Here is a 54,251-nt window from a genome sequence, read left to right on the forward strand (position 1 = left end):
CGATTGGTCAGAGACTATGAGTTATTACCGGAAACATCAGAGACATTTATCTACCTTGCCATGATCCGTATTATGGTCAGGCGACTAGCTTAATTTTTGACTCCCTAAAACTTTTCAAACACCCTCTTAGAACAAATCTTAGATGAAAACTGGTTTCCCCAATACATCGATCATGTTCAGGAATAATTTATAGTAGTTATAGGGGTTCTTTTCTAAACCCCCAATGCTACAAATACTAAAATGACTGTGAAAAACTAACCTTCTTCTTGACGATCGCTTTTGTGTCCTGGAGAAGACTCATAAAGAGCATCTAATTGTTGACGAGCATCTTCAACATTGACTGAACGCATAACTAACAAAGGTTCTTTAATCAGATTTCCTGCTTTGTCTAATAACTCTGGGTGGGGAATAAATTGTTTTCTGGAAGCAAGATAACCGGGATTATCTGCTGATGAATATTTAGCTGGGTAAACCCGCTCTCGATCAAAACTAAACATAATCAAGTTACGGATTAAGTTAGCCACCGCTATCAACGCCAGAATTGTAAAAGCCAAAATATAAAGTAGGTGTAACATCGGGTTTTCCTCCAAGAGCAGCAAGTTTTAAATCTTTAATCGGTAACTTTTGCTTCGCCTCGATTGTCATATCCGGCGAAGATAAATATCTAACGCACACCTGGTACGTCTATACTTTTAGGAAAAAATTTGTTAATCGTTATTCAAACTAACGTAGCATGGGATACATTATTTATTAATAAAATTAATATTAAGGATCTTGTATCTTCAATGCGACTTGTATAGTGTTTTTTATTCTGCCAATCAGTTTGCTGAAATAAATGAGCAGTGTTCTCTCATCCTTCTCGTGTTTGATGTAAACGCATGGATACATTCCAGCATTCCGTTACCAATCGGTGCCAAGGCATTAAGGTATTCATCTCAATCCCTACTTGTCCATCGGTGGCGGTAAATAACATTGTTGCTGCCTTGAGTTCTTCTTGCGCCTGTTTCACCCGCAAAAGTAAATCAGATTGCTCTTGGTGACTCATAAATGAGAGTTGCCCGGTTTCTAACAATTCACGCGATCGCGTAAACCAATGATTAAAATCCTCCAGTAGAGGTTCTAATACCGTTTTCAGCATCTCTGTCCCTGGTAAACTCGAGTCCTGCATAAGTAAAAAGTATATTTCTAACTTCACCCATAATATTAACATTTTTCACAAAAATTAACATTTGTTCGTCTCTTTCCTCAGACAGATTTTGGGAATATTTTCAAGAATAGTGACAAAATAGGCTATGATTAGGATTGCCGTGAGCTATATCTAAAAATTAAACATACAAAAAAGACTGAATATTGCTTGATCCTAACTATAACTGAGCTAAAACTGCCACTGCATAATTTCTCAGTGTAACGCTGAGTCCTCAAACCTAAATATCTGAAGTTTATGAGAACAGGGTCAATTAAACAAAAATATTAACGTCTCACTGGTAGTCATGAAACTAAAAAAACTCGTTATATTTGAGGCAGCATCGATGGGTGATGTATGCTCCTTGAATACTGATTGCTGAGTAAAAAAATACTATTACCCAGAAACTGAGTAGATTATTCAGAGTTTTAACTACTAAAATTATCTTTTTGCAATCACTTCGCTAATGGTTCAGTAGCCGATGTCGCCAAATTCATCTCTAGTTCAATCAGAACAACCTGAAAAAATTTATTTACCGCGTACTAGCGAATCGGAGTCATTAAAGAAGATTCGCCACACAGCTTCCCACGTAATGGCAATGGCGGTACAAAAGCTGTTTCCTAAAGCGCAAGTTACCATCGGACCCTGGATTGAAAACGGTTTTTACTACGACTTCGATAGTCCAGAAGCATTTAGCGAAAATGATTTGAAAGCCATCAAGAAAGAGATGGTGAAGATTATTAATCGTAAATTGCCAGTGCTGCGAGAAGAAGTCAGCCGAGAAGAAGCTGAAAAAAGAATCTCAGAAATTCAGGAACCTTACAAACTGGAAATCCTGGGAGATATTAAAGAAGAACCCATCACAATTTACCATCTGGGAAATGAATGGTGGGATTTGTGCGCCGGGCCTCATGTGGAAAATACCAGCGACTTAAACCCTAAAGCCATTGAGTTAGAAAGTGTAGCTGGGGCTTATTGGCGTGGGGATGAAACCAAGGCGCAGTTACAACGCATCTATGCGACTGCGTGGGAAAACCCAGAACAACTGGCTGAGTATAAGCGGCGCAAAGAAGAAGCTTTACGAAGAGACCACCGTAAACTTGGTAAGGAACTAGGATTATTTATATTTTCCGAACAAGTGGGGCCGGGTTTACCTTTGTGGACACCTAAAGGTACTTTGTTACGGAGTGTTTTAGAAGATTTCCTCAAAAAAGAACAGCTAAAGCGGGGTTATTTACCTGTGGTAACGCCCCACATTGCGAGAGTGGATTTATTTAAAACTTCTGGACACTGGCAAAAGTATAAGGAAGATATGTTTCCTTTGATGTCGGATGATGAGGAAGCCGCAGCTTTAGAGCAGGGTTTTGTCCTCAAGCCGATGAATTGTCCCTTCCATATCCAAATATACAAGAGTGAGTTACGTTCCTATCGGGAATTACCGATTAGATTTGCCGAATTTGGTACGGTTTACCGCTATGAACAATCAGGAGAATTGGGTGGTTTAACCAGAGTGCGCGGTTTTACTGTGGATGATTCTCACCTGTTTGTTACTCCTGAACAGCTAGACAGTGAATTTCTCAATGTGGTGGATTTGATTCTGTCGGTGTTTAAAAGTCTGCAATTGAAGAATTTTAAAGCTAGACTCAGTTTCCGTGATCCAGCCAGTGATAAGTATATCGGTTCTAATGAAGTTTGGGATAAAGCCGAGGGTGCTATTCGCCGCGCTGTGGAAAAGTTGGGAATGAATTACTTTGAGGGAATTGGGGAAGCGGCGTTTTATGGTCCTAAGTTAGATTTTATCTTTAGTGACGCTTTGGAACGGGAATGGCAGTTAGGAACTGTTCAGGTAGATTACAATTTACCAGAACGTTTTGATTTGGAATATGTGGCTGAAGATGGTTCCCGCCAACGTCCTGTAATGATTCACCGTGCGCCTTTTGGTTCTTTAGAACGGCTGATTGGGATTTTGATTGAAGAATACGCTGGAGATTTCCCTTTATGGTTAGCACCTGTGCAAGCGAGATTGTTACCAGTGGGTGAAGCTCAGTTAGATTTTACTAAAGATGTGGCAGCAAAAATGCTGGCTGCGGGTATCCGGGTTGAGGTCGATACCAGTGGCGATCGCCTGGGTAAAATCATCCGCAATGCCGAGAAACAAAAGATACCTGTAATGGCGGTGGTTGGAGCTAAAGAAGTGGAATCAAATAGCTTGAGTATCCGTACCCGTGCTTCTGGGGAGTTAGGCGCTATCCCTGTGGATGAGGTCGTGGATAAAATGAAGGATGCGATCGCTAACTTCAAGAACTTCTAACGATAATAGGCTAGGCATTGCCTAGCCTCACCACAACTGTAAATTATCCAGATTTTCTCAAAGCGATCGCTAACTCATATATTAAGTTTTGCAAATCATCTCTGGCAGCAATTACCAAGACTCATGAGCCAATGACCCCTTAACATGAGATGCTGGTTGATGATTGGAGAGTATTTGCAGATGTCTGTTATTTCTAGTATCACTGTTACCGTTCCCGCCACTACAGCTAACTTGGGGCCTGGTTTTGACTGTATCGGTGCAGCCTTAACGCTGTATAACAAGTTTAAATTTACTGCCTTAGATGAGGGTGGATTAATTATTGATGTCACAGGTGCAGAAGCTGAACGGGTGCAAACCGATGAAAGTAATCTTCTTTATCAGGCTTTCGTCAAGTTATATCAATATATAGGACAGACACCACCATCGGTAAAGATGGAAATTGAGCTTGGTGTGCCTTTGGCGAGAGGTTTGGGTAGTTCAGCTACAGCCATTGTCGGCGGGTTGGTTGGTGCGAATCAACTGGCGGGTGCGCCTTTGACTCAGTTACAGGTGATGGAATTAGCGATCGCCATGGAAGGACATCCTGATAATGTAGTTCCAGCGCTGTTAGGGGGATGTCGTTTGGCTGCTACCACTGGTAATGATTGGACAATTTGCGATATTCCTTGGGATGAAAATGTTGTCCCAGTTCTGGCCATTCCTGATTTTGAGCTTTCCACCAGTGAAGCGCGACAAGTTTTACCCACTCAGGTGAGTCGTGCAGATGCAATTTTCAACACAGCACATTTGGGTTTATTATTGCGTGGTTTGGAAACTGGTAAAGGAGAATGGTTAAGCACAGCTTTGCAAGATAGATTACACCAACCATATCGCCAAGCCTTGATTCCTGGTTACGATGCGGTGAATGCAGCTGCAATGAAAGCTGGTGCTTATGGGATGGTAATTAGTGGTGCAGGACCGACACTGTTAGCTTTAGTAGATAAGTTACATTCTCCGGCTGTAGAAGCAGCGATGTTATCAGCTTGGCAAGAAGTAGGAATTACAGCCATAGTGCGATCGCTTTCTCTGGATACCCAAGGTGCAAGCTACCAAGGATAAACCGTCATGATTAACGAAATTCATACCGAAATCACCACCCTTAACTCAGAAATTCAGGCGCTTCAGCAAGAACGGGCTACCCTGAGTATCAATAATGTATTGTCTGGCAAGAATGATTCACCTTCCGCAATGGTGGAAGCTTGTCGCCGCCAAGCCAGAGAAAATGCCCAATTGTCTGTAGAACTCAAGGGTATAGACGATGCGATCGCCGCCCTAGAAATACAGCGACAATACAAACAAGCTGAATTAGAACATTGGCAAAAACAATCCCAACAACTTACCCAAGTGGAAGAGTTAGAACAAGCTAGAGAAGTAGCTCAAGTTCATGCTAAACGCATTAATCAACTAGCGGCGGAATTGTCTACGGAAATCCGTCTGCTGAAATCTTGCGCTGATTATTTGAGTCCCATGTATTGGCACGTCTACTACAAGCCCTTTATTACTGGGTTTAAGACCATCTCAGTTCCCTATGTGCGCTCAGATGGCGAAGTCTGGTCTATTGTTAATCGGATAGTCTGAAATTGCCTATATTTATCAAAAACGAATGAGATTATAACTGAGAATGGTGGCTTTAGTCACCTTTTTTTATATATTTTTGTATTGACGTTGCAAAAGTTTACAACTAAAATGGTTTTGACAGGAATTGGTAAGTATTTATTCCTAAAATCTACCCAAAAAGCAGAGATTAGGAATTAAAAATATTTACAAAACTACAAATTCCTTCATATAGTGAAATCATAACCAAAAAGGTAAATCGATTGTCAGAAGTAATGAATGCTATTGAATTTCCCTGGCTATCAGCCATAATTTTATTACCCTTGGTGGCTGCCTTAGCCATCCCTTTCATCCCAGATAAAGAAGGAAAGACCGTTCGTTGGTATGGTTTGGGAGTGGCGATCGCCGACTTTGCCCTGATAATTTCTGCCTTTTGGTATAGCTACGACTTCCAAAACCCCACACTGCAACTCGTAGAAAACTATGCTTGGGTTCCACAGCTAGGTTTAAATTGGTCAGTCGGTGTTGATGGTTTATCAATGCCCTTACTATTATTAACCGGCTTAATTAACACACTGGCAATCTTCGCGGCTTGGAAAGTAACCACTAAGCCGCGATTGTTTTATGCGTTGATGTTAGTGATGTACAGCGCCCAAATAGGCGTATTTGTCGCCCAAGACTTGCTATTATTCTTCCTAATGTGGGAAATCGAGTTAGTACCTGTATATTTGCTCATTTCCATCTGGGGAGGACAAAACCGCCGTTACGCAGCCACTAAATTCATTCTTTATACAGCCGCCGCCTCAATATTTATCTTGGTAGCTGGTTTTGCAATGGCATTCTCAGGAGATACCGTCACCTTCGACATGGCGACTCTGGGAATGAAGCAATACCCCAAAGCCTTAGAATTATTAACTTATACAGGATTCTTAATCGCCTTCGGCGTGAAAATGCCCATCTTCCCCTTACACACTTGGTTACCTGATGCCCACGGCGAAGCATCTGCACCTGGTTCCATGATTTTGGCTGGTGTGTTATTGAAAATGGGTGGTTATGCACTCATCCGCTTTAACGTCGAAATGTTGCCTAACGCCCATGTCTACTTTGCCCCAGTCCTAGTAGTTTTAGGTGTAGTTAACATTGTCTACGGTGCTTGCTGTGCCTTCGCCCAAACAAATCTGAAACGTCGCCTGGCTTACTCCTCAATTGCCCACATGGGATTTGTCTTAATCGGCATAGCCTCTTATACAGAGATTGGGATTAGCGGTGCTGTATTACAGATGGTTTCCCACGGTTTGATTGCTGCTAGCTTATTCTTCTTATCTGGTGTAACTTACGAACGTACCCACACCTTAATGATGGACAAAATGGGCGGTATGGCGAAAGTAATGCCCAGAACCTTTGCAGTCTTTACAATTGGTGCAATGGCTTCTCTGGCTTTACCCGGAATGAGTGGTTTTGTGGGTGAGTTGATGGTGTTCCTCGGTATCGCCTCCAGCGATGTTTACAGTTCCAGCTTCAAAATTGTAGTCATCGTGTTGTCGGCAGTAGGCGTGATTTTAACTCCCATTTATTTACTATCAATGTTGCGCCAAGTGTTCTACGGCGAACAAAACCAAGAATTACATTTAGATACTGTAGTTTCTGACATCAAACCTCGTGAATTATTTATCACCGCTTGTTTGATTCTTCCTATTATCGGTATTGGTTTCTATCCCAAGTTAGTGACGCAGACTTACGATGTGAAAGCAGTGGAACTAGCAACCCATGCGCGTCAAGTTCTACCAGTCTTCGCACGTCAGCAACCCGCAAGTCTATATTCGACTATCTTCACTACACCAACCTTAGCTTCATCTCAAGTTGATACTGTAGTTAATCTCTCAGAGTAAATATAATCCCCAATCCGGGTATTGCCATTGACATACTCCCCGCCCCAGAAGGGACAGGGATTATAGGATACTGGCGGAAAATGCGGACTCAAGCCCGTCTAACTTTTCCTCTCCTACTGGAAAATGTCCTCACCAGTTGGATTATTCCAAACTACCAGAGTTGGTTTTCTGACTTTAGGCTTCGTAGAACTTAATTGAGTCCTGCATTTTACCGCTAGCAACTCGTTTCTTCCCAACTAAACTACTCAGCTACATTCTTACAGTGCGTCTAAGATCTTACCAACCCAACTTCTGGGTCGAACCCTATACCTTAAGTATGTCGAAGAACTTGCCATTTATTTTACAACGATTACAGACTATGATGCATCAAGATTCTTTGCCTAAATCACGCTCTCGAAAGCCGTCCTGAAGAGACGGGGCTTTACACCCCATTTTTTGGTAAAACTACCCTTATGTTTTTTTGGACATGAATAATGATCAGTTTGATGAATTGGGTCGAACCAAAAGCTATAGCAACCGCCAAGGAGGTTAGGACAGAAACAGATAATGAAACCCTCACAATTAGCGAGTTTCCAGCCCTTCGACTACGCTCAGGGCAAGCCTGTTCCCTGTTCCCTGTTCCCTGCTATATTTTTGCATTGAACCCAATACTGCTAGAAAATCAATAACCATACTTGACTTGATGTTGAGTCTCGACGGGTAGATATTTCCGTACTACACTCATGATTTTCTCTGATTCTACGGGTTTAGCCATAAAATCTGTCGCACCGACTACCTTAGAGCGGACTCGATCCACAAGACCATTGTTTCCCGTTAGAATCACTATCGGTGTATTGGCAAAGGCGGAAACTCGGCGCAACTGACTACAAATTTCATAACCATTAGCAATAGGCATGATCAAATCTAAAAAGATGAGGTCTGGCTTGTTTTGAATCAGGATTGGTAAAGTTTGTATAGCATCCTGAACTTTGATACATCTCATTCCTTGGGAGACGATAATTCCCTCTACTGTCTGACAAATCTGAGGACTATCATCTATGCAAGCAATCAATGGCGCAGTTGATGTTTTAGGTGAGGCGGAATGATCATTCTTTTTGAATGCTGTCGATGATAAAGGCACATCAGGGATTTCTACCAATTCAATCATCCCTCTAACAATATAGGGAGACAATGAACGGGTAAGAGTCACAACACTTTGCTGAAACTTTGCTGCTAAATCTTGCAGCGTATATTTACCGTTGAGCAAATTCACAAACTTTTTGTAGACAGATTCACTGACATGGTGCGCAAGTTGTTCTGGTTTTCGGATAACTGGGGCTGATTGAGGAGAGAAATTAGCCAAACCAGCCTCTGACCAAACTTTCCACGAGTCTTGCATATTTTTCATAAACACATCTGCACTCGTGAAACTCACTGGTGTTTCAATGATAATATCCTGGGTGCGATCGCAACTTACAGACACACAATTAGTTTGTTGCGCTACATCAAACAACAATTCTGCTATTGTGTTTTCGATCATCGTGTGAATTTGTTCTCGTTGTATTTGGTGTTTTTTATACAGCGTTTCCAGAATGCGATAATCCCAACAATTTTTTTCTAAGTCTTCTCCACGCAATTTTAACTGCTCTATATCAATTTGGGGGCAATATTGAGCCATATTTCGCCGCCAGCGACGGAAAGGGTGAATTCCTCCATTAGCCCAAACTATGCGTCCTAGACGATAAAGAAAATTCCAGTGATGTCCCTGGATACTTGTAATTCTTAAGCAACCGTTGTATTGCATTTGACTACAATTTTTAAACTCATCAAGTATGGAATTCGATATCGTCAAGTCTTGGTGGCTCATAGTTAGTTGTAGTCTTTGATTAACAAATCAGCCTTTCAAATTCTTAAACTAGCTATATCGTTATTGCTAAATCCTCGAAACCGTTGATTTGATTGATTATTGATTTGAAAGGTTATTCTTATTATATCTTAACATTTTAAATTTAGATGTTAAGTATGTGTAATCAAAGTATCTGGCGATGTCGGATCACACATCTAGCTGTGTTCGATCATATTAAGTATAAAATATTTGCTTCATGCCTTGGAATGGGAGAAGGAGGTATGACTTTTTACATCACAACCGGCGAAAAACCTTGATTGCTACTCAAGAACCTAAAGAGAGGCAAATTCTACATTCAATGAGGTTGGTAGTGCTAAGTAGAGTAAAAAAATAACTTCTGTAGCAATAAATACCCATAAAAAAAAGCGGGCTAACCGCTAAGAAAGTGGTTAACCCGTTCAGCTTTGGGAACGCGCTGAGAAAATTCTATTGCAATACCAACTTGACATTGGCGTTTTGCAGACCGCGCTGTTTTACTTCAGACAAAGTTTTGTTAACAGCATACTTTTGGTTGATGGAGTTGATCAACTCGGTTTGGTTGTGCTTCTTAGCAACGCCCCACAGGTCAGCGATCAGGTCAAAAGAACCATCGCTATTGCGAGACCAACCTAAATCATATTCACCTTCCAAAACAGCTACGATGTCGGAACGAACACGCTGGCCATTGTAACCACGAATATCAGCTTCAGTCTTGACGCTAATACCTAAGTCGCGCAAAGAAGACTTGAGGATTTCAGCATCGGTGATTTTGGTACGCAGAGTGCTAAAATGAGACATTTGGGTTTCCTCCAGTGAGAAGTGTGAGAAAAAGACAACGGTTTTTTTTTCGGGAAGCCGCGCTGATAAAAATGCGGCTTTTTCTCTTAACTGCTAGCTTTGGGGGCTAGCCTTTGCCCCTGGTATTAGCAGGGGAAAGCTTTTAAAACTCCAAGCGCTGATATTCAGCAACGGAGGCTGCGGCTGGTCTGGCTCGCTGTCTGGCCCAATCTCTCAGGGCTGTTACCTGTTCTTGCATGGTACGTGACAACGGCAGAGTTGCTTTGAGTGCAGCAATAATATCTAATTGGGTGAACTCGCGGTCTTGGGCGAAGGCTTCGTACATTGCCGCCACAAGTGCTTGTTCAATTTCTGCCCCAGAGAAGCCGTCAGACATCTTGGCTAATTGCTCAAGGTCGAATCGGGAAATGTCTTCACGACGTTTGGTGAGGTGGATATTATAGATATCCTGCCTTTCTTCGGCTGTGGGCAGATCCACAAAGAAAATTTCATCAAAGCGTCCTTTCCTCAGAAACTCTCCCGGCAAGCGTTCCACTCGGTTAGCAGTTGCCATGACAAATACGGGAGATTTCTTATCTTGCATCCATGTAAGGAAAGAACCAAAGATTCTACTTGATGTACCACCATCGGAGTCAGATGAACCAGAGCTACCCGCAAAGGATTTATCTAACTCGTCTATGAACAGAATCGCCGGAGAGATGGATTCTGCTGTTTTTAGGGCATTACGTAGATTGGCTTCACTTCGTCCTACCATTGAGCCGTCATATACTCGCCCCATATCTAGGCGTAGTAATGGCAAACCCCATAGTCGGGAGGTCGTTTTGGCAATTAGCGATTTACCACAACCGGGAACACCAAGAATTAACATTCCTTTTGGCTGAGGCAAACCGTACTCTCTCGCCCTTTCAGTAAAGGCATTAGAGCGCTGTTTGAGCCACCGTTTTAGTTCTTCTAAGCCTCCTACCGCATCAATGGTTGCATCTTCTTCGATGTATTCTAAAATACCATTGCGACGAATGAGTTGCTTTTTCTCAGATAGAACAATATCTACTTCATCTTCCGTTAACCGTCCAGTTGTTACCTGTGCTTTCCGGTATACTTTCTCAGATTCGTCTTTAGTTAAGCCTAAAGCTGCTCTGAGAAGTTTTTCTCGCGCCTCGGTTGTCAGCCGTCTGCCTCGATTTTGCTCTAAATGATAAGTTAATACTTTGTTTAACTCAGCCATGTCTGGCAATTTGAAGTCAAGAACGACAACTTCTTTTTCTAGTTCTATGGGAACTTGCTGCATGGGTGACATCAAAATGATGTTTTTCTGCATTCCCTTGAAACTAGCGATCGCATCACGCAAGGATCTTGTTGTCGCAGGCGCATCAATAAACGGATGTAAATCTTTAAGAATAAATATACCAGGTTCTTTCTGCCGGATGATCCACTCAATAGCAGCTTCTGGTGAAACAGTATTGTGCTGCGTGACATTCCGGGGTTGCCCATATTCCACGATGCCGTGAGTTACTGTCCAGACGTAGACGCGGCGTTGGGGCTTTAATATTTGGGCGATTGTGGAAATTGCCTGTTCCGCCCGCTCTTCCTCTGAGGTCACAAGGTAGATTAGAGGATATTGAGCTTGAATTAGGATATTGAGCTCTTCTTTCATACAATCGACCTGCTTGAGACCTTATACAGTAAAGACATCGTTTGTTGGTTGTGGCAACAGAATCATGAATTTTCTATTCATCATTCTTACCTAGCAAGGAACCAATTCTTCCTCACCCTTGGGATGAGTTTCATCTTTTGCCATTTCATCAATGGGTAGATGCTCTGGGATTATTCCTGGCTGACGGCTCATGGCAATCAGTTCTCCATCACGTAAGACTAATGAACTCTCACATTCTGGACAGGAGTAAATGCGGTGCGTTCGTCCATAGGCAGAAGCTTCGACTTCCTCAACTAGTTCTGAGTTAGCTAGGTAGAAGACTAGGGCGCGTTCGGCAAGCTCTGACATCGGTTCCGAATCAATAGCTGAACGAATCTTCAGTTTTTTGTGAAGTTCTGGCGACAGATACAAAGTAACCTTTTGCTTAGTTTGCATATAACTCTTTAACGGCCTTACCCGGGTATGTATATTACGTTATCGGTTGGTTTCTGAGTTGTCAAGACATTAAAACGTTTTAACGGCACTTTTGTTACATTTGTTTACAAAACAAGTGGCGAGAATTATTAAGCTGAGTTATTTAAACAACATTTGGTGATTTTCAGCTTAAATAATTCAGCAGTTATAAAAATCCGGTAATTTATCTATATAGATCCAATTATCTGCTAATTTTGAAAGATAAGTCAGTTTAGCAAACAACAATTATGTCTACCACTACAGTAAAAACCTGTAGTTTTCAGCAAAGAATTTATACTAAAATCCAAAGCCTTGGCAGTAAGACCGCTCTGCTATTAAGTCTGTGGAGTTGTACTGCAACCAGTTTACCTGCGCCCAATGTGACATGGGATACTTATACTAATTCCCGCTATGGCTTTGAGTTTCCATATCCCAATAACTGGAATGCCCTACCAGCAAAAACAAATAATGATGGAATTATTTTAGTATCATCAAAAAATAATTCTGTAGAAATTCGGGCATGGGCTGCTAATCGGCTACCTGAATCTATAGCAACAAATAGTCAAACAACTATCAATCCCAACTTTAAAACAGCTCAAGGTGTATCTGGAGTGCTGCTAGTGGAAATTGATCAGCAAATTAGCTCGATGACCTTGAGCCTCACTCAGGATCAAGTGGAATATCACTGGCAAGCCCGGAGCGAGAATCAAGACTTTTCAGATTACTATAATTTGTTTTACTACATTGCTTACCAATACAGGATTCCAGACTAAGGAAAAAACCAGAAAACAGAAAGCATCTGGCACAATATGATTGCTCTTGATCCCTTCTCTCATGCTCATCATTGGGATTTACACAGGTAAAATCACTTATTTTTATCAGAATGATGGTGAAGAGGGTACAGAAACCTGATAGATTTAGCTATCAGCGAGTAAAAACTGGTGAAGATGAAAGTCCTGGTAATTGGTGGTGATGGATATTGCGGTTGGGCAACTGCACTTTACCTTTCCAACCGAGGTTATGAAGTTGCAATTCTAGATAATTTGGTGCGGCGGCACTGGGATAGTGAATTGGGTCTCGAAACTCTAACTCCCATTGCACCAATTCAAAAACGGCTCCAGCGCTGGCAAGATTTGACAGGTAAGTCTATCGACCTATTTATTGGCGATATTACTAATTACGAATTTCTCAAGCAAGTTTTACACCAATTTGAGCCGAACGCCCTAGTGCATTTTGGTGAACAACGATCAGCACCCTTTTCCATGATTGACCGAGAACACGCCGTTCTCACTCAGGTTAATAACGTCGTCGGCACTTTAAATTTGCTGTACGCCATGCGAGAAGATTTCCCCGATTGCCACATGGTGAAGCTGGGAACAATGGGTGAATATGGTACACCCAATATTGATATTGAAGAAGGGTTCATCACAATTGAACACAACGGGCGCAAAGATACCTTACCGTATCCGAAGCAGCCTGGTTCGATGTACCACTTGAGCAAAGTTCATGATAGTCACAATATCAATTTTGCTTGTCGCACTTGGGGGCTGCGAGCTACAGATTTAAATCAAGGGATAGTTTATGGCGTTCTAACCGAAGAAACGGGAATGGACGAAATGTTAATTAATCGCCTTGATTATGATGGTGTATTTGGTACAGCACTTAACAGGTTTTGTATTCAAGCGGCGATCGCCCACCCGCTCACCGTTTACGGTAAAGGTGGACAAACTCGTGGCTTCCTAGATATTCGAGACACAGTGCGATGTATTGAACTAGCGATCGCTAACCCAGCTGCACCTGGCGAATTCCGGGTATTTAACCAATTTACTGAACTATTCAGCATTGCTGACCTGGCATTAATGGTTAAAAAAGCTGGCAATGCTATCGGACTAAATGTGGACATCAATCACCTGGATAACCCCAGAGTTGAAAGAGAAGAACATTACTTCAACGCTAAAAATACCAAACTGCTGGATCTAGGCTTACAGCCCCATTATCTCTCCGATTCCTTACTTGATTCGCTGTTAAACTTTGCCGTCAAGTATGAAAAACGAGTTGATCACAAACAAATTCTGCCCAAGGTATCTTGGCACAGAAAATAAATTAAAGCCTGTCATACACTGTTCGTTATGTCCTAGCACAACATTAATGAACAGTGATTTTTTGTTGATCATCGACCATGTATTTAGTGGAGTAGGCAGGATTCGGCTAGGGTCACTGTAATACCTTGAGCATTCCACAAGCTAAAACTACACGGAAATTTTGCCTACTTCTACCCAGCAAAGCCGACTTACCATTCAGCCTGCATAGGGAGGATTTGTCTCTACAGCCTCAGATTGACTGGAATGCAAAAGAAGCTGAGATTATCTGCTTATATAGTTTTTTATGAGAATCGCCCTATTCAGTGAAACCTTTCTCCCAAAGATAGACGGCATAGTCACGCGTCTACGCCATACTGTAGACCATCTACAACGGAATGGTGACCAAGTATTAGTTTTTGCTCCTGATGGCGGTATTACTGAACACAAAGGAGCTAAAGTCTACGGTGTTAGTGGTTTTCCATTGCCATTGTATCCAGAGTTAAAAATGGCTTTACCTCGTCCGGCCATTGGTGACGCTTTAGAAGAATTTCAGCCAGATATTATTCATGTCGTCAATCCAGCTGTTTTAGGATTGGCTGGGATTTTTTATAGCAAGATGCTCAAAATACCACTAGTAGCCTCTTACCATACCCATTTACCTCAGTATCTTCAGCATTACGGTTTAGCAATGTTAGAAGGGTTCCTCTGGGAATTGCTCAAAAGTACTCATAATCAAGCGGCGTTGAATCTTTGCACCTCCACAGCGATGATGCAAGAACTCACAGAACACGGTATTGAACGGGTGAAAGTCTGGCAAAGGGGTGTGGATACGGAATTATTTCATCCTAATTTAGCTAGTGCGAAAATGCGATCGCGTCTGTCCCGAAATCACCCAGACAGTCCCTTATTACTTTATGTCGGTCGTCTTTCCGCCGAAAAAGAAATTGATCGCATCAAGCCCATATTACAAGCTATTCCCCATGCCCGATTAGCATTGGTAGGTGATGGACCCCACCGTCAAGAATTAGAAAAACACTTTGCAGATACTCCCACACATTTTGTCGGTTATCTGATGGGGGAAGAATTAGGTTCTGCCTTTGCTAGCGCTGATGCCTTTATTTTTCCCTCTCGCACAGAAACATTAGGCTTAGTCCTACTAGAAGCAATGGCCGCTGGCTGTCCAGTAGTCGCCGCCCGTTCCGGGGGAATCCCTGATATTGTCACAGATGGCGTAAATGGCTATCTTTTTGACCCAGCAGCAGATATTCAAGATGCCATTGATGCTACCATCCGTCTTCTAGAACACAAAGAAGAAAGAGAGGCCATCCGTCAAAATGCCCGTAGAGAAGCAGAAAAATGGGGGTGGTCAGCCGCCACTTGCCAACTGCAAGATTACTATCAAAAGGTACTATGTTCGGCACAACTAACAACAGCAGCCTGAATACCATAACAGGGAACAGGGAACAGGGAACAGGCTTGCCCTGAGCGTAGTCGAAGGGCTGGAAACTCGCTAATTGTAAGGGTTTTATGATCTGTTTCTGTCATAACTTCCTTGGGAGTTGCTATATCTGACTTTTTAGACTTCCTTTTCTCTGGTTGATGGAGAAACTAGGCTCAACTGATTGTTTTTCCTAATTTGTGCTTAAGTTCTCTAAAACTGCTGTAATTAGCATGAGACACCACCTCAATATTCTAGGGATGGTGTCTCGTAGATGAAAAAAATAGCCTTACTATTGATTTATAATATCTCAGGTAGGATTTTCCCGATCATCATTTTCAAAGGGACTTTCACCGATTTGAAGTTGTTTTTTCGTTTTTTTTAACTGTTTCCATAAAACCTTGATTTGTTCGTAGGCTTCATCTGGGGTTAATTTACCACCTGTTTCTAAATTACAGATATAACTAATACGTTGAGCAAATTCTTGTAAATTCGCATTGAATACCAAGTTTTCCGGCTTGACATGGCCATAATAGCGTCCACGAGGATAGAGAAAATTATCTTTGCTCATTATTTTTTCTCCATATATCTAAATCCTGCTCCTGTTTTAGGGATTTGCGAGAAATAAACTCTCCAAACTCTATATTCCACAAAACCCCTCGTTTTTTATATTCTTTGTCTAACATAATGAGGTATTTTTCTTATGGGAAAGTCTTCTATATCTTATTCATTTAATACTATTAGTTTGTGATCTCAGACCGAAGTAGTGTACATCAAGACTTTAATTATGCCAGGGCTGAGAGAAGAAATTATGGATGATGAAGGGGAATTTAAAAAATCAAGATATAGTTTCAATACTTTGTATATAAGCAGTATAGAAGAAATATTTACTTAATTGGCACTATATATATAGTGGATTTATATATATATACTATTGAGAATAAGTTTTATTAAAAATGAGAATATATGTTATCCTGTATTATTTTTGAACTCTGCTAAAAAGTAGCATATCCTTTTTAGGTGTCGGTGCTTGATAATAGCTGAGGAAATTATAGATAACTCAGCATCAATGGCGGATATTCAAGAACTAAAGATAAAATAGTGAAAACTACAAGGGCAAAAACTGCCCACTGCCTAAAACTTTACCTTATATTATGTCCGTTTATTCCCAGCTATACGAAGGCAAAGCGAAAATTCTCTATACAACAGATGATCCGGAAGTCTTGTTGGCTGATTTTAAAGACGATGCCACCGCTTTTAATGCCCAGAAACGTGGCAGTATTATCGACAAGGGAAAAATTAACTGTAGTATTTCTAGTCAGCTATTTCAGCAATTAGAAATATATGGTATCAAAACACACTATATTGATAGTCCGAGTCCGCATCAAATGCGAGTCAAGGCTGTAAAAATTGTACCGCTAGAAGTAGTGGTAAGAAATATTGCTGCGGGTAGTCTATGTCAACAAACAGGACTACCAACAGGTACAATCCTCAAAAAACCTTTGGTGGAGTTTTATTACAAAAAAGACGAATTAGGAGATCCACTGTTAACACGCGATCGCCTATTTCTGTTAGAACTAGCAACACCGGAACAAGTCGAGACAATTCACAATCTAGCATTGCAAGTCAACGAGTTTCTGCGTGGCTTTTGGCAGGAGTGTGGCATCACCCTAGTAGATTTTAAACTGGAATTTGGCTTGGACTCACAACAGCAGATCCTCTTGGCAGATGAAATTAGCCCTGATACTTGCCGTTTGTGGAACACAACCGAAGCAGATCCTAACCTGCGGGTAATGGATAAAGACCGCTTCCGCCGGGACTTGGGAAATGTCGAAAATGCTTACCAGGAGGTTTTACAAAGAGTCTTAAAAGTAGTAGAAAATAAAACTTGAATTTGTCAACACAAAAAGTAAGAGCATAGGGTTTTTGACTGATGCCTTACAAATTCTCCAGTAAATAGGCCATAGCAAACGACTTTATTGTGACCTAGTTTCTTTGGCATAAAAGCATAATTGCCAAAAGCCCGGTGTGTGGATGTGAAGAGGAATTGAAATAAAATGCGTTTATCTCCCGTATGGGTTGCCGTTGTAGCAATTGCAGCGCCATTAGGTGGCTCAATCAGTGCAAATGCCCAAACTATTAATAGTTCAGAACAGACAACTGAGACTAATCAGCAACAAGAAAATGAAACTCAGGTTCAGTCTGTGGTCATAGGTGTTCCAGTTAAATTAGCCCCAAAGACGACATCAGAGGTGATCATCCCCGCTTTGACAACGCTGGAAGTTAGTCAAACCTCTGAGAATACCTCAAATTTTTTCATCCAACAGCCTAATTCAGTTCCAGAAAGTGTTCCCCCTGTCCTCAGCCAATCTGTACCCTCCCCAACCCCTGAAACTCCTCCCAATCCAGAAAATTTTAATCCTCCCAATCCCACCCCAAATGCCGAGGAACCCCGCGTCCTAGTGTCCGAAGTAGTTGTTAAAACAGAGACAGGACAACTAACACCAGAACTGGAAAATGAAGTTTTCCAAGTAATTGGTACCCAACCAGGTCGGATCACCACCCGCGCTCAACTACAAGAAGATATTAACGCTATCTTTGGGACTGGCTTCTTCGCAAATGTTAAAGCAGTGCCAGAAGATACACCATTGGGTGTGCGGGTAAGCTTTGTTGTCCAACCCAACCCTGTCCTTTCTAAAGTAGAAATACAAGCCAATCCCGGCACTGATGTTCCCTCTGTATTACCTGCCAATACAGTAGATGAGATATTTCAGGAGCAATATGGTCAAGTTCTCAACCTGCGGGAATTACAAGCAGATATCAAGAAGTTAACTGAACAGTATCAAGAACAAGGTTACGTACTGGCTAACGTCATTGGATCGCCCCAAATCTCCGAAAGCGGCGTTGTTACGCTGGAAGTAGCCGAAGGGGTAGTAGAAAATATTAAAGTCCGGTTCCGCGATCGCGAAGGTCAGGAGACAGACGAGAAAGGAGACCCAATTCGGGGACGGACACAGGAATATATCATTACGCGAGAACTGAAATTAAAGCCAGGAGAAGTATTTAACCGCGAAGTAGTCCAAAAAGACCTCCAGAGAGTGTTTGGACTAGGGCTATTTGAAGATGTCAACGTCTCCCTTGACCCCGGTACTGACCCTAGTAAAGTTGATGTCGTAGTGAATGTAGCTGAACGTAGCACTGGTTCCATCGCCGCCGGAGCCGGGTTTAGTTCTGCCAGTGGCTTATTTGGTACTGTGAGTTATCAGCAGCAAAACCTGGGAGGAAGAAACCAAAATCTAGGAGCAGAAGTACAGGTAGGACAACGAGAACTGCTGTTTGACCTCCGATTTACAGACCCCTGGATTGCAGGTGATCCCTACAGAACTTCTTATACAACCAACCTGTTTCGCCGCAGTTCCATTTCCTTAATTTTTGATGGACAAGATGGTGATATTAGGACATTACAGCCAGAGGGAACAGAAGGCGATCGCCCCCGTGTTCTCCGCTTGGGTGGTGGTATTAATTTCACCCGTCCCCTCTCCGCCAATCCCTACGAAAGATCAGAATGGACTGCTTCCGCAGGCTTACAATATCAACGAATTTCTACCCGTGATGCCGATGGTAACGTCAGACCAGAAGGAACTGTGTTCCGGGATGGAGAAGCCGGAGAAACAGTCCCCCTCAGCTTCTCAGGAGAAGGTGAAGATGATTTGTTACTCTTACAACTAGGCGCACAGCGCGACCTACGTAACAACCCCTTACAACCCACCACAGGTTCCTTCCTGCGTTTTGGGGTCGATCAGTCCGTACCCATAGGACTAGGTAACATTGCCCTCACTAGACTACGAGGTAACTATAGCCAGTACGTACCCGTTAGTTTGACTAACTTCGCTCCAGGGCCACAAACCCTAGCCTTTAACCTGCAAGGCGGTACAATTCTCGGTGACTTACCTCCCTATGAAGCCTTTACCCTTGGCGGTAGCAACTCTGTTCGGGGTTACGAAGAAGGAGCCTTAACCAGTGGACGCACTTATGTACAAGCATCTGTAGAATATCGTTTCCCAGTTTTCTCCGTAGTCAGTGGCGCACTATTTTTTGATGTCGGTAGTGACTTAGGAAGCACAACCAGATCGGCTGAAGTCCTCAACAAAAACGGTAGTGGCTACGGCTATGGATTGGGTATGCGTGTACAATCTCCACTCGGACCCATTCGTATTGACTACGGTCTCAACGATGACGGTGATAGTCGCATTAATTTTGGCATTGGTGAAAGGTTTTAAGTAGTCATTAGTCATTAGTCATTAGTCCCTAAACCTTTGACTTTTGACTTTTGACTTTTGCTGAGGGGTAGTAGGTACTTGCTAATTGTCACATTTGCCTGAATACTGTTTCCATTAACAAAAACTGAGGAGTTGTATTTTGTACATCACTCAGGGTCTGTGGCGAAACTGGCAATGAATCATAAAAATCATCATATAATAACTTTTTTCTCATGCAACAGCACACCATAGCGGCAGAAATCATCCAAACTGGAGTGGGATTGCATAGTGGTGTGAGTACCAATGTACGTATATTACCTGCTGAACCTGGCAGTGGGCGCTACTTTGTGCGGGTGGATTTGCCAGATTCCCCCATGATTCCTGCCCATGTTACAGCCGTTAATCAAACTTTGCTCTCTACTGAATTAAGTAAAGGTGAAGCCTGTATTCGCACAGTTGAGCATTTATTAGCAGCCCTGATAGGGATGGGTGTGGATAACGCCCGTATTGAAATTGATGGTCCCGAAGTACCACTATTAGATGGTTCGGCAAAGCTTTGGATAAAGAGCATTGCTGAAGTTGGTTTACTATCACAACCAATTTCCCAGCCAGTTCCTTTGGTCTTGCAAGAGCCAATCTGGATACATGAAAATGATGCTTTTGCTTGCGCCCTCCCCTCTTCAGAAACTCGTTTTAGTTATGGTATTGATTTTGAACTAGCGGCTATTGGTAACCAATGGCATAGTTGGTCACTGAGTACCAATTTTGATCAAGAAATTGCCCCGGCTCGTACCTTTGGTTTACTGCACCAAATTGAACACTTACAAAAAACTGGGTTAATTAAAGGTGGTAGCTTAGATAATGCCCTGGTTTGTGGAGAAGAAGGTTGGGTAAATCCACCATTAAGATTTGCAAATGAACCAGTTCGTCATAAGATCTTAGATTTAGTAGGAGATTTGAGTTTATTGGGAACTTTCCCTCAAGCTCACTTCCTGGCATACAAAGCTAGTCATAATTTACACATTCAACTAGCTCGGAAAATTTTAGAATTGCAATTGATTCAAGTCTAAAATCTCCATTCGTCAGAGGTTTTCACCCCTGCCTACTTGATTTATTAATTTCACATCACCATACTACTAATGGCAACCGTCGCAAAAGTGAATAGTCCCGATACTACTGTAGCTATATCTACCCCAGAACAAACAACTGAAATTAAAACCAAATTTTCATGTGAAGAACTTCAGCAATTGCTTCCTCACCGTTACCCATTTTTACTTGTAGATAAAATCATTGACTATGTACCAGAAAAAATGGCTGTAGGGGTGAAAAACGTCACTGTCAATGAACCGCAATTTCAGGGACATTTCCCAGAGCGACCCCTAATGCCAGGGGTGCTAATTGTGGAAGCAATGGCTCAGGTAGGCGGTGTGATTCTGAAGCAATTACCGGGGTTTGAAAATGGACTATTTGTTTTTGCTGGTATCGATAAAGTCCGCTTTCGCCGTCAAGTAGTTCCCGGAGATCAGCTAGTGATGACAGTGGAACTGTTGTGGATTAAACAGCGTCGTTTTGCTAAAGTCAAAGCCCGTGCGGAAGTTGACGGTCAACTGGCTACTGAAGGCGAATTAATGTTTTCTCTAATTAACTAAAAGTTTTGGCCGTGCTGGTGGATGAAGCCGTGATTTACTCTCAACTTATACCTCAATAAGAATAATAGTAAATAATCATCCACAATAGCATTTTAATTTCTAGATTTTCGTCGCCCTTACACATAACTTGCTTGACTCGACACTTTCGTTCACTGATTGTACAGACGCGATTCATCGCGTCTCTAGACTTCAAAATCTGGAGATTTACCCTTGAAGACGCTTATTCATCCAACTGCTGTAATTCATCCTAAATCGGAACTCCACCACACAGTACAAGTCGGTGCTTATGCTGTGATTGGCGCTCATGTCAAAGTCGGCATGGAAACAATTATTGGCGCTCATGTTGTACTGGAAGGACCTTGTGAGATTGGGGCGCGAAATCAAATTTTTCCAGGTGCGGCTATCGGCATGGAACCCCAGGATCTCAAGTTTGTGGGAGAACCAACTTGGGTCAAAATTGGTGACAATAACTTGATTCGTGAGTATGTGACTATTAACCGTGCTACTGGTGCTGGTGAAGCCACCGTAATTGGTAACAATAATCTGTTAATGGCTTATGTACACGTAGCTCATAACTGCGTAATCGAAGATAACGTAATTATTCCTAACTCCGTCGCTTTGGCGGGTCATGTCCACATAGAATCCCGCGCTCGCCTGGGTGGAGTTTTAGGTGTACATCAATTTGTCCGCATCGGTCAACACGCAATGGTCGGGGGTATGGCACGTATTGACCGGGATGTGCCTCCTTATATGTTGGTGGAAGGTAATCCCGCACGGGTGAGAACCCTGAATTTAGTGGGGCTAAAACGTTCCGGGATGACCTCAGATGATTTGCAAGTTCTCAAAAAGGCTTTTCGCATTCTCTATCGTTCTGGCTTAAGTTTTAAGGAGGCTTTGGCAGAACTGGAACAACTGGGAGAAACTGAACAACTGCAATACCTGCGCCGTTTTCTGCTACTTTCTCAAATGCCGGGAAGACGTGGGTTAATTCCGGGAAAGAAACAAACCAGCGCCAGTGATGAGTCTTGAATTTATACGTTAGGAGTTAGATATATATAGCAGGGAGCAGGGGAGCAGCACTTCGGCTTACTTCGACTTCGCTCAGTACAAGCCGCTCAGTGTCCGGGAGCAGGGGGAAGCCTTGAAACTCTTTAATTACAATGGTTTTATGATCCGTTTGTGTCCTAACCACCTTGGCGGTTGCTATAATTTAACTCCTAAATTCTCATTGGTAAAATTTTAATTATTAACTAGTTATCAAATGCGAATATTTATCAGCACTGGCGAAGTATCTGGAGATTTGCAAGGCTCATTGCTGATTACGGCGATGCAACGTCAAGCTGATGCAACTGGTTTGCAATTGGAAATTGTGGCCCTGGGTGGGGAAAAAATGGCAGCAGCTGGGGCTACTATTTTGGGAAAAACCAGTGGGATTGGCTCTATGGGTTTGATTGAGTCTTTACCTTATGTTTTCCCTACTCTTCAGGTACAACGGCGAGCGATCGCATTTTTGCAAGAAAATCCTCCTGATTTAGTGGTACTCATTGATTATATGGGGCCAAATCTGGGCATTGGTACTTATATAAAAAAGCATTTACCACAAGTCCCGGTGGTTTATTACATTGCTCCCCAAGAGTGGGCTTGGTCGATGGGTTTGCGGAATACATCCCGCATTGTCGGCTTTACAGATAAACTTTTGGCTATTTTCCCGGAAGAAGCCCGTTATTTTAGTGAGAACGGCGCAGATGTTACCTGGGTCGGCCATCCCCTCGTTGACCGGATGCAAGATGCTCCTAGTCGCCAAGCAGCCCGCGCTCAGTTGCAAATTCCCCCAGACCAAAAGGCGATCGCACTGCTTCCAGCTTCTCGTCGTCAAGAATTAAAATATCTGCTACCGGTGATGTTTGCGGCTGCTCAAACTATCCAAGCGAAATTACCAGAAGTTCATTTTTGGATTCCTCTGTCGTTAGAAACTTACAGAGAGCCAATTGCAGCCGCAATTCAAAGTTATGGTTTGCGAGCGACAATTTTATCCGGTCAACAAAAAGAACTATTTGCCGCAGCTGATTTTGCAATTACTAAATCTGGTACAGTCAACTTGGAACTGGCTTTATTAAATGTGCCGCAAGTTGTGGTTTATCGCCTTAATCCTATTACTGTTTGGATTGCTCGGAATATTCTCAGAGGGTCTATAGTTTTTGCTTCACCACCTAATTTAGTGGTAATGAGGGAAATTATCCCGGAGTTATTACAAGAGCAAGCTACACCAGAAAATATTGTCCAAGCATCAATGGAATTATTGCTAAATCCTGAGCGCCGGGCGCAAACTTTCGCTGATTATACCGAAATGCGGCAGCTTTTAGGAGAAGTTGGGGTGTGCGATCGCGTGGCTGGAGAAATTTTGCAAATGCTAGCGGGTGTTGGGGAATAGGGACTGCGGATAAGCAATGAAAAAAAAACGACCAATCGCCGTTGACTTATTTGCTGGTGCTGGTGGAATGACCCTTGGTTTTGAACAAGCTGGCTTTGATGTACTTGCATCTGTAGAGATAGACCCCATCCACTGTGCAACCCACGAGTTTAATTTTCCTTTTTGGACTGTTTTATGTCAGTCTGTGGAAAAAACAACAAGTCGAGAAATTAGGAAAAATTCAGCTATAGGCGATCGCCAAATTGATGTAGTCTTTGGGGGTCCACCTTGTCAGGGTTTTTCATCAATAGGTAAACGTTCTTTTGAAGACCCTAGAAATTCTTTAGTATTTCATTATATTAGATTAGTATTAGAACTCCAGCCGAAGTTTTTTGTGATGGAAAACGTCAAGGGAATGACGGCTGGAAAACATAAAGAATTTATTGCAGAAATAATTAATAAATTTATCAATAATGGTTATAAAGTCAGAGAAAAATATCAAGTTTTAAACGCGGCTCATTTTGGAGTACCACAAAATCGAGAAAGATTATTTATTCTCGGTTGTCGTCATGATTTAGAATTACCAAATTATCCAGAACCAATTACTCAAACGGCTAAATTAAATAAATCAGCAGCATCTCAGGAAATAACTTTAACTCCTACCGTTTGGGATGCACTACAAGACTTACCCGAAATTGAAAAATATCATGAATTATATCAACGTGATTGGGTAGTTGCAGATTTTGGTAAACCAAGTAATTATGGTCGGCTACTTCGTGGGCTTCGTTCTACAAATAATGATTATTCATATCAACGTCAGTATGATTCTAGAATCCTGACATCCAGTTTAAGAACAACGCATAATTTAGCATCTATCACCAGATTTGCAGCTACACCTGCTGGTAAAACGGAAAAAATCAGCCGTTTCCATAAACTTGATCCTCAAGGGATTTGTAATACTCTCAGAGCCGGAACTCCTAGCAATCGAGGCGCTTTTACTTCTCCTAGACCCATTCATCCGTTTATACCCAGATGTATTACTGTGCGTGAAGCAGCGCGTTTACATTCTTATCCAGATTGGTTTAGATTTCACATCACAAAATGGCATGGATTTCGACAAATAGGAAACTCTGTTCCTCCTTTTTTAGCTAAAGCCGTCGCCTTAGAAATTATTAAATGTTTAGATATAAAATCAAATAAATCTAGAATGATAAAACATTTAGGAAATGAGATATTAGTAAGTTTTAACATGAAACAAGCTGCTAAACACTTTGAGGTGAATCCGCATACTATAGAGCCTAGAGTCAGGAATGGTAAATAAATTCAAGTCCAAGCCCGGAAGAATGTGGTTTCTTCCCAGATATTAGCCGTTTGTTGAGCGATCGCATTTAATTCTTTTTGACTCAGGGGTTTAAATGCACTAGCCACCTTGACATTATTCTCTAATTGTGTTATGTTTTCAGCCGCAATTACGCAACAATGAACCCCAGGCTGAGACATACTATATCCTAAAGCTTGCTGCATACCTGCCAAACCACCGGGTTTAAACAACCGACCATAAGCCGGGACTTTCATCGCAATGACACCAACGTTTTTTGCTTGCGCTATTGGCATAACTACAGGAAGAAAAGGACGTGGGTGATGTTGGTCAGCAGCATTCACAGGAATCAGTGTAGCATGGAAGGGATAACGGCGCAGTCCTTCGGCAATTATCTCCGGGTCATGATGTCCGGTAATACCTGCGAAGCGGACGAGTTTCTGCTGTATGGCTTCTTCTAAAGCTGTAATTGCACCAGATGCACTAAAGATAGTGTCGAGTTCTGAGGTAAAAGAAACATGATGCAACTGCCATAAATCAAGGTAATCTGTATTCAGGCGTTTAAGCGATCGCTCCAATTCTCGCCATGCACCATCGTAGTCTCTTTTATCAGTCTTACTGGCTAGAAACAGCTTTCCCCGATGGGGTGGTAGCACTTTTCCTAAATAATCTTCACTAGGGCCATAACTAGCAGCAGTATCAAAGTAGCGGATACCCAGTTCCAACGCCTTTTGAATAATAGCCTCAGCATCACCTTCTCTGTCATACCAAGATAGTGGCGTTTGTCCAGCACCTCCCAACCCGAATATAGGTAAATTTACCTCAGTGCGTCCCAGGACTCGTTCTGGTATAGTTGCTGTTGATTTAGCAGACTGTTGAAAAGCAGTACTTGCTGTAATACCACCAGCTACAGCAACGCTGGTAATTAAAAAATTGCGCCGTGTTTGCTTTTTTATCATGGTTCGCTGCGGCTAAATTGCGTCTTTTATCTTAACTAAGGGAAATTGCTCAGAAACATCTGACTGAATGAATATATGAAAAGCTCGCGCAAAGGTTAGAGTGAGGTTGAAAAAAATTATTCACCGATAATCAACACTCAAAATTATTGTTGCTGATTGCCACTTGATAAACTACTGGGATTAATGTTAATTAAAGGTAATGCACCATTACCACTCATCACCGTAGGAAAACGACCATCCCATTTTTCTATGGCTTGCTTTTGCAATAAGTCTGGTGTTAACGTTAGCCGTTGTAATCTTTGCGCTTCTGCTTGACCTTTAGCACGGTTGATATCTGCTTGCGCTTCTTGAGTTGCTTTCTGAGCAATAAAACTTGCTTGTTTAGCTTCTTGTTCAGCTATTTGTTTAGATTCAATTGCTCTAGCAAACTCTGGAGAAAATGCAAAATCTACTAAAGAAACGTCATCTATGATGATACCATAAGATGCTAAACGGTTTTTGAGCTTAGTATCAATTTCTCCCTTTAATTCTGTTCTTTTTGTAATCACTTCTTCGGCGGTTTTTTTAGCGGTAGCTGCTTTGAGAACTTCCGATACAGCCGGAGTAATAATCCCATCAATAATTAGTTGCTCATCTCCCACTTGTTGAAATACTGTATTTACTTCTAGTGGGTTAATATGCCAGTTAACTGCAAGTTCTGTGGTGATGGTTTGCAGGTCTTTAGAGGCTGCGGTAGATTTGAAAGTATTTTTTTGAACGCGAACATTTATCCTTTTAACTGATGTGACTACGGGCATAATTGGATGTATACCTTCGTCTAAAACTTGATCCTGAACTTTACCGAACTGCATCACCACACCCCGTTCACCAGCGTTAACAATGGCAAAGGGACGCACCATAATTGCCAAAAATAAGATAGCTATTCCTCCCGCAATATAAAATCCATAGGGAAAGTTATTTTCTAAGTTTCTGCTCACATTACGCATATTTTTCTCCTGATCAAAATTGTTTTACTACCTAAATAAATTTTAAAATTAGGTTATTACTAGCTACATTATTACAAATTTCAATTTCGGAAAAGTATAGTTGTGAATTTCCACTGTCAATATGAAGATTTATCAACATCATCCCTGTCCTGTGACTCAGGTAGAAGCTACAGCTATCCCAGAAAAGTTACGATATCAAACGATTCGGTCAGATCAACTGAAATAACCTGTCAAATATGTGGCTGGTGTCGATATGGGTTTTGAATCCAATGGAATTATTAGGGCTGTTTTAAGAACACGTACAGGAGTCAAACCTGTATATGTCTCCATCGGTCATCGAATCAGCTTACCTACAGCTATTGACTATGTATTCAGTTGTACAACAAAATATCGTCTCCCCGAAACTACACGTATAGTTGATCAATTGGCTTCAGGGAGATAAGTGATTTTTGACATTTGTGTTAAAAACTTGCTTGCTTTGGCTCAATCATGTTAGGAATCCGACATAGATAACTTGCAGTAACTAAATATAAGTTACCTAAATTAGAAACAACATGAACGGACTAACTTTACAGTGGCACGATGCAGGCCAAGATAGAGTTCAGCAGATTTACGAACAACAGCCCAGTAAAAATCCTGATACCGTCCGCATTGGTCGAGATCCACTGAGGTGTGATATTGTTTTGACTCATCCGACTGTATCGGGTTTACACGTAGAAATATTTTTCCACACCCAACAACAATGCTTTTATATCAGAAATCTGCGATCGCCGAATCCCCCAGTCATTAATGGACAGCAATTAGTCCACGGTGAAATGGCTTTAAATGAAGGCAGTATTATTTATTTGGGTCAAGCACAACTTCAAGTTACCCAGGTTGCTATTAATAACATTGCAGCCACAATCATCATACCACCACAATCACCAGAACAACCCAGCCATCATTACCATCCCACTACACCCCCAGAAGGTGTCTATGGCTTAGAATGCCCCAAATGTTCTAAAATTTCTCCGTTAGAAAATTTGGAAATTGGCTGCCCTTGGTGTGGTACATCTTTAGCAGCATCAGTCAGCGTATTAGTAGCACCTAATAATTAGCGAAATGGGGAATAAAGAATTTTGGATTTTGGCTTTGCGATTTTAGATTGCAGTCTAATCCAAAATCTAAAATCTAAAATCTAAAATTGATTGACTAATGACTAATCCACAAATTCAATTAATTTGGGAAGACCCAGCCACCGGGGACAGGCGAGAACCAAACTTGACCGCGCCCATCGCTTTTGGTCGTGAATTTTCCCGTTTACCGCCTGAAATTCAGGGAAAACGTGTAGCGAGGATGCTACTTAATAGTAACGAAATTTCTCGTTATCATGCCCTAATTAACTGGGAAGAAAACCAGCTAGTAGTAATTGACCAAAAGAGCGTTAACGGTGTATTTATTAACGGTGAAAAACAAAATCGCGGTGTTTTAGCCAATGGCGATACATTACAAATTGGCCCTTACATCATCACGGTGATGTTTGGTGTCAACTCCACCAGCCAAGCCACCAGCCCGCCGTCAACGATTCAGTTTAACCCTAATACTAATATCCCAGATCCAGGCTTGCCAGCCACCCCACCCATCACACACAGGGGGAGTAATTTTCCACCACCAGCATTTCAGGCAGAATTAGTCGATTTACGAGCAGTTCACGCCACAGGTTTACCAGTAGATGAATGTGATTACCTAGCAGTTGGGGCGGGATTAGGTAGCTTTGTGTGGGTGGATTTACTGCGAATTAGTGGTGTACCTGCGGATAAAATTGTTGCTTTGGGATTAGAAGCAGAGCCTTATGCGCGTTACAAGCGGCTTTGTCTCAACTCGCAAATTCCCTTACATGAAAGATTACGATCTAATTCTGATTCTTGTCCTGATAATATTTGGGGCTGGCCTAGTTATGCTTTGCGGGAAGCCGGGCGCGACTTGACTCACGGTAAGGTTAATTTAGCACTGAAATATTTATGGCAAGTCTTCGCAGAACCAAGCCTTGCTGAAACTTATACACCGCGTGCGGGTAATGTCTTCGATTCCATAGACAGGGAAATTAAGCGCATTGGCTGGAATCAAATTTATCGTTATGGGCGGGTTAGAGCAATTCGCAAAACAGAAGATGGTAGATATTGTGTAGCCTATTCTCGGAGTCCGGGAAATTACGCTTTTATAGTTAGTCGTTATTTACATTTAGCTACGGGATATCCAGCAATTCAATTTCTCCCAGATTTACAAGCTTATAGAGCAAAATATCAAGATTTTAAGTCTGTTGTAAATGCCTATGAAGACCATAACCATGTTTATCAGCAATTAGAAAAACAGGGTGGGACTGTGTTGATTCGCGGACGGGGAATTGTGGCTTCGCGGGTTATTCAAAGAATTTATGAGGCGAGAAAACAGAATCACGATATTACAGTTTTGCATTTAATGCGATCGCCTAAACCCCAAGGCAACAAATTTCACAAAGCCCAGCGACAAGTCAAAAATCACTACGAATTTCAGCCATTTAACTGGCCCAAAGCTTGTTGGGGCGGAGAACTCCGCGTCATGCTCGAACAAGCCACCCCAGACGAACGCCAACGCCTACTAGCCGACTGGGGCGGTACTACCACAGCCGACCGCCACGACTGGCAAGAAATCACAGAACAAGGTTTAAAAGAAGGCTGGTATCAAATCACCTTTGGAGAAGTAACTAGTGTAGAAAGAAATCCCGAAAACCGCACCATCACAGATATCAAAGAAAAAAGTTTCGGAGAAATGAAACTGGTAGCAGACTTTATTATTGACGCTACCGGACTCGATGCTAAAGTCAACACCAACCCCTTACTCGAAGATTTAGTCCAACATTACAACTTACCCCTAAATCATTTAGAGCGTTTGGTAGTCTCCAATAATTTTGAATTACCAGAAATGCGGAATAGCAAAGGACAGATGTATGCAGCCGGGGCAATTACCTTGGGTGGCCCCTATGCAGCCGTTGATAGTTTCCTGGGTTTGCAATATTCCGCATTAGTCGCCGTTGATGGACTCGTCGCCTCCCGTGCGCCGGGAGTTCATCGTTTAAATATGCTAACTTCCTCTGTACAGTGGCTCAAGTGGGTTCTCAATCAATCGCCATAATTTCTCAAATTCCTCCACTCAGACCCTCTTCTCCGCGCCTCTGCGCCTCTGCGTGCAATCAATTCATTTTTGTATAAGACAAACAAGATACCCTTTAATGGTGTAGAAATGTGTAAAATCTTGTAAAGATATAAAATACAGCCCTTAAAATGCAAACATTCAAGCTTTCTTCCTCAATGCAGCTGGTAGAACCACCCAAACAGTGTCAGCCTTTGAAGATTATCGCACTGGGAGATAGCTTAGTTTATGGCTTTGGCGATCCAGAAAAAGGCGGTTGGGTTGAGCAACTCCGGCGGCAGTGGATGTTACCCGATAGTTCTGGTCATGTATTATATAACTTGGGAGTTAGAGGCGATCGCACCCAGCAAATAGCACAAAGGCTAGAAATAGAATATCGCCATCGCGGTGAACTCCGAAATCGTCTTCCCGACATGATTATCCTCTCCATCGGTGTCAACGATTCACCAAGACTAACCCGCCCCAATGGCCGCAACTATACAGATTTTCAGCTATTTGAATCAGAAATTAGTGCTTTACTCACACAAGCACAGCAACTCTGTCCCGTGTTATTTGTAGGTATGGTTCCCGTAGATGAAGCCAAGATGCCCTTTCTCGATTGTTTTTATTATAATCACAGCGACCAGTACCGTTATAAAGAAGCTACTAAACTGGCTTGCAAACAACGGCAAATTCCTTACTTGGATATTTTTGATAAATGGATGGCGCGGGATGAATTTTGGCGCTTGCAACGTTTAAGTGCCGATGGTCTTCACCCCAATACACTAGGCTATCAAACTTTATTAGAAGATGTAATTAATTGGCAACCACTAGCAGCCTATCACTAATCGCTAAATCTACCTTTCTTTAACTCATAAACACAAAACCCTCTCATAATAAACATGAAAGGGAATAAAATCGGTATCTTAGCTAATTATTATGCAGATTACCCAAGTTTTATCTTCTTACCTTTCATCAATAGCCCCATAAAACCAAGCATTCCTAATTCTCAATATATTTCTCAAAATCCATAAAAGAGTTGATTTTTCAGATGTACGCACTAAGTAATGTGCATTACATTTGGACAAAATGCCTTGTTTGTCGCCCCGTCAGGTATAAAACCAGTTACAATCTTGCTGAAGTTAGCAAACTTGGTTTGATAAACCATCTATAAAAAACTTTGATTTTTTCCAGTTCTTTACTCAGCACTGAAAAATGACACCAACTTTATTTGGGCGCTGGCAAACTCGATTATTACTACTAGCAACTATAGGTGTAGTCATATCATTGCCTTTTGCAATGGGTTTAATTGGCGGTGATGGCGACTCAGTTTATTTCTGGATACTTGGCTATGTAGCTATTTTCGGTTTAATTTGGGACGTGTTGTATAACTATCTGCAAAAATTACGTTGGGATAGAGACTGGCCAGCTACTCATCAACTGGCTGCTGGTATTTGGGAATCAGTTTTTATTTTCTGCGGAGTCAAACTTATTGGTTTTTTACCCATACCAATACCAAAAACAGAACTAACGTTAGGAGCTTTTTTACTACACTACAGCTTTGTTTGGCTAGGAGTTTTTATTACCTCCCAAAGTATTATGCGAATAATTTTTCCCCGTTGGCGTTTTAATGGCGGCCAGTTGCTTTGAATAGAATCAGGTTTTAGATATTATCTTTGATTTTTTGTGACTCTTTGTCAAATATATTCATATCTGGATTCAAGAACAGCAATAAAATTTTAGATGTCTGCATTATTCTATGAGTAATGTCGAAAAGATTACCCATAATTCAACATATCAGGAATAAAAATTCATGTATAAGGGATTAAGTATTAGACAATTTTCGCAATACAGCCAACGGTTTTTAGCCTTGTATGCAGTAATGTCTTTGCAAACTGGTATTAGTGTCGCCGCACCAGTTGCTAAATTAGATAATTGGCGCTTTGACCCGGAAACTATAAAACTAGAAATTAACCTTTCTGCAAACACGACTCCCGAATATTTCTATCTAGCAGAACCGCCTCGACTAGTTGTGGATTTGCCAAATACTCAGTTAGGTTATGTTCCCACGGTACAAAATTATTGGGGAGCAATTCAAAGAATTCGTGTATCTCAATTAAATGAGACTGTAACTCGAATTGTTCTGGATTTAGCCGCCGGAAATTTTGTAGATCCTAACCAAATACAACTACAACTGGTTTCCCGCCAAAACCCCACGCGCTGGGTATTAAGTCCAAGAATTACTAGTTATACTCCCCCCGCACAAAACGGAAATTTTCTGTCTAGACCGAACCTACCGCCAACTAATTATCTTCAGTTACCCAGTACTTTACCTCTAACCACTCCTAACCCACAGCAACCCTTTGTGACTGTACCTCCGCTAACTCCCCGCAACTCGCCTCTACCTCCGGGTAGTTTTCCCCAGCAGCCTGATGTTTCAAATATCAGGGTGATTGAGTTTGGTCAACCTCTGCCTAAAACTAACTACTGAACTAGAATCTATCTGTTTCTTGGGGTTGTGTCACAGCTCCTGGCTGAGATGTGAAGAAGTTTTGCGCAGCTTCATTCTGATAAATACATCTAATATCAGGGTTTTCGCTGTCTAAGTTACCTGTAAAACCAAAAGTATTTAAACGATTTCGACATTCTCTGACTTGGCTGGATGATACAAGCCGACGTTGTTCTAAAATGGCCCAGTTGTTTTGGCGCAGAACACACCCAGGACGCATACTAGGTTGGGCTACATAGACATTAAACGGGTTGAGAGTCACGAACAGTCGAGCATCCATTACCATTGCGCTAGCGCCAAACTGCACACAAAGCTCCGGATTTGGGGCTTTACCGTCGATAAATTCACGTGAAGCCACATTTGATGAACTTAAAGTGGTTGTGGAGCTAAAGGCAATCCCAATACCAATACCTAACACCAGCACTCCTGCTAAAACAGCGATGGTGGAAATGTTAAAAACAGAAGATTGTAAGGCAGAAGATTTAGAAGTATTAGCTGATCTACCAGTTGATTTACGTCTCATTTTGCTCTGATTACCTTCACGCCGGAGAAAGTAGGGAGTTATGGATACTCCCTTTGATATTATGACGATTCTAAACTGTAGTTGTCTGGAATTTGGGCGATCGCCCTTTCCGTCTATTTTAAAATTAGCGATCGCCCTTTCAGTTGATTACACAGCTTGATAGCTGGCAGAGTATGTATCTTTGAGAGGTTGCCAACGGAAGGCGCGATCGCCTCCTCTCTCAACTACTACTTTTACTCGTGGTTCCAAACTAGGCAAAGTTGTTAAGAACTCAACTTCCTGATCCGACAAAATGTGTCCTTCAATAATCCACAACACCAAGCCCTTTGACTTTGGTGGTAACTGTTCCAGATTATAACTAACAATCGGGGGAACATAATATACATAACCTACCGCCGCACCACTACTGGTACTTTTCTTACCCAGGTGAGGTGGTCTCACTCCATGAACTCCTGTAAGATAGGCAGCTAAATCGCCTAGCCCCCTAGCCGTAATATGAATATTGGCATAGCCAGTCGCCCGTAGTCGGCGGCGATATCGACCCTCGAAACCTCCTTCCAGAGGTACATAAACACCAAGGGAACCAAATTTTTCCAGATCGCGGATAAAACCATTGCCAGTGGTAATCAGTGCCATAAATTTTCCTTTGTCCTATCCCACTTAGATATCTCTATTATTCACCCTCAACCCAGATTAGGCTAAATTATTCAAGCAACAAACCCCAACTAATTATCCCCAGTCAAAAACTTTCTGAAATATTTCTAGACAAAAACCAATACATAGACTATGATGTGAGATTGTGACCTCTAAGAGAGTTAACTAACTTATCACTTCTCTGTGAATTTGTAGGTGTTGTATCATCAAAAGCCAGTCATAGACTTAAAAAAGTATAAAATTGGCTCGAACTGATCAGAGACTGGTAAACTAAAGAAGCTCTGAGGTTAACAAAGAGTTGGCGGCTAAATCAATCCAATCAACAACTCTAAATTAGATTCACTCCTCTAGACTTGAGAAACAAAGAGAAATCTTAAAATATAGTTTAAGGTCGAAGTGTTAAGTGAAGTCAAAACTGAGCAGCAATGTTGATTTAATCCCATTGTATCAATCTTAGTTAAAGGATACTGAGTGGCAAAGAGCCGCTTAAGTCCCACTAAAACACGGCAGCAGCAGAATGAGGGCGAAAACCCCACCAACCGCACTGCCGCCAGAAAGTGCCTAAGTAATTGCTCGGACGAAAGCATTACTGCACAAAGCGCAAAGCTAAAAAGCATTGCCCTGATTCCAAAAGTAATTTTTTCCTTAAGGAAAAAATCTTGTGGCTGTTCTGGTGACCAAGAGAGTGAAAGTAAACGGATTCACCAAACAGTAAAGACACAATAAACAGTGTCTTAAAAGATATTGTGTAGTTTTATCTACGCCATATTTCCGAGGTTCGTTCCACCTCAATCGACACTAATACAACTGTAAAAGTGTCATCAATAGTCCGATTCCCACACCAGCAAGTATATAAGGAGAACCAGTTACTGTGTCTGTAGGTATTCTCGGCACCAAACTGGGCATGACCCAAGTCTTTGACGAAGCAGGAGTATCCATTCCTGTCACAGTAGTTCAAGCAGGACCATGCACTGTTACACAAGTAAAAACGAAACAGACCGACGGTTATGCCGCCATCCAGTTAGGATATGGTGAAGTAAAACCCAAGGCGCTGAATAGACCTCTGCTGGGTCACTTGGCAAAATCATCTGCTCCAGCCTTGCGTCATTTAAACGAATATCGTACAGATAGCTCTAGTGATTATGCTTTAGGTCAAGAACTTAAGGCAGATATGTTTACTGAAGGTCAAATTGTCGATGTAGTCGGCACCAGTATTGGTCGTGGTTTTGCGGGTAACCAAAAACGCAACAACTTTGGCCGCGGACCCATGTCACATGGTTCTAAAAACCATAGAGCGCCGGGTTCCATTGGTGCAGGTACAACCCCAGGTCGTGTTTATCCGGGTAAACGGATGGCAGGGCGCTTAGGTGGAACCCGCGTCACAATTCGCAAATTGACCGTGATCCGAGTAGACCCGGAACGCAACCTACTGTTGATTAAAGGAGCCATTCCTGGAAAACCGGGGTCCTTAGTGAATATTCTGCCTACAAACAAAGTCGGTAAATAGTCATTAGTCATTAACTAAAGACAAAAGGCAAAAAACACAAAAGGACATAAAAATGGTTGAAAGCGTAGTTAAAAATTGGCAAGGAGAACAAGTAGGCGAGACCACCTTCGAGTTACGAGTTGCTAAAGAATCAACAGCATCTCATATTGTGCATCGAGCCTTGGTTAGACAAATGACTAACTCTCGCCAAGGAACCGCTAGTACAAAAACTCGTGCGGAAGTCAGAGGTGGTGGTCGGAAACCTTGGCGGCAAAAAGGTACTGGTCGCGCTCGTGCAGGGTCTATTCGCTCACCATTGTGGCGTGGTGGTGGTGTAATTTTTGGACCAAAACCCAGAGAATATAACGTTAAATTAAACCGCAAAGAACGTCGTTTAGCCCTGCGAACCGCTTTTGTGGGTCGCGCCGATGATTTGATTATCGTACAAGATTTTAGCAACGAGCTATCTCGCCCTAAGACTAGAGAATTAGTAGCAGCACTAGCTCGTTGGGGAGCAGCACCAGAAGAACATAAGGCATTGTTAATTTTGCCAGAGATTTCATCTGCCGATAACGTTTATTTATCAGCCCGCAATATCGAAAATTTAAAGTTAATTGCTGCTGACCAACTAAATGTTTACGATTTGCTCCATGCTGACAAAATTATCGTTACAGCATCAGCTTTAGCAAAAATTCAGGAGGTCTATAGTGCCTAAGTTTGACCCCCGCAACCTTGCCGACTTAGTGCGTCGCCCCATTGTGACTGAAAAGGCGACAATCCTGATGGAGCAGAATAAATATACTTTTGAAGTGGCTCCCAAAGCCAGCAAGCCCCAAATTAAAGCGGCAATTGAAGGCCTATTTGAGGTTAAAATCGTCAAAATTAATACCATGATGCCACCACGCAAACAGCGTCGTGTTGGTAAATTTATTGGTTACAAGCCCCAATACAAGAGAGCTATTGTCACTGTAGCCCCTGGGGACGAAGAGAAAATTAGAAAAGTTCTATTCCCAGAGGTATAAAATAAGATGGGTACTCGTTCATATCGCCCTTATACCCCTAGTACGCGCCAAGTTACTGTCTCCGACTTTTCCGAAATTACGAAATCAAAGCCGGAAAAATCATTAACCGAATACGTACATCGCCCAAAAGGTCGTAACAACCAAGGGCGAATCACAAGCCGTCGTCGGGGTGGCGGACACAAGCAACTTTACCGGATTATTGACTTTAAACGGGATAAACGTAACATATCCGCCGAAGTCATAGCCGTTGAATACGATCCCAATCGGAATGCGCGCATCGCGCTCGTTTTATATGAAGATGGCGAAAAGCGTTATATTCTTCACCCCAACAAATTACCAGTGGGTGCAAAAATTAGTGCTGGTCCTGATTCTCCCTTTGAAGATGGTAATGCTTTACCACTCTCGAATATTCCCTTGGGTACAAGCGTCCACAACGTGGAACTAACACCTGGTAAAGGTGGACAAATTGTTCGGGCAGCTGGTGCTAATGCTCAAGTGATCGCCAAAGAAGGTAACTATGTCACGCTCAAGTTACCATCTGGAGAAGTGCGGATGATTCGGCGGGAATGCTACGCCACTATTGGACAAGTAGGTAACACCGACGCGAGAAACCTGAGTGCAGGTAAAGCGGGACGTAATCGTTGGAAGGGTCGCCGTCCTAAAGTTAGAGGTAGTGTGATGAACCCTGTGGATCACCCACATGGTGGTGGTGAAGGTAGAGCGCCTATTGGTAGACCTGGACCTGTAACACCTTGGGGTAAACCTACTTTGGGAGCGAAGACACGCAAACCCAAGAAAGCCAGCAGCAAATTGATCGTGCGTCGCCGCCGTAAGTCTTCTAAGCGTGGGCGTGGTGGTCGTCAATCATAGAATTTTAAATTTTAAATTTGGGATTTTACATTTGCTTTAATTATGAGTATCCAGAGTTTCTGAAACTTAATAAGAAAGCTGACTGATCAAAATCCAAAATTCTAAAATTTTTCATTCAAAATCTAAAATCCAAAATCCAAAAGTGAATTATGGGTCGTTCTCTTAAAAAAGGTCCCTTTGTGGCCGACCACTTACTCAGCAAGATTGAAAAGCTGAACGCTAAAAACGAAAAACAAGTTATTAAAACTTGGTCGAGAGCTTCGACAATTTTGCCTTTAATGATAGGTCATACCATAGCTGTCCATAACGGGCGGCAACACGTTCCAGTTTTTGTGAATGAACAAATGGTAGGACACAAATTGGGAGAGTTCGCTCCCACCCGTACCTACAGAGGTCATGGGAAGAGTGATAAAAAAGCAGGGAGATAGTTATTAGTCATTAGTCATCAGCTAAAGACTAATGATTAATGACTAATGACTAAAGGAGAAAATTATGGCTATTGATACTACTGAAGTTAAGGCGATCGCTCGTTATATCCGCATCTCTCCCTACAAAGTGCGTCGTGTCCTCGACCAAATTCGGGGGCGCTCTTACCGAGAAGCACTAATTATATTGGAGTTCATGCCCTATAGAGCCTGTGAGCCAATATTGAAACTTCTCAGAAGCGCAGCTGCTAATGCCGAGCATAATGCTGGTTTAGATCGGACACAACTGGTTATTACTCAGGCTTATGCTAACCAAGGACCAGTGCTAAAACGGTTTCAACCCAGGGCGCAGGGGAGAGCTTACCAAATTCGCAAGCCGACGTGTCATATCACTGTGGCTGTAGCTGCTGCTGAATAATTATCCGACACCAAAAATTGCGTAAAGTAAGAAATTTTAGAGGAAGCACTTGTGGGACAGAAAATTCACCCAGTTGGTTTTCGCCTGGGTATTACACACGAGCATCAATCACGTTGGTTTGCAGTTCCTGAACGCTATCCAGAACTTTTACAAGAAGATCACAAACTTCGGAAATACATAGAACAGAAGCTGGGTAGACTTGCTCAGAATAATGCTGGGATTTCCGAAGTCAGGATTGAGCGAAAAGCTGACCAAATTGACTTAGAAGTACGCACAGCTAGACCTGGTGTAGTCGTCGGTCGCGGTGGACAAGGAATTGAATCACTGCGGATTGGACTACAAGAAGTTCTGGGTGGTAATCGACAAATTCGCATTAACGTAGTCGAAGTCCAAAAAGTTGACGCTGATGCTTCCCTGATTGGTGAATACATTGCTCAACAATTGGAACGACGGGTTTCCTTTCGGCGGGTAGTACGGCAAGCTATTCAACGCGCTCAACGTGCTGGTGTCCAAGGCATTAAAATTCAAGTCAGTGGTCGGCTCAACGGTGCAGAAATTGCCCGCACAGAGTGGACTCGTGAAGGTAGAGTACCTTTACATACCTTACGGGCTGATATTGACTATGCTTACTGCACAGCCAAAACAATTTATGGGATTTTAGGCATCAAAGTATGGGTGTTCAAGGGAGAAATTATCCCAGGACAGGAAGAAACTCCAGCCCCACCCAGCACACGTGAGCGTGAGCCTCGTCGTCGTCAACAACAACGCCGTCGTCAGCAATTTGAAGACCGTTCTAATGAAGGATAGTCATTAGTGATGAGTCCTTAGCAATGACCAATGACAAATGACAAATGACGAACCATGTTAAGTCCTAAAAGAACTAAATTCCGCAAACAACAGCGCGGACGGATGCAAGGCCTAGCAACCCGTGGCTGCAACATTGATTTTGGTGATTTTGCCCTCCAAGCTCAAGAACCATCTTGGATTACTGCCCGGCAAATTGAGGCCTCCCGTCGGGCAATGACCCGTTATATTCGCCGGGGTGGGAAAATCTGGATTCGGATTTTCCCAGATAAACCAATCACCATGCGTCCGGCTGAAACCCGGATGGGTTCAGGTAAAGGTTCTCCAGAGTTTTGGGTAGCCGTAGTCAAGCCAGGACGCATTATGTTTGAAATCGCTGGCGTTTCCGAAGAAATCGCCCGTGAAGCTATGCGTTTGGCTGCAAATAAGCTGCCAATTAAAACTAAATTTATTGTGCGTTCTCAACCACAGGAGCAGGAGTAGGTTATGCCTCTTCCCAAGATTTCAGAAGCTAGAGAATTAAGCGACGATCAACTGGCTGAGGAAATTCTCAAGGTTAAAAAACAACTGTTTACGTTGCGTTTGCAAAAAGCTACGAGACAATTAGAAAAACCTCATCAGTTCCGACACGCTCGACACCGCCTCGCCCAGTTGCTGACTGTAGAGACTGAGCGTAAACGGGCAGCAAGTCAACCGACTCAAGGACAACAGTAGGAGTTTATGGCAATCAAAGAACGAGTCGGCTTGGTAGTGAGCGACAAAATGCAAAAAACGGTGGTAGTAGCTGTGGAAAACCGCGCTCCCCATCCCAAGTACGGCAAAATTGTAGTTCAAACTCAGCGTTATAAAGTTCACGACGAAGACAGTAAATGCAAAGTCGGCGATCGCGTACGGATTCAAGAAACTAGACCTTTGAGTAAGACCAAACGCTGGCAAGTCAAAGATATCTTGAATACGAAAGCTACAATGTAACACTTGTTACATGATTAAAAACTCCAAGAGGGAGATAAATTGTGATTCAACCCCAGACTTACCTCACTGTCGCAGATAATAGCGGTGCCAAAAAAATCATGTGCATCCGTGTATTAGGTGGTGGCAACAGACGTTATGGTTTCATCGGCGACAAGATTATTGCCGTTGTCAAAGATGCCATTCCTAACATGGCTGTAAAAAAATCTGATGTCATCGAAGCAGTAATTGTCCGTACTCGTCATAATATCCGTCGGGATAGTGGCATGACCATTCGCTTTGATGATAACGCCGCCGTGATCATCAACAAAGATGGTAACCCCAGAGGCACACGGGTTTTTGGACCAGTAGCCCGGGAACTCCGCGATAAGAGCTTCACCAAAATTGTTTCTCTGGCTCCGGAGGTGCTGTAATGGCAAACCGCAAGGAAAAGCCCAAAGTATTCTATAAAATGCACGTCAAAACTGGTGACACCGTGCAAGTAATTGCAGGTAAAGACAAAGGCAAAGTTGGCGAAGTGGTTAAAGCACTGCCTCAACTTAGTAAAGTCGTTGTCAAAGGTGTCAACATGAAGACCAAGCACGTAAAACCCCAGCAAGAAGGGGAATCAGGTCAAATCGTCACCCAGGAATTTCCTATCCATAGTTCCAACGTGATGCTCTACTCCACCAAGCAAAACGTTACCAGTCGTGTTTGCTACACCTTCACCGCAGAAGGTAAAAAAGTGAGAAAGCTGAAAAAAACCGGCGAAATTCTCGATAACTAAAGAAATAGCCGGTAGACGTGCTACTGTAGCTTCTTGACTCAGAACTCGGCACACAACCCTCAGCACTGAAAAAGCTCCCCTGACAAAGCCCAGGGATAAGGACAAATAACTATGGCGACAACCAGACTCAAAAGCTTATACCAAGAGACCATCGTCCCTAAACTGATTAATCAGTTTGAGTACACTAACGTTCATCAAGTACCGAAGTTAGTGAAAATTACTGTTAACCGGGGGTTGGGCGAAGCGGCTCAAAATGCTAAGTCGCTAGAAGCGTCTTTAAATGAAATTGCGCTGATCACTGGACAAAAACCAGTAGTGACGCGGGCGAAAAAAGCGATCGCAGGCTTTAAAATTCGTCAGGGTATGCCAGTGGGCATTATGGTAACCCTCAGAAGCGAACGGATGTACGCCTTTCTGGACAGATTAATTAGCTTATCGCTACCCAGAATTAGAGACTTTCGAGGCATTAGTCCTAAAAGTTTTGATGGTCGGGGTAACTATACTCTGGGTGTCAGAGAACAGCTAATTTTTCCAGAAGTCGAGTATGACAGTATCGATCAAATCCGTGGTATGGATATTTCCATCATCACAACAGCGAAAAACGACGAAGAGGGTCGCGCCTTACTTAAAGAAATGGGAATGCCCTTTCGCGATCAATAAGTTCATCTAAAGAGGGAACGATGGCGGCTAACGATACAGTTGCAGATATGCTGACGCGCATCCGCAATGCCAACCTGGCAAGGCATCAAACTACACAAGTGCCAGCTACAAAAATGACTCGTAGTATTGCTAAAGTACTACAAGAAGAAGGCTTTGTTGCTGAAGTTGCAGAAGCAGGAGAAGGAATCAAGCGCAATTTGGTGATTTCCCTCAAATATAAGGGTAAAAATCGCCAACCTTTAATCACTGCCTTGAAGCGGGTGAGTAAACCGGGTTTGCGCGTTTACTCCAATAGAAAAGAATTACCAAGAGTACTAGGTGGCATCGGTATTGCCATTATTTCGACATCCAGTGGCATCATGACTGACCGGGAAGCGCGTCGTCAGAGCTTGGGTGGTGAAGTACTTTGTTATGTTTGGTAGTCATTAGCCCCTCGGCTACGCTCAGGCCAAATCCTTAGCGCTCAGGACTGAAGATAAAGGACAAAAAATCATGTCTCGTATTGGTAAACGACCAATTACTATTCCTGCAAAAGTAGAAGTCACAATTGATGGCACCAAAGTTTTAGTGAAAGGGCCAAAAGGTCAACTCTCTCGAACTTTGTCTGCCAACGTGATTGTCTCCCAAGAAGGGGAAATCTTAAATGTAACCCGTCGTGATGAGACCCGTGTCTCTAGGCAAATGCACGGTTTAAGCCGTACCTTGGTTGCTAACATGGTCGAGGGAGTTTCCCAAGGCTTTAAGCGTCGGTTAGAAATTCAAGGTGTAGGTTACCGCGCCCAACTTCAAGGACGTAACCTAGTTTTGAATATTGGTTACAGCCATCAAGTGCATATTGTTCCACCAGACGGAGTTGACTTTCTCGTAGAAAATAACACTAACGTCGTCGTCAGTGGTTATGACAAAGAAATAGTAGGTAACACAGCAGCGAAGATTCGCGCCGTTCGTCCCCCGGAACCTTACAAAGGTAAAGGGATTCGTTATGCCGGTGAAGTAGTCAGACGCAAAGCTGGTAAGACTGGTAAGAGTGGTAAGAAGTAACAATGAAACTTACTCGTAGAGAATCAAAACAGCGTCGGCATCGGCGTGTTCGTGGTAAAGTGCAAGGCTCGGCAGAACGCCCGCGTTTAGCCGTATTTCGTTCCAACGAACATATTTACGCTCAAGTAATTGATGATACTCAGCATCATACACTAGTAGCAGCTTCGACTGTTGAACCAGAGTTGAAATCTAACTCAGCTACAGGTGCTACTTGTGAAGCATCAGCTCAAGTTGGTAAGTTGATCGCAGTGCGATTGTTAGAAAAAGGAATTACTCAAGTAGTCTTTGATCGCGGTGGCAACTTATATCACGGTCGTGTCAAAGCCCTCGCTGATGCAGCACGCGAAGCTGGTTTAGATTTCTAAAGTCATTAGTCATTAGCCCTATCCTTCGGGATGCTACGCAAACGGCTACTCTAACAGAACAGCTATGCTCAGGGTAAACAGGGTAAATCATTAGTCATTAGTCATTGGCTAAGGACAAAAGATAACTGACAAAGGACAAAAGACAACTGACTAATAGAGAGCATTTGATTATGGCAACTGGTCGTCGTAAAGCGAACCGCACAAAAAAAGAAGAAACTACCTGGCAAGAGCGAGTCATCCAAATCCGTCGGGTGAGCAAAGTCGTCAAGGGAGGTAAGAAACTTAGCTTCCGAGCGATTGTTGTAGTCGGTAATGAACGTGGTCAAGTTGGTGTCGGAGTGGGTAAAGCCTCAGATGTCATCGGTGCTGTTAAAAAAGGCGTAGCCGATGGTAAAAAACATCTGATTGATATCCCTATGACTAAATCCAATTCCATTCCTCATCCTATTGATGGTGTGGGTGGCGGTGCTAAGGTCATGATGCGTCCTGCTGCACCAGGTACAGGGGTAATTGCTGGTGGAGCTGTTCGGACTGTCCTGGAATTAGCAGGGGTTCGTAACATCTTGGCCAAGCAACTCGGTTCCAACAATCCACTAAATAATGCTAGAGCCGCAGTGAATGCCTTATCTACACTACGTACTCTTTCTGAAGTGGCAGAAGACCGAGGTATTCCTATTGAAAAACTCTACATTTAGAATGGTTGACAGTTGACGGTTGTTAGTCAACAGTGAACAGTCATCACTCAATAGTGAACGTCTAAACAATTACTAATTACATCATGAGACTCAACGATGTTAAGCCCCAAAAAGGTTCTAAAAAACGCCGCCGCCGGGTAGCTAGGGGTATTTCTGCAGGACAAGGCGCTAGCGCTGGTTTAGGGATGAGAGGTCAAAAATCTCGTTCTGGTAGCGGTACCAGACCAGGTTTTGAAGGTGGTCAACAACCATTGTACCGCCGAGTACCTAAGCTAAAGGGCTTTCCGGTCGTGAATCGGAAAATTTATACTACGATCAATGTAGAGAAATTAGCTTCCCTTCCTGCTAATACAGAAGTAACTTTGACTTCTCTCAGAGAGGCAGGAATCCTTACTGCTGCTAAGGGTCCATTGAAAATTTTGGGCAATGGCGAATTGAATGTATCCCTAAAGGTACAAGCAGCAGCTTTCACAGGACAAGCTCGTAGCAAAATTGAAGCAGCTGGTGGTAGTTGCGAAGTTTTATAAGTGAGCCGGAAAAGCGCACTTTGCATCTCTTATCGCTGCCATCGCCTGGTTCACTATAGAGGTAGCATTCTATGATCAGTCGAGAAAAAGCCCCAACGGCTCAAGAAACTTTTATGCAGATGGCGCAAGCAGCTGGCCTGAGAGGTAGGCTGCTTGTCACCATCGGTATTTTAATTTTGGTTCGTCTAGGTATATATTTGCCGGTACCTGGGCTTGATAGAGCCAGATTCGCCGAAGCAATAGCAGGTAATAATGCCGTCTTCGGTTTATTGGATATATTCTCTGGACGGGGACTTTCCACATTGGGAATTTTTGCGTTGGGGATTTTGCCATTTATTAATGCGTCCATTATTATCCAATTGCTGACTGCTGCAATTCCATCTTTAGAAAATTTACAAAAAAATGAAGGTGAGCAAGGTCGGCGGAAGATTTCCCAAATTACACGCTATGTAACTGTAGTGTGGGCAACTATTCAAAGTGTTGCTTTTTCCGCAATTTTCCTCAATGGGTTTGCTTTGAATCCAGGTATAGCATTTATCGCAGAAACAGCGATCGCTCTGACGGCTGGTTCAATGTTTGTTATGTGGGCATCAGAACTAATTACAGAACGTGGACTGGGTAATGGTGCATCATTGTTGATTTTTGTCAATATTGTAGCTTCATTACCTAAAGCTTTAGGCGATACCATTGATTTGGTGCAAGTGGGAGGTAGAGAAATTGTTGGTCGCGTTATTGTTCTGGTATTAGTATTTCTAGCCACAATTGTCGGGATTGTTTTCGTTCAAGAAGGCATCCGTCGCATCCCGATTATTTCAGCTCGTCGCCAAGTAGGTCGGAGAGTATTGGCAGAACAACGGAGTTATTTACCCCTGCGGCTCAATTCCGGAGGCGTAATGCCAATTATTTTTGCGGCAGCAATTTTGAGTTTGCCATTATTAATCGCCAATTTCACTAAAAATCCAGAAATAGCCAACATTGTCAATACTTATCTCAGTCCTGGGGGTTCTGGAGCTTGGGTTTATGCTCTGGTTTACTTAGTATCAATTGTCTTCTTCAGTTATTTTTATTCTTCATTGATTGTTAACCCGGTTGATGTAGCCCAGAATCTGAAGAAAATGGGGTCTAGTATTCCCGGTATTCGTCCAGGAAAAGCTACAAGTGAGTATCTTGAGCGAGTCATTAATAGACTAACTTTTCTAGGCGCTATATTTTTGGGATTTGTTGCTATTATCCCTACTGCTGTGGAAAGTGCTTTAGGAGTACCAACTTTTAGAGGATTGGGTGCTACTTCTTTATTGATTTTAGTGGGTGTGGCAATTGATACTGCTAAACAAGTGCAAACTTATGTTATCTCTCAGCGTTATGAAGGAATGGTGAAACAATAGTGACAGTGACTCGATTGATTTTCTTGGGACCACCTGGATCTGGGAAAGGAACTCAAGCTCAAGTTTTGGCTGAAGACTTGAATATTCCCCATATTTCTACAGGGGAAATATTAAGACAAGCTATGAAAGAGCAAACACCTTTAGGGATTAAGGCTCAAAGTTATGTCAATAACGGCGATTTAGTTCCTGACCAGTTGGTGCAGGACTTAGTAAAGGAGCGTCTTATTCAAGCAGATGTGAAGTCTGGTTGGATTCTTGATGGTTTTCCTCGCAAAGTCACACAAGCAGGGTTTCTCGAAAAATTGTTGGCAGAAATTAATCAGGGTGGCGAAAGAGTAGTTAATTTGGATGCTCCAAATGATGTTGTAGTAGAACGTTTACTAGCTAGAGGACGAAAAGATGATACCGAAGAGGTAATTCGTCACCGTCTAGACGTTTACCGCAATGAAACTGCACCATTGATTGAATATTACCGCGATCGCCAACAATTGATTACGGTCAATGGAGATCAGTCCCAAGAGAAAGTCACTAATGAGTTGCAAAAAATCGTCACTTCATAGACTTCTGAGTAGAAGGGAGTTAACATCCGTGTTAACTCCTCAGTATAGACGCGATTAATAGTGTCTCTCTTCCATAAGGGCAAGATGCAGGACAGTTTTAGCTAAGATATATTAATAAACTGTTGATATATTTCTCGAAATATTTTCTTTTGCAGATGAATTACTGCAACTGGATAAATAGGAGATTGTTGAATTGAGGAAAAAACAAATTGTCTAAGCAAGATTTGATTGAAATGGAAGGCACTGTCACTGAATCCTTGCCGAATGCGATGTTTCGCGTTGATTTGGACAATGGATTTAATGTCCTGGCACACATTTCTGGTAAGATTCGCCGTAATTATATCAAGATTTTACCTGGCGATCGCGTCAAAGTTGAGTTAACTCCCTACGACCTTTCAAAAGGCAGAATCACTTATAGACTGCGGAAAAAATAGTTATATTTCGAAAATCTTACCATAAAACCATCTTTTTGGGTTCTACTCAATTACTTAACTGAATTAATTTCCCTAAAAATGCTATAATTTACTATTTGGAGTCAATTAAAAAAGGCATGAAAGTTCGAGCCTCAGTCAAGAAGATGTGTGAAAAATGTAACGTGATCCGCCGTCGCGGTCGCGTTATGGTGATTTGCGTAAATCCCAAACATAAACAACGTCAAGGCTAACACTCTGACACATCAAAGAGTGAAAACACAGATTAATCACCATTAAAGGCTACAAAGGCAATTAATCACGCCTTTGCCATAGTAACTGCGATAACGATAGGGAGAAATTAATTGTGGCACGTATTTCGGGAGTAGACCTTCCACGCGATAAGCGCGTTGAAATTGGTCTGACTTATATCTACGGAATTGGGTTAACAAGGTCTCTGGAAATTTTAGCCGCTACCGGTGTAAACCCAGATACCCGCGTTAAAGACCTAAGTGATGCTGACGTAGCAGCTCTACGCGGCGAAATCGAAAGCAACTATCAAGTTGAAGGTGACTTACGACGCTTAGAAGCCATGAGCATCAAGCGCTTAGTTGACATTGGTTGCTACCGTGGTCGTCGTCACCGCATGGGCTTACCAGTTAGAGGTCAAAGAACTCGGACTAATGCTAGAACCCGTCGAGGGAGAAGGCAGACAGTGGCTGGTAAGAAGAAGGCTCCAGGGAAATAAACTTTCAACTCTTGCTGATCAAAGCAAGTTTTACCTTAGATTAACTAAACAAATATGGCAAGACAACCAACTAAAAAAGGCGGGAGCAAAAAGCAGAAGCGCAACGTACCCAACGGTATGGCCTATATCCAGTCTACTTTCAACAATAGCATTGTCACCATTACCGACCAAAATGGGGATGTTATTTCCTGGGCCAGTGCTGGTTCTAGCGGTTTTAAGGGAGCAAAAAAGGGAACTCCCTTTGCCGCACAAACCGCAGCTGAAAGTGCAGCCCGTCGAGCAATGGATCAAGGGATGCGCCAAATTGAAGTCATGGTAAGTGGCCCTGGAGCAGGTCGAGAAACCGCTATTCGGGCAATTCAAGGCGCAGGACTGGAAATTACACTGATTCGGGACATCACTCCGATTCCTCACAACGGTTGCCGTCCACCTAAACGCCGCCGAGTTTAAATGCAACCTGTTTGTTAGTCCTTGAGTCTACAAACTTTTCTTGATGGCTTGAGCAACGAGAAGCAAGTCAGCTCTTCCAGTAGGGAGGGCTGCTAAACTTCAGAACAACCAAAATAAATAATGATCTCTCCTAAATAGGGTGATCAAATTAGACTGCCATAAAAAACTGGTAGTTGAATCTACCTAGCGAAAGCTAGGGAAAAAAGTAAATTGGGGAGGCAATGATTTGCCTGCTAGCAGCACCTTAAAGAAGGGAGGCTAATCCGTGGCGCAGTTTCAAATTGAATGTGTAGAGTCTAATACAGAGGAAAGTCGTAGCCATTATAGTAAATTTGTGCTGGAACCTCTAGAGCGTGGTCAAGGGATAACAGTTGGCAACGCGCTGCGGCGGGTTTTACTGTCGAATCTAGAGGGGACAGCAGTTACAGCAGTGAGAATTGCCGGTGTAAGTCACGAGTTTGCGACAGTTCCGGGTGTACGGGAAGATGTGCTGGAAATCCTCATGAAAATGAAGGAAGTAATCCTCAGAAGCTACTCTTCTCAACCCCAGATTGGTAGATTACTCGTTAATGGGCCAGCAACAGTTACTGTGGCTCATTTTGACTTACCCAGCGAAGTAGAAGTCATAGACCAAACCCAGTATGTCGCTACCCTAGCTGAAGGTGGCAAACTGGAAATGGAATTTCGGATTGAGAAAGGTAAAGGGTATCGCACAGTTGAGCGAGGACGAGAAGAAGCAACTTCCTTAGACTTTCTGCAAATCGACTCGGTATTTATGCCAGTGCGGAAAGTTAACTATAGTGTGGAAGAAGCACGTGGGGAAAGTTCAATTACCAAAGACAGACTACTGTTGGAAGTTTGGACAAATGGTAGTATCTCTCCTCAAGAAGCACTATCCTCAGCAGCTGGTATTCTAGTAGATCTATTCAATCCATTGAAGGATATTTCACTGGAGCCAACGGAAACAGGCGCGGAAGTCCCAGACGACCCCACCGCCCAAATTCCCATTGAAGAGTTGCAACTTTCTGTGCGGGCTTATAACTGTCTCAAACGCGCACAAGTTAATTCTGTGGCCGACTTATTAGATTTCACTCAAGAAGACTTGTTAGAAATTAAAAACTTTGGTCAAAAATCAGCAGAAGAGGTAGTTGAAGCCTTACAGCGTCGTTTAGGCATTACCTTGCCCCAAGAAAGAGGCACTAAACACACATAGAGCGACAAACTTTTACTAATTCATAGTCCATTATTATGCGTCACCGTTGTCGAGTTAAAAAACTCAGTAAACCAGCTGACCAACGTCGCGCCCTCTTGCGAGCGTTGACCACAGAGATCATTCGTCATGGTCGAATCACTACAACTTTAATCCGAGCTAAAGTCGTGCGTAGTGAAGTAGATAAAATGATTACCCTAGCTAAAAACGGCTCCTTGGCAGCACGTAGGGAAGCTCTAGGTTATATCTATGACAAGCAATTAGTTCATGCTTTATTTGAGCAAGCTCAGACTCGGTATGGTAATCGTAACGGCGGTTATACCCGCATCTTGCATACCGTGCCGCGTCGTGGAGATCAGGCAAAAATGGCAATCATCGAGCTAGTTTAGTTCATTGGTTCATCAGTCATTGGTTAATGACAAAGATAGATACCAATAGACAAAATCTGTATGTTAGAAAGCCAATCGGTTCCTACCCAAACCCATCGAGTCGCCCTCGTAATTCAATACGTCGGCACTCATTTTCACGGCTGGCAAAGACAAAAGCAGCATCGTACAGTTCAAGAAGAAATTGAAATAGCGATCGCTACTGTTCTTGGTGATCATGTGACTCTACATGGTGCGGGGCGAACCGATTCTGGAGTTCATGCAGCTGCTCAAGTAGCCCATTTTGAAGCCACAGGATTAATCCCACCTCACAAGTGGGCATCAATCCTTAACAGTTATCTGCCTCAAGATATACTAATAAGGGCTTCAGCTGCTGTAAATAATCATTGGCACGCGCGTTTTAGTGCTGCCTATCGCCGATATCGTTACACGATATACACTGAAGATCGACCGAACTTGTTCGCTAGACCCTTCAGTTGGCATTATTATTATGCACCCCTGGATGAATACTTAATCCAAGCTGCCCTCGAACCCTTGATGGGGAAGCATCATTTGGCCGCATTTCACCGTGCAGGTTCCAAGCGATCGCATTCTTGGGTAGAGGTGCAAGCAGCAGAATGTCATCGTAGTGGGCCATTTCTTCATATTGAAATTCAGGCAAATGGATTTTTGTATGGCATGGTACGGCTGTTGGTAGGGATGCTGGCACAGGTAGGCTCAGGTAAACTTGCACTTGCTAGCTTTACCGAACTTTGGCAACAAGAACGCCGAGAACAAGTCAAATACGCCGCCCCGCCCCAGGGTTTGTGTTTGTTAAGAGTAGGCTATCCAGATTTTCCTTTTTCCCCAGAGATTTGGTACGAAACCCAGCCCAAGTTAGTTTTTCCAACTATTCCCAGGGAATATCCCCAAACAGAAACCGTTTACCTCAATTCCACACCACTCTTGTAAAACAAAACTCTAATGACAACAAAAACATACCTTCCTCCTCAAGCAACCCTTGAGCGTGAGTGGTACGTAGTAGATGCCACAGATAAACGCCTTGGCCGCTTGGCTACTGAAATCGCCATGATTCTCAGAGGCAAAAAGAAACCCGAATTTACCCCCCACATGGACACAGGTGACTTTGTAATTGTCATCAACGCCGAAAAGGTAGCAGTTACAGGTAAAAAACGTAGCCAAAAACTATACCGTCGCCATTCAGGCCGTCCCGGCGGAATGAAAACAGAAACCTTTGCCAAACTGCAACAGCGCCTACCAGAACGGATATTAGAACAAGCCGTTAAAGGTATGTTGCCTAAAAGTAGTTTGGGTAAACAGTTATTTACCAAACTCAAGGTTTACGCAGGGCCAACCCATCCCCACGAAGCGCAAAAACCCAAAGAACTAATCATCAATACAATTCCTGGAGCAGAAAATTAATGGTAGTAGCAGATAGCAATAGCGGTCGCGCCGTATACTGGGGAACTGGTCGTCGCAAGTCCGCAGTAGCACGGGTGAGATTGGTTCCCGGTGAAGGTAAATTGACAGTCAACGGGAAAGATGGCGAATTGTACTTTCAATTCAACGCCAACTACCTGGGAGTGATTAGAAACCCTCTAGAAACTCTGGGATTGGAAAACGAATATGACATTTTAGTGAAAGCTGAAGGTGGCGGCTTGACAGGACAAGCTGATTCTATTCGTTTAGGAGTAGCTCGCGCTCTCTGCCAACTCGACCCAGATAACCGCCCACCTTTGAAAACCGAGGGCTACCTAACTAGAGATCCCCGTGCCAAAGAACGGAAAAAATATGGTTTGCACAAAGCCCGGAAAGCTCCTCAGTACTCCAAACGTTAAGTCAATTTTGGATTTTGGATTGTAGTCTGATCCAAAGTCTAAAATTCTCACTTCCCATTTTCATCTAAAAGTTATAATTGATATAGGTTCACGACAAAAATCATGGCTAAACCTGATATTCATCCCGAATGGTATCCAGAAGCTAAAGTTTACTGTAACGGTCAAGTTGTCATGACCATTGGCTCTACTAAGCCAGAATTGCACGTAGACGTTTGGTCTGGAAATCATCCCTTTTATACTGGTACTCAGAAGCTAATTGACACTGAGGGTCGAGTTGAACGCTTCTTGCGTAAATACGGTATGAGCAGCACTCAAGCCACCGAAGAAGCCCAAGAAAAGTAGCAGTTTGGCTCTGCTGTTAACGACGACCCTGCAACTGCTGGGTCGATTGTCATTTTTGGGCGAGCCAATTTGTTATTTTTAAGGAGCGATCGCATTATGGCTGAATCATACCTACTAGATAAACTCAAATCTGTTGAACAAACCTTTCATGAATTAACCCGTCGTCTGGCTGACCCTGATACTGCTAGCAATCCTGATGAGTATCAAAAAATCGCCAAGTCTCGTTCCTCTTTAGAGGAGGTAGTCAATACCTACGAAACTTGGAAGATTGCTACAGAAGAATTAGCAGGAGCGCGTCAGGTATACAAAGAGGCCAACAGTGATCCAGAACTGCACGAAATGGCAGCTTTGGAAGTAAACGAATTAGAAGAAAAACTAGAAGCTCTAGAAGCTCGCCTCAAGGTATTGCTGTTACCCCGCGACCCCAATGATGATAAAAACATCATGTTGGAAATTCGCGCTGGAACTGGCGGCGATGAAGCGAGTATTTGGGCTGGCGACTTACTGCGGATGTACACCCGCTATGCGGAACTTCAACGTTGGAAAGTCAAACTGGTGAGCGAGTCACCGGGTGAAATGGGCGGCTTTAAAGAAGTAATCCTGGAAATTCAAGGTGACAGTGTTTACAGCCAGTTGAAATTTGAAGCCGGAGTCCATCGCGTCCAGCGTGTACCTGCAACCGAAGCTGGGGGAAGGGTTCACACTTCTACTGCTACAGTAGCAATTATGCCAGAGGTAGATGATGTAGAAATTCACATCGACCCCAAAGATATTGAAATGAGTACGGCTCGTTCTGGTGGTGCTGGTGGACAAAACGTCAATAAAGTGGAAACGGCTGCTGACTTATTCCACAAACCCACAGGTATCCGAATCTTCTGTACAGAAGAACGTAGCCAGTTGCAAAACAAAGAACGGGCGATGCAAATCCTGCGAGCCAAACTGTACGAAATGAAGTTAAGCGAACAACAAGATGCTGTAACCTCCATGAGGCGATCGCAAGTTGGTACAGGATCAAGATCAGAAAAGATTCGTACCTACAACTATAAAGATAACCGCGCCACAGACCACCGTCTAGGACAGAATTATTCACTAAATCCTGTCTTGGAAGGTGAATTAGAAACCCTGATTCAATCTTGTATCTCTCAAGACCAGCAGGAAAGACTAGCAGAGTTAGCAACTTCTAGCTCTAACTAACTTTTGCTTTAACTATCAGAGAAAACCGCTAGTTGTTCTGTAGCATTTAAGACACATAAGCGGTTTTCTAACGCCGTTCTCAGTAGTTCTGCCATTTCATGCAGATAATTATAATATGCAAATTCGTACCGCATAATGCGATTTAACCGCTTCCATTCCAGAAGATTTGGACAGTAGTAAATTATTTTTTCCACTTCTATTTGCCAACGGGCAAAAATCCGATAGCTGAAAAAGCTGCTGCAAATATTACCGTTTGCATCCCAGTAGGCAATACACACCTGATGCTTGAGATGGGTGATTGTTTTCACTTCCTTAACGTTGTAACCTTTAACTTGCAGAGCTTCTTTCACTTCTGCATGGGAAATATTCCATGTATTTGGTTCAATCTTACCAGAGCCTATGAGATTTGTTCCTGGGCGGCGATATTTTCTCATCCGGCGTGAACTTCTAAACATGATGATGCACCCTTGATTTGATTGGCAGCAAAGCTTAAAACTCTAGCTGCGTCGTTATTTAAAAGTTAGAATAGAAATTGGTAGATGTAATTAGCACACTATTATACACAATATCATCGACAATAAACCTTGTCAATACATAAGTATAATGTTATTATTTATTAAATTTGTAAATACAATTGCCTAGCTATATCAGCAGTGAAAATTCAAAGCAGAGAAAAACTTGTAGAAATCATCAAATTAGCTCGTGGTTCCATGAGCCAACGCTCCTTTGGCAAGCTGTTGGGAGTTTCTGCTACTGCTGTTCAGTTGTGGGAAAAAGGTGTCAATGTGCCAGATACTGAATATTTGGCGAAAATAGCCGCAAGAGCAGGTTATACATTTGAAGAGTTACTCACCTGCTTAAATGGCGAACCAATACAAGAAACCTCAGATTTAAGTGTAATTCTGAGACAAATTAAATATATGCCTCTGAGTCAAGTAGCAGAGATTATTCAAGCTGCGGCTAATAGATTAGCAAATGTGGTGGAAACCTCTGAGGATGAGGCACAGGCTAGTTAGATGATTTTTTCTCACGCAGAGGCGCAGAGACGCAGAGAGTTAGAGATGAGAATGGTTGATTTTGTATTTGAAAAAGTTGCTTTAAGCAGAGTTTTTTACCCCATTTTTGTTGATTGATATATAACATGGAAATTGCTAAAGGTACTTAGGGCAATTCCCAAATAAAAATGGCAGCAGCGACACCTGAAAGTCTGAATAAGTTTGTCAATTTTTGTCACCAGCACATCAAGGGACAGGAAAAGAAAGAAGCGCAAACGTTTTTAGACCGCTTTTTTCGGGCTTTTGGGCATGAAGGGGCGCTGGAAGCTGGGGCGAGTTATGAGGAAGCGATAAAAAAAGCCAGCAAGACGGGTAAAACTGGTTTTGCTGATTTGGTCTGGAAACCCCGCGTATTAATTGAGATGAAGAAGCGGGGGGAGGATTTGAGTAAGCATTATTCCCAGGCTTTTGATTATTGGACACGCTTAGTACCAGACCGTCCGCGTTATGTTTTGTTGTGCAATTTTGACGAGTTTTGGATTTTTGACTTTGATATTCAGTTAGATACACCCGTAGATAAAATATCTCTGGAACAACTGCCAGAAAGGGCGGGAGCCTTTGCATTTATGGAGTTTGGTAATAAAACTCCTATTTTTAATAATAACCAAGTAGAAGTGACAGCAAAAGCGGCGCGTCGCATGGGTGAATTGCTGCTGGAACTGGAAAAGAACGGAAAGAAGCGGGAAATTGACAAGTTGACAGCACAGCGTTTTATTTTGCAATGCGTGCTGGCGATGTTTGCGGAAGATAGACAACTTTTACCAAAAAACGGGGTCTAAAGCCTCGCCGTTTTACGGCAACTTTTATATGATATAATTCTTTGCGTATAAGTTTTCCACGTAAAATGATTGTCTTAGAGTTCAAAGCCAAAGGGAAAACAACTCAATACACTGCTATTTATGAAGCGATTAGAACCGCTCAATTTGTTCGCAACAAGAGTATCCGTT

General features: G+C 42.7%; 63 protein-coding genes and 4 pseudogenes. 55 read left to right on the forward strand and 12 right to left on the reverse strand.

What is annotated here, in order from left to right:
• Nucleotides 1–93, forward strand: a pseudogene (locus tag VB620_RS16625) (IS5/IS1182 family transposase); the annotation flags it as partial.
• A 161-nt stretch (nucleotides 94–254) separates the two neighbouring features.
• Here the strand turns inward: VB620_RS16625 and VB620_RS16630 are convergent.
• Nucleotides 255–575: a DUF2973 domain-containing protein gene (locus tag VB620_RS16630; protein WP_323197271.1), complete on the reverse strand. Its 321-nt coding sequence runs from the start codon at nucleotides 573–575 to the stop codon at nucleotides 255–257.
• Nucleotides 576–850: 275 nt separating this feature from the next.
• A complete protein-coding gene (locus tag VB620_RS16635; protein ID WP_323197272.1) occupies nucleotides 851–1,168 on the reverse strand; it encodes a DUF2605 domain-containing protein in 318 nt (105 codons plus the stop codon).
• A gap of 496 nt (nucleotides 1,169–1,664) precedes the next feature.
• On the opposite strand from VB620_RS16635, the gene thrS reads away from it, so the two are divergent.
• The 4 genes from thrS (at nucleotide 1,665) to VB620_RS16655 (ending at nucleotide 6,976) form a co-directional block, all read left to right on the forward strand.
• On the forward strand, nucleotides 1,665–3,494 hold the full coding sequence (gene thrS, locus VB620_RS16640; protein WP_323197273.1) for a threonine--tRNA ligase: 1,830 nt from the start codon (nucleotides 1,665–1,667) through the stop codon (nucleotides 3,492–3,494).
• Nucleotides 3,495–3,674: 180 nt separating this feature from the next.
• Nucleotides 3,675–4,592 (forward strand): homoserine kinase, encoded by a 918-nt coding sequence (gene thrB, locus VB620_RS16645; protein ID WP_323197274.1) that lies wholly within the window; start codon nucleotides 3,675–3,677, stop codon nucleotides 4,590–4,592.
• A 6-nt stretch (nucleotides 4,593–4,598) separates the two neighbouring features.
• Entirely contained in the window at nucleotides 4,599–5,111 is a 513-nt protein-coding gene (locus tag VB620_RS16650) for a hypothetical protein (protein WP_323197275.1), read from the forward strand.
• 251 nt (nucleotides 5,112–5,362) lie between these two features.
• On the forward strand, nucleotides 5,363–6,976 hold the full coding sequence (locus VB620_RS16655; RefSeq protein WP_323197276.1) for an NAD(P)H-quinone oxidoreductase subunit 4: 1,614 nt from the start codon (nucleotides 5,363–5,365) through the stop codon (nucleotides 6,974–6,976).
• Nucleotides 6,977–7,637: 661 nt separating this feature from the next.
• Here VB620_RS16655 and VB620_RS16660 read toward each other — a convergent pair.
• The 4 genes from VB620_RS16660 to VB620_RS16675 all read right to left on the reverse strand — a co-directional run bounded on the left by VB620_RS16660 (nucleotide 7,638) and on the right by VB620_RS16675 (nucleotide 11,727).
• Nucleotides 7,638–8,822 (reverse strand): response regulator, encoded by a 1,185-nt coding sequence (locus VB620_RS16660; RefSeq protein ID WP_323197277.1) that lies wholly within the window; start codon nucleotides 8,820–8,822, stop codon nucleotides 7,638–7,640.
• A gap of 465 nt (nucleotides 8,823–9,287) precedes the next feature.
• Nucleotides 9,288–9,638, reverse strand: a complete 351-nt coding sequence (locus VB620_RS16665; RefSeq protein WP_323197278.1) for a DUF1257 domain-containing protein — start codon at nucleotides 9,636–9,638, stop codon at nucleotides 9,288–9,290.
• A 142-nt stretch (nucleotides 9,639–9,780) separates the two neighbouring features.
• Complete coding sequence (gene ycf46, locus VB620_RS16670; protein WP_323197279.1) at nucleotides 9,781–11,292, reverse strand: stress-responsive protein Ycf46; 1,512 nt, start codon at nucleotides 11,290–11,292, stop codon at nucleotides 9,781–9,783.
• Between the two features lie 90 nt (nucleotides 11,293–11,382).
• Nucleotides 11,383–11,727 (reverse strand): hypothetical protein, encoded by a 345-nt coding sequence (locus VB620_RS16675; protein WP_323197280.1) that lies wholly within the window; start codon nucleotides 11,725–11,727, stop codon nucleotides 11,383–11,385.
• A 266-nt stretch (nucleotides 11,728–11,993) separates the two neighbouring features.
• Between VB620_RS16675 and VB620_RS16680 the strand changes: the two genes are divergently transcribed.
• The 3 genes from VB620_RS16680 (at nucleotide 11,994) to VB620_RS16690 (ending at nucleotide 15,267) form a co-directional block, all read left to right on the forward strand.
• On the forward strand, nucleotides 11,994–12,518 hold the full coding sequence (locus tag VB620_RS16680) for a hypothetical protein (protein ID WP_323197281.1): 525 nt from the start codon (nucleotides 11,994–11,996) through the stop codon (nucleotides 12,516–12,518).
• Nucleotides 12,519–12,692: 174 nt separating this feature from the next.
• Nucleotides 12,693–13,847: an NAD-dependent epimerase/dehydratase family protein gene (locus VB620_RS16685; protein ID WP_323197327.1), complete on the forward strand. Its 1,155-nt coding sequence runs from the start codon at nucleotides 12,693–12,695 to the stop codon at nucleotides 13,845–13,847.
• Nucleotides 13,848–14,130: 283 nt separating this feature from the next.
• Complete coding sequence (locus tag VB620_RS16690; protein ID WP_323197282.1) at nucleotides 14,131–15,267, forward strand: glycosyltransferase family 4 protein; 1,137 nt, start codon at nucleotides 14,131–14,133, stop codon at nucleotides 15,265–15,267.
• Nucleotides 15,268–15,574: 307 nt separating this feature from the next.
• Here the strand turns inward: VB620_RS16690 and VB620_RS16695 are convergent, their stop codons facing one another.
• The gene (locus VB620_RS16695; protein ID WP_323197283.1) at nucleotides 15,575–15,835 is read right to left on the reverse strand and encodes a DUF7219 family protein; all 261 of its coding nucleotides are present in this window, start codon (nucleotides 15,833–15,835) and stop codon (nucleotides 15,575–15,577) included.
• A 583-nt stretch (nucleotides 15,836–16,418) separates the two neighbouring features.
• Here VB620_RS16695 and purC point away from each other — a divergent pair.
• From purC to VB620_RS16730, 7 genes are all read left to right on the forward strand, one after another.
• The gene (gene purC / locus VB620_RS16700; protein ID WP_323197284.1) at nucleotides 16,419–17,156 is read left to right on the forward strand and encodes a phosphoribosylaminoimidazolesuccinocarboxamide synthase; all 738 of its coding nucleotides are present in this window, start codon (nucleotides 16,419–16,421) and stop codon (nucleotides 17,154–17,156) included.
• A gap of 165 nt (nucleotides 17,157–17,321) precedes the next feature.
• Nucleotides 17,322–19,544, forward strand: coding sequence for a BamA/TamA family outer membrane protein (locus VB620_RS16705; RefSeq protein ID WP_323197285.1), 2,223 nt, complete (start codon nucleotides 17,322–17,324; stop codon nucleotides 19,542–19,544).
• Nucleotides 19,545–19,756: 212 nt separating this feature from the next.
• Entirely contained in the window at nucleotides 19,757–20,593 is an 837-nt protein-coding gene (lpxC, locus tag VB620_RS16710) for a UDP-3-O-acyl-N-acetylglucosamine deacetylase (RefSeq protein WP_323197286.1), read from the forward strand.
• Between the two features lie 69 nt (nucleotides 20,594–20,662).
• A complete protein-coding gene (fabZ, locus tag VB620_RS16715) occupies nucleotides 20,663–21,172 on the forward strand; it encodes a 3-hydroxyacyl-ACP dehydratase FabZ (protein WP_323197287.1) in 510 nt (169 codons plus the stop codon).
• 210 nt (nucleotides 21,173–21,382) lie between these two features.
• Nucleotides 21,383–22,201: an acyl-ACP--UDP-N-acetylglucosamine O-acyltransferase gene (gene lpxA, locus VB620_RS16720; protein ID WP_323197288.1), complete on the forward strand. Its 819-nt coding sequence runs from the start codon at nucleotides 21,383–21,385 to the stop codon at nucleotides 22,199–22,201.
• Between the two features lie 232 nt (nucleotides 22,202–22,433).
• A complete protein-coding gene (gene lpxB, locus VB620_RS16725) occupies nucleotides 22,434–23,603 on the forward strand; it encodes a lipid-A-disaccharide synthase (protein ID WP_323197289.1) in 1,170 nt (389 codons plus the stop codon).
• Nucleotides 23,604–23,619: 16 nt separating this feature from the next.
• Nucleotides 23,620–24,903 carry a DNA cytosine methyltransferase gene (locus tag VB620_RS16730; RefSeq protein ID WP_323197290.1) on the forward strand — a complete coding sequence of 428 codons (1,284 nt, stop codon included), beginning with the start codon at nucleotides 23,620–23,622 and terminating at the stop codon, nucleotides 24,901–24,903.
• A 2-nt stretch (nucleotides 24,904–24,905) separates the two neighbouring features.
• Here VB620_RS16730 and VB620_RS16735 read toward each other — a convergent pair whose 3' ends face one another.
• Both VB620_RS16735 and VB620_RS16740 read right to left on the reverse strand, forming a co-directional pair.
• Nucleotides 24,906–25,859 (reverse strand): aldo/keto reductase, encoded by a 954-nt coding sequence (locus tag VB620_RS16735; RefSeq protein WP_323197291.1) that lies wholly within the window; start codon nucleotides 25,857–25,859, stop codon nucleotides 24,906–24,908.
• A 143-nt stretch (nucleotides 25,860–26,002) separates the two neighbouring features.
• Entirely contained in the window at nucleotides 26,003–26,845 is an 843-nt protein-coding gene (locus VB620_RS16740; protein ID WP_323197292.1) for a prohibitin family protein, read from the reverse strand.
• Nucleotides 26,846–26,966: 121 nt separating this feature from the next.
• Between VB620_RS16740 and VB620_RS16745 the strand changes: the two are divergent.
• From VB620_RS16745 to VB620_RS16770, 6 genes and pseudogenes are all read left to right on the forward strand, one after another.
• Nucleotides 26,967–27,287 (forward strand): annotated as a pseudogene (locus VB620_RS16745) (endonuclease V).
• 112 nt (nucleotides 27,288–27,399) lie between these two features.
• The gene (locus VB620_RS16750; protein ID WP_323197293.1) at nucleotides 27,400–27,942 is read left to right on the forward strand and encodes an FHA domain-containing protein; all 543 of its coding nucleotides are present in this window, start codon (nucleotides 27,400–27,402) and stop codon (nucleotides 27,940–27,942) included.
• A gap of 97 nt (nucleotides 27,943–28,039) precedes the next feature.
• Entirely contained in the window at nucleotides 28,040–29,995 is a 1,956-nt protein-coding gene (locus VB620_RS16755) for an FHA domain-containing protein (RefSeq protein ID WP_323197294.1), read from the forward strand.
• Nucleotides 29,996–30,144: 149 nt separating this feature from the next.
• Nucleotides 30,145–30,840: a GDSL-type esterase/lipase family protein gene (locus tag VB620_RS16760; RefSeq protein WP_323197295.1), complete on the forward strand. Its 696-nt coding sequence runs from the start codon at nucleotides 30,145–30,147 to the stop codon at nucleotides 30,838–30,840.
• Nucleotides 30,841–31,207: 367 nt separating this feature from the next.
• On the forward strand, nucleotides 31,208–31,642 hold the full coding sequence (locus VB620_RS16765; RefSeq protein ID WP_323197296.1) for a hypothetical protein: 435 nt from the start codon (nucleotides 31,208–31,210) through the stop codon (nucleotides 31,640–31,642).
• 163 nt (nucleotides 31,643–31,805) lie between these two features.
• Nucleotides 31,806–32,483 carry an AMIN domain-containing protein gene (locus VB620_RS16770; protein ID WP_323197297.1) on the forward strand — a complete coding sequence of 226 codons (678 nt, stop codon included), beginning with the start codon at nucleotides 31,806–31,808 and terminating at the stop codon, nucleotides 32,481–32,483.
• A gap of 1 nt (nucleotide 32,484) precedes the next feature.
• Here the strand turns inward: VB620_RS16770 and VB620_RS16775 are convergent, their stop codons facing one another.
• Both VB620_RS16775 and ndhN read right to left on the reverse strand, forming a co-directional pair.
• Nucleotides 32,485–33,024 carry a DUF3172 domain-containing protein gene (locus VB620_RS16775; RefSeq protein WP_323197298.1) on the reverse strand — a complete coding sequence of 180 codons (540 nt, stop codon included), beginning with the start codon at nucleotides 33,022–33,024 and terminating at the stop codon, nucleotides 32,485–32,487.
• Nucleotides 33,025–33,171: 147 nt separating this feature from the next.
• Nucleotides 33,172–33,660: an NAD(P)H-quinone oxidoreductase subunit N gene (gene ndhN, locus VB620_RS16780; protein WP_323197299.1), complete on the reverse strand. Its 489-nt coding sequence runs from the start codon at nucleotides 33,658–33,660 to the stop codon at nucleotides 33,172–33,174.
• A gap of 889 nt (nucleotides 33,661–34,549) precedes the next feature.
• Here ndhN and rplC point away from each other — a divergent pair.
• The 31 genes from rplC (at nucleotide 34,550) to prfA (ending at nucleotide 52,249) form a co-directional block, all read left to right on the forward strand.
• Complete coding sequence (gene rplC / locus VB620_RS16785) at nucleotides 34,550–35,185, forward strand: 50S ribosomal protein L3 (protein ID WP_323197300.1); 636 nt, start codon at nucleotides 34,550–34,552, stop codon at nucleotides 35,183–35,185.
• A 52-nt stretch (nucleotides 35,186–35,237) separates the two neighbouring features.
• Nucleotides 35,238–35,879 carry a 50S ribosomal protein L4 gene (gene rplD / locus VB620_RS16790; protein WP_323197301.1) on the forward strand — a complete coding sequence of 214 codons (642 nt, stop codon included), beginning with the start codon at nucleotides 35,238–35,240 and terminating at the stop codon, nucleotides 35,877–35,879.
• The gene (locus tag VB620_RS16795) at nucleotides 35,872–36,186 is read left to right on the forward strand and encodes a 50S ribosomal protein L23 (RefSeq protein WP_323197302.1); all 315 of its coding nucleotides are present in this window, start codon (nucleotides 35,872–35,874) and stop codon (nucleotides 36,184–36,186) included. Before rplD ends, VB620_RS16795 begins: the two co-directional genes overlap by 8 nt.
• A gap of 6 nt (nucleotides 36,187–36,192) precedes the next feature.
• Complete coding sequence (rplB, locus tag VB620_RS16800; protein ID WP_323197303.1) at nucleotides 36,193–37,056, forward strand: 50S ribosomal protein L2; 864 nt, start codon at nucleotides 36,193–36,195, stop codon at nucleotides 37,054–37,056.
• 149 nt (nucleotides 37,057–37,205) lie between these two features.
• On the forward strand, nucleotides 37,206–37,484 hold the full coding sequence (rpsS, locus tag VB620_RS16805; RefSeq protein ID WP_200989454.1) for a 30S ribosomal protein S19: 279 nt from the start codon (nucleotides 37,206–37,208) through the stop codon (nucleotides 37,482–37,484).
• Between the two features lie 64 nt (nucleotides 37,485–37,548).
• Entirely contained in the window at nucleotides 37,549–37,899 is a 351-nt protein-coding gene (gene rplV / locus VB620_RS16810) for a 50S ribosomal protein L22 (RefSeq protein WP_323197304.1), read from the forward strand.
• 51 nt (nucleotides 37,900–37,950) lie between these two features.
• Nucleotides 37,951–38,706, forward strand: a complete 756-nt coding sequence (gene rpsC, locus VB620_RS16815; RefSeq protein WP_323197305.1) for a 30S ribosomal protein S3 — start codon at nucleotides 37,951–37,953, stop codon at nucleotides 38,704–38,706.
• Between the two features lie 54 nt (nucleotides 38,707–38,760).
• Nucleotides 38,761–39,186, forward strand: a complete 426-nt coding sequence (gene rplP, locus VB620_RS16820) for a 50S ribosomal protein L16 (protein WP_323197306.1) — start codon at nucleotides 38,761–38,763, stop codon at nucleotides 39,184–39,186.
• Between the two features lie 3 nt (nucleotides 39,187–39,189).
• A complete protein-coding gene (rpmC, locus tag VB620_RS16825; RefSeq protein ID WP_323197307.1) occupies nucleotides 39,190–39,417 on the forward strand; it encodes a 50S ribosomal protein L29 in 228 nt (75 codons plus the stop codon).
• A 6-nt stretch (nucleotides 39,418–39,423) separates the two neighbouring features.
• On the forward strand, nucleotides 39,424–39,675 hold the full coding sequence (gene rpsQ / locus VB620_RS16830; RefSeq protein WP_323197308.1) for a 30S ribosomal protein S17: 252 nt from the start codon (nucleotides 39,424–39,426) through the stop codon (nucleotides 39,673–39,675).
• Nucleotides 39,676–39,716: 41 nt separating this feature from the next.
• The gene (rplN, locus tag VB620_RS16835; protein ID WP_323197309.1) at nucleotides 39,717–40,085 is read left to right on the forward strand and encodes a 50S ribosomal protein L14; all 369 of its coding nucleotides are present in this window, start codon (nucleotides 39,717–39,719) and stop codon (nucleotides 40,083–40,085) included.
• Entirely contained in the window at nucleotides 40,085–40,438 is a 354-nt protein-coding gene (gene rplX / locus VB620_RS16840; RefSeq protein WP_323197310.1) for a 50S ribosomal protein L24, read from the forward strand. The genes rplN and rplX overlap by 1 nt, the downstream gene beginning before the upstream one ends.
• A 111-nt stretch (nucleotides 40,439–40,549) precedes the next feature.
• The gene (rplE, locus tag VB620_RS16845) at nucleotides 40,550–41,098 is read left to right on the forward strand and encodes a 50S ribosomal protein L5 (RefSeq protein ID WP_323197311.1); all 549 of its coding nucleotides are present in this window, start codon (nucleotides 40,550–40,552) and stop codon (nucleotides 41,096–41,098) included.
• A 20-nt stretch (nucleotides 41,099–41,118) separates the two neighbouring features.
• The gene (rpsH, locus tag VB620_RS16850; RefSeq protein ID WP_323197312.1) at nucleotides 41,119–41,520 is read left to right on the forward strand and encodes a 30S ribosomal protein S8; all 402 of its coding nucleotides are present in this window, start codon (nucleotides 41,119–41,121) and stop codon (nucleotides 41,518–41,520) included.
• Nucleotides 41,521–41,590: 70 nt separating this feature from the next.
• Nucleotides 41,591–42,139: a 50S ribosomal protein L6 gene (gene rplF, locus VB620_RS16855; RefSeq protein WP_323197313.1), complete on the forward strand. Its 549-nt coding sequence runs from the start codon at nucleotides 41,591–41,593 to the stop codon at nucleotides 42,137–42,139.
• 2 nt (nucleotides 42,140–42,141) lie between these two features.
• A complete protein-coding gene (gene rplR, locus VB620_RS16860) occupies nucleotides 42,142–42,504 on the forward strand; it encodes a 50S ribosomal protein L18 (protein WP_323197314.1) in 363 nt (120 codons plus the stop codon).
• A gap of 170 nt (nucleotides 42,505–42,674) precedes the next feature.
• Nucleotides 42,675–43,199 (forward strand): 30S ribosomal protein S5, encoded by a 525-nt coding sequence (rpsE, locus tag VB620_RS16865; RefSeq protein WP_006196728.1) that lies wholly within the window; start codon nucleotides 42,675–42,677, stop codon nucleotides 43,197–43,199.
• An 83-nt stretch (nucleotides 43,200–43,282) separates the two neighbouring features.
• Nucleotides 43,283–43,726: a 50S ribosomal protein L15 gene (gene rplO / locus VB620_RS16870; RefSeq protein ID WP_323197315.1), complete on the forward strand. Its 444-nt coding sequence runs from the start codon at nucleotides 43,283–43,285 to the stop codon at nucleotides 43,724–43,726.
• A gap of 71 nt (nucleotides 43,727–43,797) precedes the next feature.
• Nucleotides 43,798–45,111, forward strand: coding sequence for a preprotein translocase subunit SecY (gene secY, locus VB620_RS16875; protein ID WP_323197316.1), 1,314 nt, complete (start codon nucleotides 43,798–43,800; stop codon nucleotides 45,109–45,111).
• Nucleotides 45,112–45,116: 5 nt separating this feature from the next.
• Nucleotides 45,117–45,671, forward strand: coding sequence for an adenylate kinase (locus VB620_RS16880; RefSeq protein WP_323197328.1), 555 nt, complete (start codon nucleotides 45,117–45,119; stop codon nucleotides 45,669–45,671).
• Nucleotides 45,672–45,880: 209 nt separating this feature from the next.
• Entirely contained in the window at nucleotides 45,881–46,105 is a 225-nt protein-coding gene (gene infA / locus VB620_RS16885; RefSeq protein WP_006196724.1) for a translation initiation factor IF-1, read from the forward strand.
• A gap of 116 nt (nucleotides 46,106–46,221) precedes the next feature.
• Nucleotides 46,222–46,335 (forward strand): 50S ribosomal protein L36, encoded by a 114-nt coding sequence (gene rpmJ / locus VB620_RS16890; protein ID WP_006196723.1) that lies wholly within the window; start codon nucleotides 46,222–46,224, stop codon nucleotides 46,333–46,335.
• 113 nt (nucleotides 46,336–46,448) lie between these two features.
• Entirely contained in the window at nucleotides 46,449–46,829 is a 381-nt protein-coding gene (gene rpsM, locus VB620_RS16895; protein ID WP_063873734.1) for a 30S ribosomal protein S13, read from the forward strand.
• 54 nt (nucleotides 46,830–46,883) lie between these two features.
• Nucleotides 46,884–47,279, forward strand: a complete 396-nt coding sequence (rpsK, locus tag VB620_RS16900; protein WP_006196721.1) for a 30S ribosomal protein S11 — start codon at nucleotides 46,884–46,886, stop codon at nucleotides 47,277–47,279.
• A 265-nt stretch (nucleotides 47,280–47,544) separates the two neighbouring features.
• A complete protein-coding gene (locus tag VB620_RS16905; protein ID WP_323197317.1) occupies nucleotides 47,545–48,492 on the forward strand; it encodes a DNA-directed RNA polymerase subunit alpha in 948 nt (315 codons plus the stop codon).
• A gap of 35 nt (nucleotides 48,493–48,527) precedes the next feature.
• A complete protein-coding gene (gene rplQ / locus VB620_RS16910; RefSeq protein ID WP_323197318.1) occupies nucleotides 48,528–48,878 on the forward strand; it encodes a 50S ribosomal protein L17 in 351 nt (116 codons plus the stop codon).
• Nucleotides 48,879–48,938: 60 nt separating this feature from the next.
• The gene (gene truA / locus VB620_RS16915; RefSeq protein ID WP_323197319.1) at nucleotides 48,939–49,826 is read left to right on the forward strand and encodes a tRNA pseudouridine(38-40) synthase TruA; all 888 of its coding nucleotides are present in this window, start codon (nucleotides 48,939–48,941) and stop codon (nucleotides 49,824–49,826) included.
• Between the two features lie 12 nt (nucleotides 49,827–49,838).
• On the forward strand, nucleotides 49,839–50,297 hold the full coding sequence (gene rplM, locus VB620_RS16920) for a 50S ribosomal protein L13 (protein ID WP_323197320.1): 459 nt from the start codon (nucleotides 49,839–49,841) through the stop codon (nucleotides 50,295–50,297).
• Nucleotides 50,297–50,713 (forward strand): 30S ribosomal protein S9, encoded by a 417-nt coding sequence (rpsI, locus tag VB620_RS16925; protein WP_323197321.1) that lies wholly within the window; start codon nucleotides 50,297–50,299, stop codon nucleotides 50,711–50,713. The genes rplM and rpsI overlap by 1 nt, the downstream gene beginning before the upstream one ends.
• A 102-nt stretch (nucleotides 50,714–50,815) precedes the next feature.
• Nucleotides 50,816–51,055, forward strand: a complete 240-nt coding sequence (gene rpmE / locus VB620_RS16930) for a 50S ribosomal protein L31 (RefSeq protein ID WP_323197322.1) — start codon at nucleotides 50,816–50,818, stop codon at nucleotides 51,053–51,055.
• Between the two features lie 96 nt (nucleotides 51,056–51,151).
• Nucleotides 51,152–52,249: a peptide chain release factor 1 gene (prfA, locus tag VB620_RS16935; RefSeq protein WP_323197323.1), complete on the forward strand. Its 1,098-nt coding sequence runs from the start codon at nucleotides 51,152–51,154 to the stop codon at nucleotides 52,247–52,249.
• 8 nt (nucleotides 52,250–52,257) lie between these two features.
• Here prfA and VB620_RS16940 read toward each other — a convergent pair whose 3' ends face one another.
• Complete coding sequence (locus tag VB620_RS16940; protein WP_323197324.1) at nucleotides 52,258–52,704, reverse strand: hypothetical protein; 447 nt, start codon at nucleotides 52,702–52,704, stop codon at nucleotides 52,258–52,260.
• A gap of 198 nt (nucleotides 52,705–52,902) precedes the next feature.
• Here VB620_RS16940 and VB620_RS16945 point away from each other — a divergent pair, with 198 nt between their 5' ends.
• The 3 genes and pseudogenes from VB620_RS16945 to VB620_RS16955 all read left to right on the forward strand — a co-directional run.
• Nucleotides 52,903–53,265, forward strand: a complete 363-nt coding sequence (locus tag VB620_RS16945) for a helix-turn-helix domain-containing protein (RefSeq protein WP_323197325.1) — start codon at nucleotides 52,903–52,905, stop codon at nucleotides 53,263–53,265.
• Between the two features lie 167 nt (nucleotides 53,266–53,432).
• A pseudogene (locus VB620_RS16950) lies at nucleotides 53,433–54,074 on the forward strand (type IIL restriction-modification enzyme MmeI); the annotation flags it as partial.
• Between the two features lie 74 nt (nucleotides 54,075–54,148).
• Nucleotides 54,149–54,251, forward strand: a pseudogene (locus VB620_RS16955) (transposase); the annotation flags it as partial.

It is taken from the genome of Nodularia harveyana UHCC-0300 (assembly GCF_034931085.1).
In the GTDB taxonomy this organism is placed as follows: Bacteria; Cyanobacteriota; Cyanobacteriia; order Cyanobacteriales; family Nostocaceae; genus Nodularia; species Nodularia harveyana.

What these genes read in the sequence shown, in the direction of transcription:
- VB620_RS16735 (WP_323197291.1), bottom strand. Translation starts at nt 25,859, where the DNA reads ATGATAAAAAAGCAAACACGGCGCAATTTTTTAATTACCAGCGTTGCT.
- rpmC (WP_323197307.1), top strand. Translation starts at nt 39,190, where the DNA reads ATGCCTCTTCCCAAGATTTCAGAAGCTAGAGAATTAAGCGACGATCAA.
- truA (WP_323197319.1), top strand. Translation starts at nt 48,939, where the DNA reads ATGTTAGAAAGCCAATCGGTTCCTACCCAAACCCATCGAGTCGCCCTC.
- rplP (WP_323197306.1), top strand. Translation starts at nt 38,761, where the DNA reads ATGTTAAGTCCTAAAAGAACTAAATTCCGCAAACAACAGCGCGGACGG.
- VB620_RS16650 (WP_323197275.1), top strand. Translation starts at nt 4,599, where the DNA reads ATGATTAACGAAATTCATACCGAAATCACCACCCTTAACTCAGAAATT.
- VB620_RS16665 (WP_323197278.1), bottom strand. Translation starts at nt 9,638, where the DNA reads ATGTCTCATTTTAGCACTCTGCGTACCAAAATCACCGATGCTGAAATC.
- VB620_RS16630 (WP_323197271.1), bottom strand. Translation starts at nt 575, where the DNA reads ATGTTACACCTACTTTATATTTTGGCTTTTACAATTCTGGCGTTGATA.
- VB620_RS16680 (WP_323197281.1), top strand. Translation starts at nt 11,994, where the DNA reads ATGTCTACCACTACAGTAAAAACCTGTAGTTTTCAGCAAAGAATTTAT.
- rpsE (WP_006196728.1), top strand. Translation starts at nt 42,675, where the DNA reads ATGGCAACTGGTCGTCGTAAAGCGAACCGCACAAAAAAAGAAGAAACT.
- VB620_RS16695 (WP_323197283.1), bottom strand. Translation starts at nt 15,835, where the DNA reads ATGAGCAAAGATAATTTTCTCTATCCTCGTGGACGCTATTATGGCCAT.
- rpsI (WP_323197321.1), top strand. Translation starts at nt 50,297, where the DNA reads ATGGTAGTAGCAGATAGCAATAGCGGTCGCGCCGTATACTGGGGAACT.
- VB620_RS16775 (WP_323197298.1), bottom strand. Translation starts at nt 33,024, where the DNA reads ATGAGACGTAAATCAACTGGTAGATCAGCTAATACTTCTAAATCTTCT.
- VB620_RS16770 (WP_323197297.1), top strand. Translation starts at nt 31,806, where the DNA reads ATGTATAAGGGATTAAGTATTAGACAATTTTCGCAATACAGCCAACGG.
- VB620_RS16940 (WP_323197324.1), bottom strand. Translation starts at nt 52,704, where the DNA reads ATGTTTAGAAGTTCACGCCGGATGAGAAAATATCGCCGCCCAGGAACA.
- VB620_RS16760 (WP_323197295.1), top strand. Translation starts at nt 30,145, where the DNA reads ATGCAAACATTCAAGCTTTCTTCCTCAATGCAGCTGGTAGAACCACCC.
- lpxC (WP_323197286.1), top strand. Translation starts at nt 19,757, where the DNA reads ATGCAACAGCACACCATAGCGGCAGAAATCATCCAAACTGGAGTGGGA.
- fabZ (WP_323197287.1), top strand. Translation starts at nt 20,663, where the DNA reads ATGGCAACCGTCGCAAAAGTGAATAGTCCCGATACTACTGTAGCTATA.
- prfA (WP_323197323.1), top strand. Translation starts at nt 51,152, where the DNA reads ATGGCTGAATCATACCTACTAGATAAACTCAAATCTGTTGAACAAACC.
- VB620_RS16705 (WP_323197285.1), top strand. Translation starts at nt 17,322, where the DNA reads ATGCGTTTATCTCCCGTATGGGTTGCCGTTGTAGCAATTGCAGCGCCA.
- VB620_RS16750 (WP_323197293.1), top strand. Translation starts at nt 27,400, where the DNA reads ATGAACGGACTAACTTTACAGTGGCACGATGCAGGCCAAGATAGAGTT.
- rpsQ (WP_323197308.1), top strand. Translation starts at nt 39,424, where the DNA reads ATGGCAATCAAAGAACGAGTCGGCTTGGTAGTGAGCGACAAAATGCAA.
- purC (WP_323197284.1), top strand. Translation starts at nt 16,419, where the DNA reads ATGTCCGTTTATTCCCAGCTATACGAAGGCAAAGCGAAAATTCTCTAT.
- rplO (WP_323197315.1), top strand. Translation starts at nt 43,283, where the DNA reads ATGAGACTCAACGATGTTAAGCCCCAAAAAGGTTCTAAAAAACGCCGC.
- VB620_RS16690 (WP_323197282.1), top strand. Translation starts at nt 14,131, where the DNA reads ATGAGAATCGCCCTATTCAGTGAAACCTTTCTCCCAAAGATAGACGGC.
- thrB (WP_323197274.1), top strand. Translation starts at nt 3,675, where the DNA reads ATGTCTGTTATTTCTAGTATCACTGTTACCGTTCCCGCCACTACAGCT.
- secY (WP_323197316.1), top strand. Translation starts at nt 43,798, where the DNA reads ATGATCAGTCGAGAAAAAGCCCCAACGGCTCAAGAAACTTTTATGCAG.
- rplX (WP_323197310.1), top strand. Translation starts at nt 40,085, where the DNA reads ATGGCAAACCGCAAGGAAAAGCCCAAAGTATTCTATAAAATGCACGTC.
- rplQ (WP_323197318.1), top strand. Translation starts at nt 48,528, where the DNA reads ATGCGTCACCGTTGTCGAGTTAAAAAACTCAGTAAACCAGCTGACCAA.
- VB620_RS16635 (WP_323197272.1), bottom strand. Translation starts at nt 1,168, where the DNA reads ATGCAGGACTCGAGTTTACCAGGGACAGAGATGCTGAAAACGGTATTA.
- VB620_RS16675 (WP_323197280.1), bottom strand. Translation starts at nt 11,727, where the DNA reads ATGCAAACTAAGCAAAAGGTTACTTTGTATCTGTCGCCAGAACTTCAC.
- rplV (WP_323197304.1), top strand. Translation starts at nt 37,549, where the DNA reads ATGGCTATTGATACTACTGAAGTTAAGGCGATCGCTCGTTATATCCGC.
- VB620_RS16655 (WP_323197276.1), top strand. Translation starts at nt 5,363, where the DNA reads ATGAATGCTATTGAATTTCCCTGGCTATCAGCCATAATTTTATTACCC.
- rplM (WP_323197320.1), top strand. Translation starts at nt 49,839, where the DNA reads ATGACAACAAAAACATACCTTCCTCCTCAAGCAACCCTTGAGCGTGAG.
- rplF (WP_323197313.1), top strand. Translation starts at nt 41,591, where the DNA reads ATGTCTCGTATTGGTAAACGACCAATTACTATTCCTGCAAAAGTAGAA.
- rpmE (WP_323197322.1), top strand. Translation starts at nt 50,816, where the DNA reads ATGGCTAAACCTGATATTCATCCCGAATGGTATCCAGAAGCTAAAGTT.
- rpsH (WP_323197312.1), top strand. Translation starts at nt 41,119, where the DNA reads ATGGCGGCTAACGATACAGTTGCAGATATGCTGACGCGCATCCGCAAT.
- VB620_RS16755 (WP_323197294.1), top strand. Translation starts at nt 28,040, where the DNA reads ATGACTAATCCACAAATTCAATTAATTTGGGAAGACCCAGCCACCGGG.
- ndhN (WP_323197299.1), bottom strand. Translation starts at nt 33,660, where the DNA reads ATGGCACTGATTACCACTGGCAATGGTTTTATCCGCGATCTGGAAAAA.
- VB620_RS16685 (WP_323197327.1), top strand. Translation starts at nt 12,693, where the DNA reads ATGAAAGTCCTGGTAATTGGTGGTGATGGATATTGCGGTTGGGCAACT.
- rplD (WP_323197301.1), top strand. Translation starts at nt 35,238, where the DNA reads ATGGTTGAAAGCGTAGTTAAAAATTGGCAAGGAGAACAAGTAGGCGAG.
- VB620_RS16765 (WP_323197296.1), top strand. Translation starts at nt 31,208, where the DNA reads ATGACACCAACTTTATTTGGGCGCTGGCAAACTCGATTATTACTACTA.
- ycf46 (WP_323197279.1), bottom strand. Translation starts at nt 11,292, where the DNA reads ATGAAAGAAGAGCTCAATATCCTAATTCAAGCTCAATATCCTCTAATC.
- lpxB (WP_323197289.1), top strand. Translation starts at nt 22,434, where the DNA reads ATGCGAATATTTATCAGCACTGGCGAAGTATCTGGAGATTTGCAAGGC.
- VB620_RS16740 (WP_323197292.1), bottom strand. Translation starts at nt 26,845, where the DNA reads ATGCGTAATGTGAGCAGAAACTTAGAAAATAACTTTCCCTATGGATTT.
- rplE (WP_323197311.1), top strand. Translation starts at nt 40,550, where the DNA reads ATGGCGACAACCAGACTCAAAAGCTTATACCAAGAGACCATCGTCCCT.
- VB620_RS16660 (WP_323197277.1), bottom strand. Translation starts at nt 8,822, where the DNA reads ATGAGCCACCAAGACTTGACGATATCGAATTCCATACTTGATGAGTTT.
- rplR (WP_323197314.1), top strand. Translation starts at nt 42,142, where the DNA reads ATGAAACTTACTCGTAGAGAATCAAAACAGCGTCGGCATCGGCGTGTT.
- rpsS (WP_200989454.1), top strand. Translation starts at nt 37,206, where the DNA reads ATGGGTCGTTCTCTTAAAAAAGGTCCCTTTGTGGCCGACCACTTACTC.
- rpsK (WP_006196721.1), top strand. Translation starts at nt 46,884, where the DNA reads ATGGCAAGACAACCAACTAAAAAAGGCGGGAGCAAAAAGCAGAAGCGC.
- VB620_RS16730 (WP_323197290.1), top strand. Translation starts at nt 23,620, where the DNA reads ATGAAAAAAAAACGACCAATCGCCGTTGACTTATTTGCTGGTGCTGGT.
- rplB (WP_323197303.1), top strand. Translation starts at nt 36,193, where the DNA reads ATGGGTACTCGTTCATATCGCCCTTATACCCCTAGTACGCGCCAAGTT.
- rpmJ (WP_006196723.1), top strand. Translation starts at nt 46,222, where the DNA reads ATGAAAGTTCGAGCCTCAGTCAAGAAGATGTGTGAAAAATGTAACGTG.
- thrS (WP_323197273.1), top strand. Translation starts at nt 1,665, where the DNA reads ATGTCGCCAAATTCATCTCTAGTTCAATCAGAACAACCTGAAAAAATT.